Genomic DNA, 55,909 nt, shown 5'->3' with positions numbered 1-55,909 from the left:
GAAGTGGACCTCGAACGCCGGGTGGCTGTCCTCGCCACCGAAGACCTTCCCCTGACGGCCACGGAATTCGACCTGCTCGCACTCCTGGCCAGCCATGCAGGTTCAGTGGTGACGCGGGAGCAGATCCTGGACTCGCTGTGGGGTGATGCGTTCGTCGCCTCATCGCGGGCCCTCGATGTTCACCTGACGGGCCTCCGGGCCAAGCTTGGACTTCCGGGCTTCATCATCAACGTCCGGGGCGTGGGCTACCGCATCGAGGCGGATTCTGCGTGAGGCTCCGCGTCCTCGGGATCCTGAGCGTCCTGTCCGTCCTTCTGGTGCTTATCGCCTCCAACACCATCCTGGCATCGGCAGGCAGGGAACTTACCCAGGAGCTTCAAATCAACCGGGCCGCTTCCCTGAACCGGCTCGCCCAAGTCGCTTTCGACGCCGGGGCCGACGGCGGCGAGGCCACCCAGCTGCAGGCTGAGATGGACCGGTACTCCGAGCTCTATGGGGAAGGCGTCCTGATCCGGCTGCAGCAAGGCACCCTGCGCTCCGGCGGCCTCAGCCAGGACCGGGCCGACGTACGGGACGCCCTGGCCAGGGCAAGCCTGAACCTGAGTGACACCACGCTGGCGCCGGTTCAACCCTTCGGCACCGGTTCGGCGGTGATCTCCCGTTCCTTCGGAAGTGCCAGCCAAGTGCTCGGGGCGGCGGTCCTGGAAGTCAACCAGGACAGTGCGCGCCAGAAACTGCGCGAACGCTGGCTCGCCGTCGGACTGGCTGCAGCCGCCCTCGCGGCCCTGCTCCTCATCGCCGCAGAACGGGTGACCCGCTGGGTGCTGCGCCCGGTCCACCGGCTTAATGCCGCCGTCGCCGAGCTTGAAACGACCGGCCGGAGCGGTCAACTGCCCGAGGAAGGCCCGCCCGAGTTGAGGCAGCTGAGCCGGTCCTTCACCTCCATGGCGCAGAGTGTCAGCGACAGCCTCGAAGCCCAGCGCCAGCTCATCGCGGACACCTCCCATGAGCTCCGCAACCCAGTGGGAGCGCTGCGGCTGCGGATCGACCTGCTGCAGTTGGAACTGAAGACAACCAAGGAGCGGGCTGCTGCTGCCGCAGTGGTCACGGAGCTCGAACGCGTGGAAGAGATCCTGGACGGCGTGTTGAAACTTGCCGCGGCGGAGCACCGGGCCTTCGAGGACTCGGCCGGCACCCCGTCTGGAGTTCCCTCCGCTGGGGACCGGACTCCCATTGACCCCTTCCCCGTCCTGCAGGGGGAAGCCGAACGGGCAGGACCCGCTGCCCGGCAGGTCGGCGCCGCCATTGTGCTTGGGAGCCCGCCCCAACAGCCGGCACTCATCGCCTGCCGCCCGGACGACCTGGCCCAGATGGTTGGCGAACTACTGAACAACGCCATCAAATACGCCGGCCGCGCCGCTATCAAAGTTTCTGTGCGCGCACGCGGCAACACCGTGGTGATTGAAGTGTCCGACGACGGGCCGGGGCTTTCATCCGAGGAAAGGTCAGCGGCCATGCAGCGGTTTTGGCGCTCGCCCCGGCACTGGACTTTGAGCGGCAACGGCCTGGGCATGACCATCGTGGAGAAGCTGGCCGTGGCGAATGGCGGACGTCTTGTATTGGCTACGGCGGAGCCCCACGGCCTGCGTGCCTGCCTCGAATTTCCACGCGCCGGCGACGTTCCAAGCGGGAACACCAACCGGCAGGCGGGCCCGCATGGGTGAGCCTTCTTCCCCTCTGATTGCACCCTCCCTGTCCAGGCGTGGGATCCTGGCCGGTGTGGGGGCCGCAGCGGCGGGGATTCTATTGCCGGCTTTGAGCGCCTGCACTCCGGAAGACCGGGTGGATTCTTTAGTTGTGGCTGGTGGCGAGCCGGGCGGTTTCTACCTCGAGTTCGCTACCCTGCTTGCCGCCTCGCTGCAACGCAACGGGGTGGCCCGGCAAGCCACTGCCCTCCAGACGGGCGGAAGCCTGGACAACCTCGCGCACCTTATGAGCGGGCGGGCCACGTTCGCTGTCGCCCTCGCTGATGCCGCTGCCCAACGGGCAGCGGGGAAGAGTGCATCCGAGGCAGGAATCACCGCTTTGGGAAGGGTCTACGAAAACTACGTCCACTGTGCGGTCCGGCAGGCGAGCGGTCTTAACGCCATCTCCGACCTGGCTGGCAGGACGGTGGCTGTGGGTGAGCCGGGGTCCGGAACGTCCCTGACCACACCGCGTCTTCTCGAAGCAGCCCGGCTCACTTCCGTCAACGCCGGTGAAGGTGCCGCCGGCGGTGGCGGACAAGCGGTGACCGTCCTGAACCTGGGACTCAATGACGGGTTGTCAGCACTGCGGGAGGGATCAGTGGATGCCTTGTTCTGGTCGGGAGGTGTTCCCACCGCCGCCATCGCCGCCGCCCACCACGACGTGGGGCTGAATTTCCTGGATCTCTCGGTGCTGCTGCCAGTGCTGCGTGGCCAGTACGGCGCCTTTTACGACCGGGTGCTCATCCCGGCCGGGGCGTACGAGGGGCTTCCCGCCGTCTGGACGGTGGGGGTGACCAACCTGCTGCTGTGCGGGAGCGATCTGGCGGACACCACCGTAAAGCGGACTGTGGAGCTGTTGGTGGGACGCGCGGAGGAGCTCATTCCGCAGTCCAGCCTGGGTGTCCAGTTCCTCAGCCCGGAATCCCTGATCAACACCGCCGGCCTGCCGCTGCACCCTGGAGCAGCCGCAGCGTACCGGGAGCTCCACGGGTAACCCAACGCCCCATCGTTTCCTGCCCCACACCCGCAAACGCCCCATCAGGTCCTGCATCAATCGGGCAGACGCCCCATCACTCTTGCCTCCTGTTCACAAACATCCAAGATCTGCGCGGGCGTTTGAATCAGGTCTCGGATTGCGCTTCCGGCACCTTTCCACATACGGCCTTCAGTGCATGGCAGCCAACGGTGCTTCCTCATTAGCGTTTGGTCTGACCGACGCAACAAGCAAAGGTGAGGATCAATGTGACCAGGAAGCAACGCCGGTTGGCGGCACGAACGAACCAGGTGCGGAACCAACCAGGAGACCCGTTCAAAGCCGCCACCCGAAGAGTGGCAATTCCATCACCCGGCACGTCCGGGAATTGGAAGCCCTGGCCCCGGCCTTCATCAGGTGGTACGTCCAGCGCCCATTCAATGCAGACATCGGGGAGGTGCTGGAGAGCTTGACAGGCTTCTTCCGCTTCTACCCCGAGCTCAAGGGAACTGGCGCCATTACTGCCCTCGAGCCAGCGGAGGTGACGGCCAAGCTGACGTCGCTCATGACCCATGCCCTTCTCGAAGGCGTCAGGGCCACCTATTCCCTTATGCGGTTCCTGGACTTCCTCCATGATTCCGGCCGTTGGTCCGGCAGCCAGGAATCATTCCAGACAATTCACGGCATCCTGGAGGACATCGGTTCCTCCGAGGTGCGGGTGATAATCCGCCACCGGCCAATTCCAGACCATTTCACCAAAGGAAACGCTGAATAGCTCAGCTCCCCGAGTGCGCCTGCAGGAAGCTGTACACCTCGGTCTCGTCCACGCCCGGGAACGCGCCCGGCGGCATGGCGGCCAGCAGGTGCGAGTGGGCGCGGGCTGACGGCCAGGCGTTCCCCGCCCATTCCGACGTCAAGGACTCAGGCGGGCGCTTGCAGCAGGTGGGATCCGGACAGTTTGACGTAGCCCGCGCCGTCGTCTCCCGCCCGCGGAACCACTTCACGTGCTGGTAAGGAACGCCGATGCTCAACGAAAACTCGCCGCTCGGCGACCGTTCGGTGCGGGCGGTGCACCAGTACGTGCCGGACGGAGTGTCCGTGTACTGGCTGTAAGCGCTGAACTTATCCGGCACGTCGAAGACTGCCCGGGACGTCCAGGCCTTGCAGGACGGCTGCCCCTCGATGGCACCGGTATGGTCCTGAGGAAAGTTCACGCCGTCGTTCTCGTAGGCCTTGTAGATGATCCCGCTCTGGTGCGTCTTCTGGAAATGCGTGGTGATCCCAAGGTGTTTGGTGGCCAGGTTGGTGAACCGGTGCGCCGCGGTTTCGTAGGAAACGGCGAACGCGTCCCGGATGTCCTCCACCGCGATTTCCTTCGCCGTCTTGGCTTTTTGCAAAAATTCCACGGTTGCCTGCTCGGGCAGGAGCAGGGCGGCGGCGAAATAGTTGGTGGCCACCCGCTGGGCGAGGAAATCACCGTAGTTCCGGGGCGTCTCATGGCCCAGGACGTAGTGGCCCAGGGCCTGAAGCAGCACCGAGCGGGGATCGTGGTCCTGCCGCTGGCTCTGCGTCAGGTAAATTCTGCGGTTCTTCAAATCTGTCACTGACCGCGTTGAATGAGGCAGATCGCCCACATGATGCAGGGTAAACCCGAGGTGCGCCGCGATGTCTGCGATCACGTGCTGGCTCAGCGGCCCGGTGGTGTAACCCACCTCTTTGAGGACCTTCTGCGCTTCGGCCTCGTACTCCGGAAAATAGTTGCCCCGCTCCCGCATCATCGCCCGCAGTTCACCGTTGGCACGGCGGGCTTCTTCCGGAGTGGCCACCTGCTCGTTCATCTTGCGTTCCAGCTCCTGCAGCAGCCCCACCTGGGCCTCGAGCACATCCAGCGGAAGCCGCGAGCTGATGCGGATTTTGGGCAGGTTCAGGGATTCATAAAGCGGCCCGCGCTGGTACCGCTCAAGCTCGATTTCCAGGGCCGCCCGGCGGCTGGGAGGTTCGGCCCCCAGCAGCTGGTCAATGCTGACGTTGAGCGCTCCCGCGAGGTGCTGGAGCAGGGTCAGCTTGGGCTCCCGCTTGCCGTTTTCAATCAGGCTGAGTTGGCTGGGCGCGGTGCCGACGGCGGCACTCAGGTCATCGAGCGTGAGCCCGGCTTGTTTGCGCAGATGGCGGACGCGGCGGCCCAAGGCAATCACGTCCAGTTCCGCTGCGGCGGTGGACGGCGGCTGGGAAACGTCCCTGTTCCAGCTTGAAGGTGACATTTCTGAAGAATACGGGAAGAAGTGCATTTCTTTCCATACTTTTTATCTAGAAAGGGGGTTGAAAGTGCTGAAAAGTAGTGACTACGGAAAGAAACACCGCACCGGAAAAGCCGGTGGGAACCTCAACGACGCGGTTCCCACCTACTCCTTCCGGAGCTCAATCAAGGAGATCAACGATGACTGCAGCATTTGAGCCCACCCAGCAGACCGCAGAGCAGCAGGCTGCCGCCCTGGAGCTCGAGTGGGCCGCCAACCCCCGCTGGGAAGGTGTGACCCGGGACTACTCAGCCTCCGACGTCGTCCGCCTCCGCGGCCGCGTCTCCGAAGAACACACCCTGGCCCGCCGCGGTGCCGAGAAGCTGTGGAAGCAACTCACCGAAGAGCACAAGGAAGGCAAATACACCAACGCCTTGGGCGCCCTCACCGGCAACCAGGCAGTCCAGCAGGTCAAAGCCGGACTCCGGGCCATCTACCTTTCCGGCTGGCAGGTCGCCGCGGACGCCAACAACTCCGGCCACACCTACCCGGACCAGTCCCTCTACCCGGCCAACTCCGTCCCCACTGTTGTGCGCCGCATCAACAACGCCCTGCTCCGGGCCGACCAGATCGAGTTCTCCGAGGGCGTCCAGACCGTTGAAGACTGGCTGGTCCCGATCGTCGCCGACGCCGAAGCCGGCTTCGGCGGCCCGCTGAACGCCTACGAACTCATGAAATCCATGATCCAGGCCGGCGCCTCCGGTGTTCACTGGGAAGACCAGCTCGCCTCGGAAAAGAAGTGCGGGCACCTCGGCGGCAAGGTCCTGATCCCCACGCAGCAGCACGTCCGGACCCTGAACGCAGCCCGCTTGGCCGCCGACGTCGCCGGAACCCCCACCGTGGTCATCGCCCGCACCGACGCCGAGGCAGCAACCCTGATCACCTCGGACGTGGACGAGCGCGACCAGGAATTCATCACCGGTGAGCGCACCGCCGAGGGCTTCTACAAGGTCCGCAACGGCATCGAACCCTGCATCGCCCGCGCCAAGGCCTACGCCCCCTACTCGGACCTGATCTGGATGGAAACCGGCACCCCGGACCTGGAACTGGCCCGCAAATTCGCCGAAGCGGTCAAGGCCGAGTTCCCCGACCAGATGCTCTCCTACAACTGCTCACCGTCCTTCAACTGGCGCAAGCACCTGGACGACGCCACCATCGCCAAGTTCCAGCGCGAACTCGGCGCCATGGGCTTCACCTTCCAGTTCATCACCCTGGCCGGCTTCCACGCCCTGAACTACTCGATGTTCGACCTCGCCCACGGCTACGCCCGCGAAGGCATGAGCGCCTACGTCGAACTCCAGGAAAAGGAATTCGCCTCCGAAACCCGCGGCTACACCGCAACCAAGCACCAGCGCGAAGTCGGCACCGGCTACTTCGACACCATCTCCACCGCGCTCAACCCGAACGCATCCACCCTCGCCCTGGTCGGATCGACCGAAGAGGGCCAATTCCACTAGCAACTTACGACGGCGGTAGTGGTTGAGTTCGCCCAAACCCCTCCGCCGGCGAACCGGACGATCCTCGGCGTGCTATTCCCCGCGTCCCGGTGTCCGGCCTCGCTGAGCGAGGCCGGACCGGGACGCAGGGCCCCTTTTACGCACGCTGCCGGATGCCCGGTTCACCGCCCATTCAGGTACGTCACCACCCGCCGTCGAACTTCCCTTTCGTCTTTAAGGAGACTGAAATGAACAGCTTTACTGACAGCTTCACTATTAACGGAATTACCCTGACTGCGCAGCCGATTTGCCGGCAGGACGAGGTTCTTACCCCGGACGCTCTCGAGTTCGTTGCCAGGCTGCACCGGGCTACTGCTGAGCGCCGGCAGGAGCTGTTGCAGGCACGCCGGACCCGGCGGGCTGACATTGCCGGCGGGCAGGATCCGAGATTCCTGCGGGAGACCGAGGACATCCGCAACGACCCGTCCTGGCGGGTCGCTCCCCCGGCGCCGGGGCTGGAGGACCGGCGGGTGGAGATCACCGGCCCGGTGGACAAGAAGATGACCATCAACGCCCTGAACTCCGGCGCGAAGGTGTGGCTGGCTGACATGGAGGACTCCTCCACCCCCACCTGGCGCAACGTGATCAAGGGCCAACTGAACCTCACCGACGCCCTGGAGCGCCGGATCGATTTCACCAGCCCGGAGGGCAAGGAGTACAAGCTCCGCCGCGCCGGCGAGCTGCCCACCATCGTGGTCCGACCCCGCGGCTGGCACCTGCCCGAAAAGCACATGATCATCGACGGCGCCCCGATCGCCGGCGGCATCGTGGACTTCGGCCTGTTCTTCTTCCACAACGCCCGCCGCCTCCTGGCCCAGGGCAAGGGCCCGTACTTCTACCTGCCTAAGATCGAGAACCACCTCGAAGCCCGGCTCTGGAACGACATCTTCATCCTCGCCCAGGACCTGCTCGGCATCCCGCAGGGCACCATCCGCGCCACCGTGCTGATCGAAACCATCACCGCAGCCTTCGAAATGGAAGAAATCCTCTACGAACTGCGCGACCACGCCTCCGGCCTGAACGCCGGCCGCTGGGACTACATTTTCTCCCTGATCAAGAACTTCCGTACCCGCGGCCCCCGCTTCGTCCTCCCGGACCGCGGCCAGGTGACCATGACCGCACCGTTCATGCGCGCCTACACCGAACAGCTCGTCCGGGCCTGCCACAAACGCGGCGCCATGGCCATCGGCGGCATGGCAGCGGCCGTTCCCAACCGCAAGGACCCCGAAGCCAACGCCAACGCCTTCGAGAAGGTCCGCGCGGACAAGACCCGCGAGGCCAACGACGGGTTCGACGGCTCCTGGGTGGCCCACCCCGACCTCGTTCCGGTCTGCCGCGAGGTGTTCGACTCCATCCTGGGCGAGAAGCCCAACCAGCTGGACCGCATCCGCGAGGACGTCACCCCGGACGACCGGGCCCTGATCAACGTGGCCGCCACCCAGGGCACCATCACCGAACAGGGCATCCGGAACAACATCGAAGTCGGGATCCGCTACATCGAATCCTGGCTCCGCGGCAACGGTGCAGTGGCCATCCACAACCTCATGGAAGACGCCGCCACCGCCGAAATCTCCCGCTCCCAGCTCTGGCAGTGGATCTACGCCCGGGCCATCACCGACCACGGCGAAATCATCACCCACCACTGGATCGAGGAACTCCTCGACGAAGAATTCGCCCGGCTCGAACGCTTCGACGGCGACCGCTTCGAAGACGCCCGCGACATCTTCGAAGAAGTCACCCTCGGCCACGACTTCCCGACCTTCCTCACCCTCCCCGCCTACGCCCGCTACCTCACCGAAGCGCGTGAAAAGGCAACTGTGGAGGAGCTGGCCGCGGCCTGAGTGGCAAGCAAGGAAACAAGACTTCCGTCTGCCGGGCCGGCACGCCCTTCGCAACAGGCCCCTCCGAAATCCGGAGGGCCGACCCGGCGACGGAGCATATTTAGGCGAGTCCGGCGCCGGAAGGCCCTACCCGCCGCGGCACCCCGGACGCTCTCTCACTTAACGCAAGAAATCCAAGGACGCTCTCTCACTTTCCAGAAGAAAGTGAGAGAGCGTCCGCGGTTAAGCAGCATTAAGTGAGAGAGCGTCCGGGGACGGCGAAGGGCGTACGACGGCGGCGTGTCCGGCTCAGCGCCCCTTCGGCACCCGCCGTACGGAGAGGGTGGACGCGACGAAGAACGTCAGCACCGATGCCAGGATGACCAGCAGGGCCGGTGTCCAGGAACCCGAGACGTCGTGCACATAACCCACCAGCGGAGGAGCCACGGCACCGAAGCAGTAGCCCAGCCCCTGGACGGTGGCGGACATCCGGCCGGCGGCAACCTGGTCCCGGGCGAGCTTGATGATGGCGATGAAGATCAGGGTTATTCCCCCGCCCTGGGCCACGCCGCCAAAAACGGACCACAGCCACCAGAGCTCGGGTACCAGCAGGAGGCCCGCGGGGACGGACGTCCACAACACACCCAACGTGACCGCCGCCGTCGTCGTACTGAAATACTTGGCCGCAAACGGCACGCCCAGGCCGCCCACAATGGCGAACACCTGGAACAGCGAGGAGCCTGCGCCCGCACCCGAAGCGGACATGCCGAGTTCGTCGTTAAGGTAGCTGGGCAGCCACGCCGTGACGGCGTAATAGGAGAACGCCTGGCCGGCGAACCCTGCAGTAAGCCCGGCCGTGGTCCACGCCGAACCGGCCACAGCCGCCGGCCGCTGCCCGTCCGGCACGGGAGCTGCGGAGGGCACAAAGGCTGCACGGAATCCGATGGCGAGCACCCAGCACACGATGGCCGCTACCGCCAGGAGCGCGGTGGACGCGAGCGCGAGCTGCCAGCCCGCGAGTTCGGCCAGCGGCGCCGTGACCATCGAGGTCAGGAAGGATCCGACATTCAGCGCGGCGGTGTAGACCCCCATCGCGGTGCCCTGCCGCAGCGGCGGGAAGTCGCGGCGGATGATGAGGGGCGCGGCGATGTTGCCGATAGTGATGGCCAAGCCGATCACCACAGTCCCGGCCAGCACCAGCGCCGGACCGCCGGCAGACCGGATGATGACGCCGGCGAGCACTCCCAGGATGGTCAGGGTCACGGCAAGTTCCGCACCGTACCCGCGGGCCACCAGCGAGGCCAGGGGTGCCGCCAGCGCGAAGCAGAGGACCGGAATACTGGTGAGCAGGCCCAGCACCACCGGTGAGAACCCAAGGTCCGCCTGCATCACGTCCACCACAGGGGCAACGGCCACGAACGGGCCCCGCAGGTTCAGTGCCAGCAGCCCGATACAGGCCAGCAGGATCCAGGTCCGCGGGATCCGGGCCAGGAAAGGGGCGCTCACCAGCTGGGCGTGGGGGTTGGAACTTTTTTCATCACCCTCATTGCTATCACGGGCATAAGGCGGGCCAGTCCCCTACTGCCGCGCCGTCCTGCCATACGATGAACATCACTGCCGCAGACTCCGGGACGAAGGACACAGACATGCAGCACCGGCTTGCCATCCTTGACGACTACCAGGGCGTGGCCGACGCCTTCGCCGACTGGTCCTCCCTTGCGGCCGACGGCGTTGCGGTCACCACGTACCGCGAGCCGTTCAGTTCGCCGGATGCACTGGAGTCCGCCCTCGCCGACGCGACGATCATCATTGCGATGCGGGAGCGGACAGCCTTTCCCCGTGAGGTGCTGGAGAAACTCCCCGCCCTTCGGCTCCTGGTCACCACGGGAATGGCCAACGCGTCCATCGACGTGGCCGCCGCTGCCGACCTCGGCATCACGGTCTGCGGCACCCCCGGGTCCCCCACCGCCGCACCGGAACTCACGTGGGCCCTGCTCCTGGCCATCGCCCGCAACATCCCCGCCGAGGACAGTTCGCTGCGCGTCGGGTCGTGGCAACACACAGTGGGGTTCGAACTTGCGGGCAAAACGCTCGGCGTGGTGGGCCTGGGCAAGATCGGCCGCAGGATTGCCAGCTACGGCCAGGCCTTCGGCATGGACGTGCTCGCATGGAGCCAGAACCTCACGGATGAGGCCGCCGCCGAGGAAGGAGTGCGGAAGGTGTCCAAGGAGGAGCTCTTCCGGAATTCCGACGTCGCCACCCTCCACCTGCGCCTGTCTCCCCGTTCGGAAGGCATAGTGGGCGAACCGGAGCTGAGGCTGCTGGGCCCCGACGGGATCCTGGTGAACACTGCCCGCGGCCCGCTGGTGGACCAGGACGCGCTCGTCCGTGCGCTGGCCGAAGGCTGGATCGCAGGGGCCGCGGTGGACGTCTTCGACCACGAACCCCTCCCGGCAGGCCACCCCCTCCTCAGTGCTCCCAACACTGTGCTGTCCCCGCACCTGGGGTATGTGACTCGGGAGAGCTACCGGCAGTTCTACGGCGGGGCGCTGGAGGACGTTAAGGCCTGGCTTGCAGGGTCGCCCGTGCGCCTGATTTCAGCCTAGGGCTGCCGGTCCTCAGCCCGAGGCAGCCAGACGCAACCAGGGAATTCCGGGGGAGGCTAACCCGCTGCCTGAAGGGTTGCCTCCACGGCAGCCGGGGACAACACATGCTGCGTGACCATCTGGCTGGCGCCCAAAATGGCAGCCCTGTCTCCGGCCATCGACAGGGAAATCCTCAGGTGGGCTGTGGCCAGGGGCAACGAGCGCCGATACACCACTTCGCGCACCCCGGCCATGAGGTGCTCCCCTGCCTGGCCCAGGCTCCCGCCAATCACAATGACGGACGGGTTGAGCAGGTTGACCACTGTGGCCAGGACGTCCCCCACGTCCCGTCCGGCCTGGCGCAGCACCTGGATGGCCTGCAGATTTCCCTGCGCCACGAGCCGCAGCACGTCACTGCCCTTCGCAGCCGGCACTCCCTGCCGGTCCAGTTCCGCCGCCAGGGCCGGGCCGGATGCCAAAGCCTCCAGGCAGCCGTAGTTGCCGCACCGGCAGAGCACGTCGTCCCCGCGCGGGACCCGCACATGGCCAAGGTCCCCAGCAGTACCGTTGGCGCCGCGCTGCAGCATCCCGCTGCTGATGATTCCGGACCCCACTCCCGTGGCCACTTTAATGAACAGGAAGTTGTCGTGTTCCGCCCAGTGCGCGGTCCGCTCCCCCAGCGCCATGATGTTTACGTCGTTGTCCACCAGCACCGGAACCGGCAGCGAGCGCTGAACGTAGGCAACGACGTCGAACCCGTCCCAGCCCGGCATGATGGGCGGCTTCACCGGCCGCCCGGTGGCGTGCTCCACGGGCCCCGGCAGGCCGATGCCCACTCCGGCCACATCTCCCACAGTCCGTCCTGCAGCGGCCAGGAGGGACACGCCTTCCGTGACCACCTTGCCCAGCACGGCGTCCGGCCCGGCCGCCACGTCCTGCGCCAGGCGCTGCTCGGCCAGGACTTCGCCATTGAGGTCCGTGACGGCGACGATCACATGTGTGGCGCCAACGTCCACGGCCAACACCACGCGTACGGCCGGATTAAAGGCAAAGCGCGACGGCGGCCTGCCGCCGCTTGAGCTGGCCTCCCCCGCAGGGCCCACCAGGCCGGACGCGATCAGGGCATCGATCCGGGACGCCACGGTGGACCGGGCCAGCCCGGTGGTCATGGCCAGTTCGGCGCGGGTGCGGGCCTTGCCGTCGCGCAGGAGCTGGAACAGCACGCCGGCTCCGCCCTGGGCCAAGGCAAGCTCCGGTATGGCGCTGCCTCCCGCTGTCTTGGTCATAGGACATGGATAGCACGGCTACTTCTGTATGTCACGCCCGCAACTTTTGCTTGACTCGCAGCAAAAGCCATCCTAGCGTTGCAGTAGCCGAAGAATTGTGGCGGGGCGCACTCCCGCCAGAAACCGGATACAGCTCCGCGCCCGGAACCACGCCCAGAAACCAGGAGACACGATGTCCTACTCGCTCCAGCTCTACACCCTGCGGAACGCCATCCAAGAGGATCTTGCGGGGACCATCCGGAAGGTCGCGGAGATTGGTTTCACCCAGGTGGAGCCCTACAACTTCGTCGCCACCGCAAAGGAACTCGGTGCGGCGCTGCGGGAGAACGGGCTGACGGCCCCGTCCGGCCATGCCCCGCTGCTGAGCCAGGACCAGGACGAGATCTTCGCCGCCGCCAAGGAACTGGGCATCACCACTGTCATCGATCCATTCATCCCCGCAGACCGCTGGCAGAGCGCGGAGGACGTGCAGGCCACCGCGGCGCGGCTGAACGAGGCGGCAAAGAAGGGCGCCTCGTACGGCATCCGGGTGGGGTACCACAACCACCAGTGGGAGCTGGAGTCCATCATTGAGGGACGCACGGCGCTGGAGTACTTCGCCGACCTGCTGGACCCCGAGCTGGTCCTCGAGGTGGACACGTACTGGGTGGCTGTCGGCGGCCAGGACCCGGTCGACATCCTGGGCAAGCTCGGAAACCGGGTGAAGTTCATCCACATCAAGGACGGTCCCCTGACTACCGACACCAAGGCACAGCTTCCGGCGGGCCAGGGCAAGGTGGCCGTGCTGGACGTCATCGCAGCGGCCGCGTCACTGGAAGTTGGTGTGGTGGAATTTGACGACTACGAGGGCGACATCTTCGAGGGCATCAGCCAGAGCCTGGACTTCCTGACCGCATCAGGCGAAGGAATCAAGGCATGAGCACCCCCGCACCATCCACCGGCAAAGGCCCGGTGGGCGTCGCCGTCATCGGCGCCGGAAACATCAGCAAGCAGTACCTGGACAATCTCACCGTGTTCCCCGACCTCAAGGTGCACGTCATCGCGGACCTGTTCGAGGACGCGGCCCAGGCACGGGCGAAGGAATACGGCATCCCCGAGTGGGGCGGGGTGGACAAGGCCCTGAACCACCCGGACGTGGACATCATCGTCAACCTGACCATCCCGGCAGCCCACGTGGAGGTGGCCACTGCCGCCGTCAACGCCGGCAAGCACGTCTGGACCGAAAAGCCCTTCTCCCTGGACCGCGAATCCGGCATTGGCCTGCTCAAAACCGCTGACGCTGCCGGGCTCCGGCTGGGCTGCGCGCCGGACACCTTCCTTGGCGCAGGGTTGCAGACGGCACTGCGGATCATCCAGCGCGGCGATATCGGCGCCCCGCTGACGGCCATGACCACGTTCCAGACCCCCGGCCCGGAATCATGGCACCCCAACCCGGCCTTCCTCTTCCAGCACGGCGCCGGCCCGCTGTTCGACATGGGCCCGTACTACCTCACCACCCTGGTCCAGGCCTTCGGCTCCATCCGCAAGGTGGCCGCCGTCGGCTCCAAAGCCAAGGACGTCCGCGTCATCGGCTCCGGCCCCAAAGCCGGGCAGGAATTCACCGTGGACGTCCCCACGCACGTGTCCGCCATGGCCCAGTTCGAGTCCGGCGCCTCCTCCCACAGCGTGTTCTCCTTCGAATCCCCCCGGACCCGGATGGGCTTCGTGGAAATCACCGGCACCGAGGCCACCATCTCGCTGCCGGACCCCAACGTTTTCGACGGCAACATCAAACTCTGGCGCGCAGGCGACCAAGACTGGACCACCATCGAGTCCACCGGCCCGGCCAACGGCCGCGGCCTCGGCGTCCTGGACATGACCCGCTCCATCCGCGCCGGCGTCCCCCACCGCGCCACCGGCGACCTGGCCTACCACGTCCTGGACGCGATGGTCTCCATCAACGAGTCGATGCAGTCCGGCACCTTCGTGGACGTGGAGAGCAACGCCCCCTCATCCCAGCCCATCCCCGAGGACTGGGCCCCCGAAACCTTGACGCTGGGAGAAAGCGCATGAGCAACCAGACACACCAGAGCGCCCTGGGCGTGGCGATGATCGGCTACGCCTTTATGGGCAAGGCACACTCCAACGCCTGGCGGAACGTGGCCAGCTACTTCGACGTCCCGGCGTTTGAGCAGAAGGTCCTTGTGGGCCGGGACGCCGCCGCCGTTGCCGAAGCCGCCGCGAAGTACGGGTGGCAGGAAACGGCCACGGACTGGCGCACGGTCATCGACCGGGACGATATCCACATCGTCGATATCTGTGCGCCGGGCTGGATGCATGCGGAAATCGCCATCGCCGCCCTCGAAGCCGGCAAGCACGTGCTGCTGGAGAAGCCGCTGGCCAACACCCTGGCCGAAGCCGAAGCCATCACCGCCGCGGCCCAGGCTGCCAGGGCGAAGGGTGTGCAGTCGATGGTGGGCTTCAACTACCGCCGCGTCCCGGCCCTGGCCCTGGCGAAGGAACTGGTGAGCGAGGGCAGGCTGGGGGCGATCCGGCAAGTCCGCGCCGCCTACCTCCAGGACTGGCTCGCCGACGAAACAGCACCAATGACCTGGCGGCTGAAGAAGGAGACGGCCGGTTCCGGCGCATTGGGAGACATCGCGTCCCACGCCATCGACCAGGTCCTCTTCCTGCTCGGCGACCGGGTTACCGAAGTCTCGGGCCGCCTGCAGACATTCGTGGACCGGCGGCCCGGTACCGAAGGACTGGAAGATGTCACGGTCGACGACGCCGCCTGGGCAACACTGCACCTCGCCTCCGGAGCAATCGCCTCCGTGGAGGCCTCCCGGGTTGCCACGGGCCGGAAGAACTCCCTGCAGATCGAGATCTACGGCGACAAGGGCGCCCTCCGCTTCGACCTGGAGAACCTCAACGAGCTCCAGTTCCTGGACGCCACAGCGCCTGCGCGTGAGCGGGGCTTCCGCCGGATCGTGGTCACCGAACCGGAGCACCCGTACCTGGACGCCTGGTGGCCCCAGGGCCACATCATCGGCTGGGAGCACACCTTCACGCACGAAGTCCGCGACCTCCTGCTGGCCATCGACGGCGGAACCCCGCCTTCGCCGTCGTTCGAGGACGGCCTGGAAGTCCAGCGCATCCTGGCCGCTGTGGAGGAATCCGCCGCTGCCAAGAGTGCCCTCGTCCAACTGTCCACCGAAGGAGCCTGACATGTCCCGCCCGTACACCCTGTTCACCGGCCAGTGGGCCGACCTGCCCTTCGAAGAAGTCGCGCGCCTGGCGTCCGGCTGGGGCTACGACGGCCTGGAAATCGCCGTCTCCGGCGACCACCTGGACGCCTGGCGCTGGGACGAACCCGGCTACGTCGAATCCAAACTCGCCGTGTTGGACAAGTACAACCTCAAGGTCTGGGCCATCTCCAACCACCTCAAAGGCCAGGCCGTCTGCGATGACCCCATCGACTTCCGCCACGAAGCCATCGTCGGCGCCAAAGTCTGGGGCGACGGCGACCCCGAAGGCGTCCGCACCCGCGCCGCCGAGGAAATGAAACACACCGCCCGGCTCGCCAAGGCACTGGGCGTGGACACCGTCGTCGGGTTCACCGGCTCCTCCATCTGGCAGTACGTGGCCATGTTCCCGCCCGTCCCCGACAAGGTCATCGACGCCGGCTACCAGGACTTCGCCGACCGCTGGAACCCCATCCTCGACGTCTTTGACGAATGCGGCGTCCGCTTCGCCCACGAAGTCCACCCCTCCGAAATCGCCTACGACTACTGGACCACCGTCCGCACCCTCGAAGCGATCAACCACCGCCCCGCCTTCGGCCTGAACTGGGACCCGTCGCACATGATGTGGCAGGGCATCGACCCCGTCTCCTTCATCTGGGACTTCAAGGACCGGATCTACCACGTGGACTGCAAGGACACCAAGGTCCGCCAGACCGGCCGCAACACGGTCCTGGGCTCCCACCTGGCCTGGGGCGACCCGCGCCGCGGCTGGGACTTCGTCTCCGCAGGCCGCGGCGACGTCCCCTGGGAAGCGTCCTTCCGCGCCCTGTCCGCCATCGGCTACACCGGACCCATCTCCGTCGAATGGGAAGACGCAGGCATGGACCGCCTCCACGGCGCCCCCGAAGCCCTCGCCGCCCTCAAAAAGTTCGACTTCCCGCCCTCGAACACCTCCTTCGACGCCGCCTTCAAGCAGTGACACGAGGGCGAACGTAGAATCCCTGCATGCCGCATTCCATCCGCACAGCAACAACGGACGACGCCGGGGCGCTGGCTGCCCTGGCGGCCGTCACCTTTCCGCTGGCGTGCCCGCCGTCGGCCTCGCCTGAGGACATTGCCGCCCACCTGGCGAACACGCTTAGCGAACGGCACTTCCAGGCGTACCTCGCCGACCCCGAGGTGACGGTCCTGGTGATCGATGCCGACGGCGGCCTGCGCGGCTACAGCCTGCTGGTGAACCGTCCGGCTACAGACCCGGACGTTGTTGCCGCCCTGAACGTCCTGCCGTCCGTGGAATTGAGCAAGTGTTATGTGCACCCGGAACACCACGGGCTCGGTGCCGCCGCCGAACTGATGCATGCCAGCCTGGCGGCGGCAGCCGAAGCCGGCGGGAAAGGCGTCTGGCTGGGAGTCAACAGCCAGAACGCCCGGGCCATCCGCTTCTATGAGAAGTCAGGGTTCCGGAAAGTCGGCGCAAAATCGTTCCGGCTGGGCAGCACCGTGGAGCATGACTTTGTGCTGGAGCGCGCGGTTCCCTGACGTTGCTGCGGCGTTGTGGGGTGCGCGGCCAGCACGGCGTTGTCACACGGGTTGATGGGCATTGGGCGCGTAGGCCAGGGGCGGACGCGGTTCGGACAAGAGCTTCAGGCCCGGGGGAAGCCCGTCAATGCTGCCGCCGGTCCCGTGGGCCCTGATGGTGATCCGGGAGGTGTCGATCAGGACGTTGGCAGCCTGGAAGTCGCCCATATCGTCCGGGAGGATCGGCGCCAGGTGCACCACTCCGTGGGTGTAGACGGGGTCGAAGCGGAGCAGCACGCGCATCAGCTGCACCGGCGCTGCCGCAGCCCACGCCTGGGGGGAGCATGCGGTGGGGTAGGGCACAGGTCCTGCGAACTCGCCGCGGTCAAAACCGCAAAATAGTTCCGGCAGCCGGCCGTCAAAATGTTCGGCTGCGTCAATGAGGCCGGAGGCAACCCGCCGGGCCTCCTCAACGAATCCGTACCGCATCAGCCCTGTTGCCACCAGGGCTGAATCGTGCGGCCAAACGGACCCGTTGTGATAACTCACGGGGTTGTAGGCGCCCATGTCCGAGCCCAGGGTGCGGATGCCCCAGCCGGTGAACATCTGGGGCGACATCAGATTCTCCACCACGGAGGGCGCCTTGTCCTCGTCCACGATGCCCGTCCAGAGGCAATGACCCATGTTCGAGGTACAGGCATCCACCGGCCGCTTGTCCTTGTCCAGTGCCACCGCAAAATAGCCCTTGTCCGGCAGCCAGAACTTCTCGTTGAAGGCAGTTTTCAGGGCGGCGGCCTTGTCTGCCCAATGCTGTTCCAGGTCCCCGTCGCCGTCCCAGCGCGCCAGTAGGGACCTGCCGATATAGGCGGAGTAGACGTAGGCCTGCACTTCACACAGGGCGATGGGGGCTTCTGCGATGGTGCCGTCAGCAAAGTTGATGCCGTCCCAGGAGTCCTTCCAGCCTTGGTTGACCAGCCCGTGGTCGTTAGGCCTCTGGTACTCCACAAATCCGTCGCCGTCACGGTCACCGTACTTCTCAATCCAGTCCAGGGCACGGTCGGCGTGCGGAAGGAGCGGGTGGATGATCTCGCGCGAGAGGCCCCAGCGGCTCAGCTCGCCCAGGAGGCCAACGAACAGCGGGGTGGCGTCGGCTGTGCCGTAATAGGCTGCGCCGCCCAGTGACAGCCCGGCAGTAACACCCAACCTCACCTCGTGCGGGATGCGTCCCGGTTCTTCCTCGGAGTCCGGATCCACCTTGGTTCCCTGCAGCCCGGCCAGGGTCTGCAGAGTCCCCGCCGCCAATTTCGGGCTTACCAGCAAACTCATGTAGGACGAGAGCAGCGAGTCCCGGCCGAACAGGGCCATAAACCACGGCGCCCCGGCTGCCACCGCAGCCCGGCCGGGATGGTGCTCGTCAAAGATCCGCAGTGAGCCCAGGTCGCTCTGGCTGCGGTTCAGTACCTGCTGCAGGTTGCTGTCGGCCACGGTGACCTGGGGGACGTTTTCCTCCCAGGCCCGGTGCCGGCGTACCCCTTCGCGGTGGCGTGGAAGCCGCTCTTCGGTGAAAGGATCGGCAGGTGCCTGTCCGTTGACGAGTGGCACCACAATCACACTGGTGGCCCATTTGCCCCGGGCCGGGACTGTGGCGCGGAAACGGAGCCCGTCCGTGCCGGCCTTCGCACCAGCTGCCCTGATGGAAGTCCCCCGCCGCTGTCCGTGGCGTGCGGCTTCGATGACCAGGCTGCCGTCCACCACTTCGCGGGTGGCCTCGGCACCCTGGGTGGTGCGGCCGCCCTTGACGTCGAAGAGATCTGCCTGGTCGGCGTCGATCAGGAGTTCGATGTCGCAGTCCACCGGCTCCGCGGAATAGTTTTCGAGGGTGATGTCGTCCTGGAGACCCGGACCGATGTGGCGGACCTGGCGGACAACCAACGGGCTGTCGAACCTGCCGTCCGGCCATTTGGCCCTGCCCACAAAGGTGGCTCCGAAGGGCTGCGGCCTCTGGGCGACCAGGGGTTCGCGGAGGGATCCGTTGATCCGGAGGATCCAGCGGGAGATAATCCGGGTGTCCTGGAAGAAGGCCCCGTTCGCACCAGCATCGGAACTGATGTCACCCGTTTCGGACGAGATGCAGAACGAGGACCCCTCCACTACAGTGACCGACCCTGACTCCGATGCGCCGGCCTCAGTATCGGCGTTCCATGCGGTCATGGAAGCACTCCTTCGCTAGGCGGCGGGCTTGCCGCGGATCGCCAAGACCTGCCTTAAAGATTCTGGTGCAATCCGACCGTATCCGGAACCCCTGCCGGCATCTGCCCTTCCAGCAGTTGCCCAAAAAGAACAAGGTGCTCGTTCACCATGCGTTCCTCGCCGAACCGATCTTCGGCAACTTTCCGGCAGGTTGCGCGGCTGAGCCCTGCGACCTCCTGCACAAAGCCCGGCAGCTGATCCGTACCTCCCAAAAAGCCGGTCAGGCCATGGTCGATGATTTCGGGTGCGGAACCTATCGGCGTGCCGATCACCGGGGTGCCCGTGGCCAGCGCTTCGATCATGACCAGGCCGAACGGCTCGGACCACTGGATCGGGTTGAGGAAGGCCAGGGCTTCGCCCATCAGCCGGTATTTGGTGGCGTCATTCACTTCGCCGACGAAGTCCTCATTGGGGCCCAGCATGGGCTCGATAACTTCGCGGAAATAGCGGATTTCATCGGGCTGCCGCATTTTGACCGCTATGCGCAGCGGGATTCCCGCCTCCCTGGCGAGGACGATGGCCTCGAGGAGTCCCTTGTCCGGACAGGCCCGTCCCACGAAGCAAAGGTAGCCGCCGCTGCCGTCCCCTACCGGGACGGAAGCGACATCCATTCCGTGATGGATCACCCGGGCCACCGGCACCTCTGGTGCCCGCGAGCACTGGTCGCGGGAAATCGCGATGACGGCTGCATGCCGGCCAATGGCACGGTAGATGTCAACCGCCTGTTCGTTAAGCGGGCCGTGGATCGTGGTCACCACCGGAACCCCTTTGGGCCGCTGCATGTACAACGGGCCGGCGAGGGTGTGGTCATGGACGATGTCCACATTCCCCATTGCCTCGTAGGCGCGGGTCACCAGGCTCAACTCTGAGATGGCGGACCCCAGCTCGTCGATTTGGGCTGGACGCATCCCCGGAACCAGGGGTACGGGGCAGGTGCTGTCCGACGGCGCGGCCAGGACCACTTCATGCCCTGCGGCAGCAAAGCCCCTGGCCAGGCTGTCCACTACTCGTTCAATGCCGCCGTACGTTACCGGCGGTACCGGAATCCATGGTCCGGCAACCAGTCCTATCCGCATTCCCTGCCTCGCGAAGAATCCAGGCCGGGCTCCCCAGCTGACCGGGCACTTCCGACCACGCGCCGGCTCCGGCCCGCGATGCAGTCGGTTTTCCTATGGCGTCTGCTTCACCTAACTCAGACTATTGCCTACGGTGCAGCCCACCGCAAGACCTCGTGTGGCGCAAATAACGTGCTGCCGCGGAATGGCCGCGGGGAGAGTGCAGTTATGTCCAGCATGAAGATTGAGATCTGGTCTGACGTCGCGTGCCCGTGGTGCTACATCGGCAAGCGCCGCTTTGAGACGGCCCTTGCTGAGTTCGAGCACCGCGATTCTGTGGAAGTGAAATGGCGCAGCTATCAGCTGGATCCCACCCTGCCGGAGCACTATGACGGGACGGAGCTGGAATATCTCAGCACCCGCAAAGGCCTTGCGCCGCAGCAGGTTTCGCAGATGTTCCAGCATGTCGCCGAGCAGGCCAAGGGTGAGGGCCTGGACTACCGGTTCGATGCGGTGGTGGTGGCGAACAGCTTCACCGCGCACCGCCTGATCCATCTCGCGGCCGCCCATGGCAAGCAGGATGACGCCAAGGAGCGCCTGCTCAGCGACCATTTCGAACACGGCAAGGACATCGGCAGCCGCGAGTACCTGACGTCCCTCGCCCTGGACCTCGGCATCGCCAGGGACGAGGTGGATGAACTGTTCACCACGGACAAGTACGCCGCGGACGTCCGGTCAGATTTCGAGGAGGGACGTTCGCTGGGAATCAGCGGCGTGCCGTTCTTCGTGATCGACCGGAAGTTCGGCCTCTCGGGCGCCCAGCCTGCCGGAACGTTCACTGCCGCCCTCAACCAGGCGTGGCAGGCCGCCAATCCCCTGGTGCTGGTCAACTCCACCGACGGGGACGCCTGCGGCCCCGACGGCTGCCAGGTCTAGCCAGGACCTGCCGGCAGGCGGCGGGACGTTTACTGACACTTCGCGGTAAAGTGTCTGTATGCCCAGGATCTCAGCGGCCAGCAACGCCGAGCAGCGCGCGGACACCCAGCGCCGCATCCTCACCGCCTTCGGTGAACTCCTCTTTTCCCACGGCCTGCCCGGGCTGACCATGACCGATGTGGCCCGGCATGCAGGGGTGGGCCGCACCGCCGTCTACAACTATTACGCAGACATCGAAGAGCTCCTCATCTCCTATGCGCTGGATGAGACCGAGAAGTTCCTGTCCGAGCTTCGCGAGGAACTGGGCCGCCTCGACAACCCGGTGGAGCGGCTGGCACTCTACGTCCGCGCCCAGGTGGTGGACCTCAGCCGCCGCCACCTCCCGCCGGGACCGGCGATGGGGGCCGTGCTGTCGCCGTCGTCCTTCGCCAAGCTCGCCCACCACGTGGGCGAGCTGAGCGTCCTGCTGCAGGGCATCCTGCGCGACGGAATGGACCAGGGCTACCTCCCGGTGGCTGACGTGGGCCAGCAGGCACAGCTGATCCTGGGCACCCTCTCGTCCAGCGCGGCCCGCGGCAGCGACGAGCCTGCGGAACTGGAAGCGCGCGTCGCCCGGACGGTGCGTTTCATCCAGCTGGGTGCCGGCGCACGGTTCGACGACGCCGGCCGCCCCGTCCGCCTGGCCCCGCTTCCTGCTGTAGCCGGCTAAGCCACGGTTGAGCGGGCTGGCACGGTTCAGCGGGCCGGCGCCGCGGAGGGCATGACCGGCCACAACTCGTCATCGGCGACGCGGCGGCTTTCGCGCGGGCAGCTGAGCTTGCCAGGCGTCTGGTCAACAAGGTCCGGCGGGGCGAGCGCCTTGTAGTCCTGGGCAAGGATCACGTCCACGCTTCCGTCCGTCCGTCCGTCCTGGAAGTAGTCCGAGCCCGGCAGGTTGCGCTGGACGCTGAACGCCGCTGACTGGCCGGCCGCGCCGGACACCACCGCGGCAACACCCCGATAGCCCGCCTCGATGTTGGCCACTGCCCCCACCACAAACTTCCGCGCCAGGAATTCATCGGCCACCGACCGCGCCAGCCCCGGCCGGCTGGTGGAGTTATAGACGTTGAGGTTGATTTTGTCGGCCGGGGTGTAGTCAAAGGTGCCGGCCGGGCAGGTCGACACCGACTTCTCGGCAGGCTCCGCTGCGGGAATCTTCAGGCGCCCGTTGATGATGGCGAGCGCGGTGATGATGGCGGCGGCGATCAGTCCGATCAGGAGCACAAGAACCACGCCGTGAAGCACGCGCCGGCGCACCCTGGCGGTGTCGTCGGCGTCGTGCCCTGTTTCAAAGGCGGCCCTCAACTCCGGGCCGGTAACAACCCGGTGGCCATGGAGGGCGCTCGCGTCCTGCTGCTTCTTCCTAGCCATCTATGACCAGCACACGGGCGTGGATCGCCGTGCGCTGGTGCAGGGCGGTCCGGACGGCGCGGTGCAGGCCATCCTCCAGATAGAGGGTCCCCTGGTACTGCACCACGTGCGGAAACAGGTCACCAAAAAAGGTGGAGTCCTCGGCGAGGAGCGCCTCCAGGTCCAGGGTGCGCTTGGTGGTCACCAGCTCGTCCAGCCGCACCGGACGCGGCGGCAGCGCAGCCCATTCCTTGGGCGTGTTGTAACCATGGTCAGGGTAAGGGCGGCCCTCGCCCACAGCTTTGAATATCACCATGCCACCCTAGGCACCCATCGGGTCCAGCGAAAGTATCCGGCACCCCCGGGGTCAGGTTGTAGCCAAACAGTGACCATGTGTCACACGCGGTGATCTTTGCAGCGCGCGGCCGGGACTTTACGGCGCTGCTGACAGAATGGAGCCATGACAGCAACCGAGTCCATTGCCACCTCCCGCCCTGGTGTGCGCCCGCCCGCCACGCCTCCCCTCGCGCTGCTGCTGGACGTGGACGGACCCGTGGCGAGCCCGGTGACCCGCGACGTGAAACAGGAGATCATCCTTGACCTTGTGGCGTTGGCCGCGGCGGGCATTCCTGTCATCTTCAATACCGGCCGCTCGGACGCCTTCATCCGCGGGCAGGTGATGGAGCCGATGATCGAGGCCGGGATTCCCGCGGGCACCATCATCCACGCCATCTGCGAAAAGGGCGCCGTCTGGTTCAGCTACACCGCTGCCGGCCCCGGCCCCATCCATGTGGACCGCGAACTGGCCGTGCCCGCCGCTTACGGCGACGACGTCCGCCGGATGGTGGCCGAGGACTACTCCGCACACATGTTCTTCGACGAAACCAAGCGGGCCATGGTGTCCGTGGAACAACATATCGAGGTCCCCAGCGCCGAATACCTGGCCGAACAAAAACTCTTCGACGCCGACGCCATGGACCTGATGTCCCGCCACGGCCTCGGCGTGGTCCGGCTGGACCACCACGCCCCCAACTCGGACGACGAAGTGGACTACCGCGTGGACCCCACCATTATTTCCACCGACATTGAGTCGGTGCGGCTGGGCAAGGACCTGGGCGCCAGCCGGGCGGTGGAACTGCTGGCCGCCCAGGGCATCACGCCGCAGGCCTGGCGGACGGTGGGTGACTCCCGCACCGACTACGCCATGGCTGACTGGCTTCACCACAACGACCATGAGGTCAAGCACGTGGATGTCCGCCCGGCAGACGGTGTTCCGGACAAGCCCTACGACGTCCTGACCGCCGCGGACCTTGGGTTGGATTCCTCGGTAATCCACGACGACGCCGGCGGCGCTTTCCTGCGCAGCTGGCGGGAGTCGCTGGGGGCCTGAGCCCCTTCCGCGGCCGGGTGACCCCGGCCGGAAACCTGCCGTTTCCACCTCGCGGCTATCATGCAGGTAGGAAGGCTTACTTACATTGACCAGCTCGGAGAACACCATTACAGAAGCACCGGTACAGGACGAGGTCTACTACGGCAGCCAGGCGTCCGTAGAAGAACAGTTTCATGCAGAGGTTACCTCTGCCGCAGCGGAACAGCGGCTCAGGCACCGCCCCGATGTCATCAGGCACAAGGGCCGTTACGCCCTGATCAACTACAACAGGACGCCTTACCAGGCCATGGTTGAGGACCTGTTGTTCCTGCGCAATCTCCTGGTGACCAACGACCTTGCCTACCTCCTGGTCCGCGGCAACAACGACCGGCCCGTCCTTGCCCTGGACTGGAAGGACCGGAAGAAGCTCCGGGCCGCCCTGGTGGAGGCCTGCCGGGACGAGCCGTTCTACTCCATGACGGTGGATGCCAAAAAGAAAACCTCCGTCCTGGTGGCCGACGGCGAGCTCTCCTCCAACCGGCAGGCACGCATTTTCCGCCTGTACCGTCCCCGCGTTGAACCCGGGGGCGGATTCGAATTCGGCGCCTCGGCGGGCGTGCAGATCGAGCTATGGGCCTTCGAAGGCGAGCAGCTGATCCTGCCGATCGAGAACTCCCTCACCCGCCGCACGCTCCTGCGGCAGGATGCCGTGCGCGGCACCGTGGAACGCTACGGCCACACCTGGCCCACCATCGAAAACATGTTCGCCGACCATGCCAGCGACATCAGCTTCGACATCGATCTCGTGTTCTCCTGGGTGGACGGCAGCTCGCCCGAGTACATTGCAGCCCGGCGCTCGCAGCAGCAGGGCGTGGTCCTGGGTGAAGGCGACGACCACGAAGCCCGGTTCCGGCAGATCAACGAACTCAAGTACGCGCTCCGGTCCGTCTACATGTTCGCGCCGTGGATCCGCCGCATCTTCATCGCCACGGACTCCCCCGCCCCTGCCTGGCTGGCTGACCATCCTGCAGTCACCATTGTCCGCAGCGAAGAGTTCTTTGCGGATCCTGCCGTGCTGCCCACCCACAATTCCCAGGCGGTGGAGTGCCAGCTGCACCACATCGAAGGGCTTTCAGAGCACTTCCTGTATTCGAACGATGACATGTTCTTCGGCCGGGCGGTGGGCCCGGACATGTTCTTCACCCCGGGCGGCATCACCAAGTTCATCGAGGCCGAAACCCGGATCGGGCTGGGCGAGAACGCCGCTGAGCGCAGCGGCTTCGAGAACGCGGCCCGCGTCAACAGGAAACTGCTGTGGAACCGGTTCGGGCGGATCACCACCCGCCACCTGGAGCACACCGCAGCCCCGCTGAGGCGGAGCCTGGTGGAGCAAATGGAGCAGGAATTCCCCGAAGAATTCCGGAAAACGGCTGCGAGCCGGTTCCGTGCGGCGGACAACATTTCCGTCACCAACTCGTTTTACCATTACTACGCGCTGCTCACCGGCCGCGCGGTCACCCAGACGGCCGCCAAGGTCCGTTACGTGGATACCACCATGCGCGCCGGGCTGAACTACCTGCCCAAGCTGCTGGCCAAGCGCAACATGGACTTCTTCTGCCTGAACGACGGCAGCTTCCCCGAAGTCGATGCGGACGAGCGGGCCGAGCTGGTGACGGACTTCCTGGAAAAGTACTTCCCCATCAAGGCGCCCTGGGAGAAGTAGGCGCAAAAGGCGAAGTCCGTGCCGCTGGGCGGCACGGACTTCGCTGCACTTCCTCTCGCTGCCGTCCTGGCAGGCCTTCCTATCGGCTCGTGGGCAGGCCGGGCTTCACGCCGGTCCGCCGCTTCACCGTCTCCGGGATGCGGACCCCGGCCGCTGCCAGCCGCCGTGCGGTCTCTTCCGGCGACACATACTCGCCCACCGTCGTCGAACGTCCCATCGGGACCACCGAGTGCACGATGGTGTGCTCGTAAACATGCACCAGGTTGAACGCCTGCCCACCGTCCTGCCCTCGGGTACCGCCCACGGGAACGTTCAGGTCCTGCGTGTAGCAGCTGGCCGAGGCGACTGAGACGGGGACTCCGGCAAAGCTCGCTGTGGTGGAGTAGTGCAGGTGGCCGGCAAGGATGGTCCGGACATCCGAGTTCCGGACCACCGCTGCCAGGGATGCCTGGTCCCTCAACTCCACCAGGACCGACAGGTCCAGGACCGAGGGAACCGGCGGGTGGTGGAGGGCCAGGATGGTGCCGTCCGGGGCCGGGGTCTCCAGTTCCTGTGCCAGCCATTCGAGTTGGGAGTCATCAAGTTCGCCGTGGTGGAACCCCGGGACTGACGTGTCCAGGGTAATGACGCGCAGGCCGTTGATGAAGTAGCTGTGGTCCAGCGGGGCGTCGTTTCCGGGCTGGTCCAGGAGGCCCTTCCGCAGGTTCGCCCGGTTGTCGTGGTTACCCATGGCCCAGATGACTTCCGCGCCCAGTTCCTGGCAGGCTGGCTCAACGATGGCCCGGAGCTTCGCATAGGCTTCCGGATGGCCTTTGTCTGCCAGATCTCCGGTGAAGATGACGGCTTCGGGCCTTGCACCGGATGCTTTGACCTCGTCGAAGAGCTGTATGAGCCGCTTTTCGCTGTCTACGACGCCGTAGAGGGGGTCCGGACCTCCCAACAGGTGGGGATCGCTCAGGTGGAGTAGGAAGTGGCGTGGCCGGGGGTGTTCGGCCTCGATGTGCTCCATTGCTGCCTCTGTGGTCGGGGGGAAGCGGTTCTTCCCTTCTACCCTTCAGTAATCTTTATCCAATCAGACATTTGGCAAACTTTGGGTGAATCGCCGAAGCCGATGTGGAAAAAGCTAAAAGAACTGCGCTTTCCTGGAATTAATTCGGCAAGGCGCAGCCTCAGCCCAGAGCGCCTTCGATGGCGTCGATGACTTCCGCCGAGTCCGGCTCAACTGTTGGTGCGAAGCGGGCCACCACTTGGCCGTCCCGGTTGACCAGGAACTTCTCGAAGTTCCATTTCACGAGTCCGGGCAGCAGCCCTGTCTTGAATTTGGTCAGCTCAGCGTAGAGCGGGTGCTGGTCCTTGCCCCGAACGTCGGCCTTCACCGTCAGAGGGAAGCCCACACCATAATTGCGCTCGCAGAACTCCGCGATTTCACTGTCGCTGCCCGGCTCCTGGCCGGCGAACTGGTTGCACGGGACCCCCAGGATTTCGAACCCGCGGTCGCGGAACTTTTGATACAGCGCCTCCAGCGCCGAGTACTGGGGTGTCAGGCCGCAGTTGGAGGCGACGTTGACCACCATCACCACTTTGTCTTTGAACCTGCCGAAATCAGTTTGGGTTCCGTCATTCAGGGTCAGCGGGATCGGGTACAGGGATGTCACAGGCTGCGTCCTCAGGAAGTTGTTCATCAGGGGAAATTCGTTGCCGATCCGCCAGTGTACTGGTGGGGGCTGGATTTTTCCTGGACTGGTTTCCCGGGTGCGTTTCGCCGGGCAGCACACAGGCTGCCCCGGTGGAGGGGCCTGCCGGCGCCACGCCGGCCGGGGAAGTTGCTTCAGTCGCCATGGGGGACGGAGCGGCCGACGGCGGACCAACTGTGGCGGGGTCAGGTGCAGCAGGCGTCGGTGGGAGTGCAGGGATCGGGGCCTGGGTAGGCGTCGGCGTTGGAGTCAGTGCCGGGATCGGGGTCCGGGCAGGTGTCGGTGTCGACGTCAGCGCCGGGATCGGGGCCTGGGTAGGCGTCGGCGTCGGAGTCAGCGCCGGGATCGGGGTCTGCGTCGGCGTCATTGTTGGCATCGTCGTCGACGTGGGCGCGGTCGGCTGGTCCGGCGATGGCGTCATTGTCGCCGGGGACGCGGTCGACTGACTCGGTGTTGACGTCGGTGTGGGCGTCACGGTAGGCCCAGCCGGTGTCGCCGTGGGCGTCGGCGTCGGCGTCGGGGCCGGATCGCCCGGCGAGGCAGCCGACTGAGTCGGCGACGCCGTCGGGGCCGGATCACCCTGTGAGGCAGCCGCCTGAGTGGGCGACGCCGTCGGGGACGGATCACCCGGCGGGGCGGATGATGGCGGGGTACCCGGCGCCGCCACCTGTGCGGCAGACAGGGGGGAGGCCAGCGCCGCAGACGGTGGGGCCAGCGCCGCAGCCGCTCCTGCAGCATCTTGACCGTCATGGTCGTCCGGGCCAAAGCTGACAGGTATGATCCACTGCAGCCAGCCCAGTGGGGAGCTGCCTGGCGCGAAGCTGCGCAGCTCTTCGGCCCCGTCGTCTGCCAGGGGACGCACCGGCAGCAATCCCCACGTCAGCGGATTGACATGGCGTCCGTTAAGGATGGTCTCGAAATGCAGGTGGCAACCTGTAGACCATCCGGTGGTACCCACCTCGGCGATGAACTGTCCAACATTGATCCTGTCGCCCGTGCGCACGGCAATGGCTTCGAGGTGGTTGTAGGTGGTGATCAGCCCGCTGCCGTGGTCGATCTCCACCCTGTTGCCCCCGCCCCAAGGGTGCCAGCCGGCGGCCCGGACCACGCCTGAGTCAGCGGCGTAGACCTTTGTTCCGCATGGCGCGGCGTAGTCCTGGCCGAGGTGGAAGTCGTTGGTGGCTCCGGACAAGGGGCTTACCCGGAAGCCGAAGGGTGAGCTGGGTTTGAGCAGATCAAGCGGCGCCCGCAGGAAGCCGGCCGGCGGCCTGCCCAGTCCAGCGGCCCCCACCGACAAGGGCGGCGGATGGTCTCCGGCATAGCTGCCGAGCGCCGGACGGGGAAATGGAACCAGGGCCTGGGGATCGGTGGCGATAGTGGTCGGCAAAGTACTCGGGCCAACAGTGCCGGACGCCGCATCGCCCTGGCGTCCGGATAACGCAGGAGCCGCGTTGGGGCTGGCGGAAAAGGGGGTCCCGACACCCGGACCCGACGCCGCTGTCCGCTCCTGCACGCCTCCCGCCAGATTCAAGGACCAGACGGAGAGGGCCAGGGCACCCGAAGCGGCGAAGGCACGCACAAGGGAGCCATAAGGACGGCGCGGCAGTGCGTGGCTATCTGCTCTTCGATGTTGCCCCAAAAGACTGACTCCAGAACATAAATCAACCGCCCGCGTCATGACGGTATTTCCCATGGGACCACACCGCCGGAAGCCTGTGAAGCCCCGAGCGCGGGTTTGCCCGGATAATTGAGCAAACCTTGCGGTACATGCCTCCCTGGCCACCGCGGTCTTCCCATAGGCAAGAATTGGATATGCGCAGTTTCCTCCGCAAATGGCAGGACGAACTCAAGAAGACGTTCACAGGCAGGGCCGATGCAGTCCCGGACTGGGTAACCAAGCTCGCCGAGGGTGATGATCCCGGGTACCACCTCCCGGGCTCGGCAGTGTGGGCAGTGCACGGTTCCATGTCCCCCATCGTGGCCGGAATCAGAACGCTGCTGATGCAATCCCTCCATCCGGGCGCCCTCGCCGGTGTGCACGAGCACTCCAACTTCCGTGAGGATCCCCTCGCCCGCCTGGCAGCGACCATCCGCTGGATCTTCACCGTGACGTACGGGTCCAAAAGTGCCGCGGAGGAAGCGTCACGCCGCGTGCAGCACCTTCATGAGCAGGTGCAGGGCAGGTTCGTGGACAACCAGGGGGCGGAGCGTTCCTATAGTGCGAAGGATCCGGAGCTGGCAGCTTGGATCCACCTTGCCTTTACGGACGCGTTCCTCACCGCGCACAAATTCTGGGGCGGTCCCATCCCCGGCGGCCCGGATGCCTACGTCCGTGAATGGGCGCAGGCCGGGAGGCTGATGGGCGTCGAGGATCCTCCGCTGGGCGAAGCGGACATGCGCGCGCAACTGGACTGTTGGTACCGGAGCGGCGAACTGCGCGTGGACCACAGGGTGGCTGAGACCGTGGAATTTATCCGGAACGCCCCGCTGAATCCCATGCTTCGGCCCGGATACCGCATCCTGTTTGCCGGCGCGGTCTACAGCCTGGAGCCCCGATACCGCCAGATGCTCGGCTTGTCCGTGCCACGGCTGGGCCCTTTCCCATTGCCGGTGAGGTTGGCCACCAAGGTGGTGCTCGGCGTCGTCCGGCTTGCCCTTGGTCCGCGCGGCCCCAGCGAACTTGCAGCCAGGGCACGGCTTCGCCGGCTGGGATACAAGGAGAAGGCTCAGGCAGCCTGACAGGTGCGGGGAAAAACGAAAGAACCCGGTCCCGCCAATGCGGGACCGGGTTCCAACCGGCGGAGAATGGGGGATTTGAACCCCCGAGGGCGTTAACCCAACACGCGTTCCAGGCGTGCGCCATAGGCCGCTAGGCGAATTCTCCAACTGCTTCTGAATCAAAAGCAGGTACTAGACTACCTGAACTTTTCCGCATCGCCCAATTGGCGCTTCAGGGCCGGGTTTGGGGTCGGTTCCCGACTGTTCCCGGAGGTGGCTGCCCTGGCCTTAACCCAGAAATGGACGCCCCCAACGCGCCCATTCCATCGGAACCCCGTTGAGCTGCCGGGTCCGGCTCCGTTCAGCCAGGCCTCGCAGCTCACAATCTTGAGATTGCCCCAATCGGTGTACATACCCATGATCGTGGCTGGCGCGTAGATAAGCAATGAATTGCCGAGCCTTTGCGGGGACCGATAGGGAACCATGGAGGCATGAGCGAACTGCACGCCCTGGTGTTTTACGTTCCAGCAACGCACACCCAGCGGGTCCTGGAGGCAATTGGTGATGCGGGCGCGGGCCGGATCGGAAACTACTCGCACTGCTCCTTCACCTCCCGGGGAACAGGCCGCTTCATCCCGCAGGACGGCGCCAATCCTTACCAGGGGCGGGTGGGCACCCCGGAAGAGGTGGCCGAGGACCGGGTTGAATGCATGGTGGAAGGGCCTCTGCTTGAAGGGGTGGTCGAAGCGTTGCGGGCCGCGCACCCGTACGAGGAACCTGCCTTGATGAGTTGGAAGGTTGCGGGCTGGCCCTCCCCCGGGGCCGATTCGAGTCGAGCCTGAACTTCGGGTAAAGTAACTGGCGGCCCCTCATGTGGCGTCATCCTGTTGAACTCCCCCAGGACCGGAAGGTAGCAAGGGTAAATGGGCTCTGGCGGGTGCATGGGGGGTCTTTACTATTCCCCCACAGGGCGGCAGACTGTCAGCCCGGATTGGTAGGGTTTTCTCTGTGACAGTTACTACCGCCCTGTACCGCAGATACCGTCCAGATTCGTTCGCTGACGTTATCGGGCAGGAGCATGTCACCGAGCCGCTGATGACGGCTTTGCGGAAAAACCGCGTCAACCATGCATACCTGTTTTCCGGCCCCAGGGGCTGCGGAAAAACCACTTCGGCGCGCATCCTGGCGCGCTGCCTGAACTGTGCCAAGGGCCCCACGGACACCCCTTGCGGCACCTGCCCCAGCTGCATTGAGCTTGCCCGTGGCGGTTCGGGATCACTGGACGTGATCGAGATCGACGCCGCCAGCCATGGCGGTGTGGATGACGCGCGGGACCTGCGCGAACGGGCCACATACGCTCCCGTGCGGGACCGCTACAAGATCTTCATCATCGACGAAGCGCACATGGTCACGTCCGCAGGCTTCAACGCGCTGCTGAAGATTGTCGAAGAGCCGCCGGAACACATCAAGTTCATCTTCGCCACCACGGAACCGGACAAGGTCATCGGCACCATCCGCTCCCGGACACACCACTATCCCTTCCGGCTGGTGCCGCCCGAGCCCCTCATGGCCTACCTGGAACTGCTGTGCAACCAGGAGAATGTTCCGGTGGCGCCCGGAGTCCTGTCGCTGGTGGTCCGTGCCGGCGGCGGTTCCGTCCGTGATTCCCTTTCCGTTTTGGACCAGCTGATGGCCGGCGCCGGGCCCAACGGCCTGGACTACGAACTGGCCGTTGCGCTCCTTGGCTACACTCATGCCTCGCTGCTGGATGACGTGGTGGAAGCTGTTGCCGCCTCAGACGCAGCCACCGTTTTCCGCGCCGTGGACAGGGTCATCCAGACCGGCCATGATCCCCGCCGGTTTGTCGAGGACCTGCTGGAACGCTTCCGCGACCTCATCATCGTCCAGGCCATGCCTGAAAGCGCGCAGACCATACTGCGCGGCATGCCTGCCGACCAGATCGCGCGCCTGAAGAACCAGGCCCACAACCTTGGCGCCGCCGAGTTGTCCCGTGCTGCAGACGTCACCAACACGGCCCTGACCGAAATGACCGGCGCCACGTCACCCCGGCTCCACCTGGAGCTTTTGTGTGCCCGGATCCTGCTGCCCAGTTCCGAGCAGAATGAGCGCGGCATGGCGGCGCGGATTGACCGCGTGGAACGCCGGCTCAATTACGCCGGAAACGACGTCGGTGCTCCCGCCGTCGAGTCGGGTCACCGACCTGCCCCTGCGGGTCACGCCGTGCCGGTTGGGAACGCCGCACCAGCCCCAGCAACCGTCCCCGCCGCTCCCCGGCCGGAAGCAGCCAGCCCTGCGCCAGCGGTGCAAGAACCGGCACCGACGGGACCATCGAGCCCCGCGCGTGCCGCGGCCCAACCGGCTTCCGCGTATGCCTCACAGAATGCGCGTCCTGCGGGAGCAACGGGTCCGGACGGCAGGCCTGCGGCCGCCGCTGCACCGGCTGACGCTGAAAACCGTGCGCCGTTGACCGCGCCCCGCGTGAGCACCAGCGACTGGCCGGTAGAGGGTTCCGCCGGAACCTCGACCGCCCCTGCTGGTTCGCACCCGGCCCCCGTTGGATCGCGCTCCGACGAGCCAAACACACCTGACCTACGGCCCGAGCCCGCCCCAGTTCAGCCCGTCCAACCCGCTCAGCCCGTCCAACCCGCTCAGCCGGTTCAACCCGTTCAGCCGGTTCAACCCGCTCAGCCGGCAACCGTTCCTGCCGGGCACGCGCAACCTGGCCCGGCTTCTGCGGGGCCCGCCGCACCCGCTCCCCCGGCCGCCATGGGCGACGTGGAAGTGCTGCGCCGCGCTTGGCCGGACGTCCTGCAGACCCTGTCGAAAATCAAGCGCAGCACTTGGGCGCTCGTTGAGCCGAACGCCCAAGTGAGCGCCTTCGACGGACACACGCTTACTCTTTCGTTCACCACGTCCGGACTCGCGGGCGCCTTTGGCCGGGCAGACCATTCGGAAAACCTGCGGCAGGCAATCCACAAGACTGTGGGCATTGACTGCCAGATCACCGCGGTGGCCGGCAGCGGCGGCCGGACGAGCTCTGAACCAAACCCAAAAGCACCCGCTAGCCGGCCTGCCCCGGCAACGTCAGCCGATGTTGCCTGGGGACTGGCTCCCGCGGCCGCCGCTACCGCGTCACCAGAGACACCAGCACCATCCGGTGCTGCTACGGCTCCCGGCAAGGAGCAAGCTCCTGGAAGCGTTGCGGGCCACCCTGGGACCAATACGGCAGGGGAACGGCCCGCAGCGTCGGACTCCGGACATCACCAAGAGGCGAACGTCCAGGGCGCACCCGCCACCGGTGTCATCGCAGCCCGGACGCCAGCCACCCGCCCTGCCCAACCGGCGGGCGCAGCTCCGGCAGTCCCTTCCACTCCGGCCCCTTCAGCCCAACCGGCGGCAGGCAATTCAACCGCACCTTCGGCCCCTGCCGACCCGTACAGCGGCGCCGCCGGCGACTACTCGTACTCCGACGACGACTGGGGACCGCCCCGGGACGAGGACGCTCCCCCGCTGGATGAAGAGCCTCCCCTGGACTGGGACCCTTCGGCGCGCCCAGAGCCCCGCTCCACCCGGGGTGGTTCGGCGGGCCAGACTAGCGGGGGCTCGCAGGCAACTGTTCCACCCGTCGCTTCAGCCATGGGAAACCTGCCGGCCGGCCAGCCCGGAACCCGGCCAACCTCTGATACCCCGGCAGGCACCGGAACCGTGCCGGCGACGCCCGCAACCGGAGGGGATGCACCGTACGATCCCTGGACGCGCGCGGTCGAACAGGCGCCGGGTGTCTGGGTAGTCGGCGAGGAAAGCAACATTGGGAAACCGGCAGCTGCCGGCATCGCGGAAACGGAAGCTCCTGCCTCCACGCCGCCCCACCACTACGAACCCGCCGCTGCGCAAATTCCCCCGTCCATACCGGTTACCAGTACGGCCTCCGCCGTGGATGCCGAGTGGGGCCTGGCAACAACTGCCCCTTCCACGGGTGAAGAGGCAGGCCAGGGCAGCGGATCCTCCGGACCAGCGCCGGCACGTGCTCGAGAGTTCGCCATGGCGTCGGCCGCTCACGTGGCTGCGCCGGCTGCTGCAGCGCGGCCAGCCCCCGCCCCCGCACCGGCACCGGCTGCTTCCGTGGCGTCGCCTGCGGCGCCGGCCCCTACTCCGACTGCCCCTACTGCGGCGGCCCCGGCACCTGCCGGCACGCGGCAGAGCCTTTACCAGCGTCTGTCCAACAGCCCTGAAGCAGAGGCAGGCCGGGCAAAAGCCCCTGCCCGGGCCGTCCCGGCCGCCGCCACTTTTGTCCAGGACATCCCGAGCCCGGACGATGAGACCATTGAGGCATCCGGCGTCTTCGGCCGTGCTGCGGTGGAACGTATCCTTGGCGGGAAGCTGATCGAAGAACGCTCCCTCGACGGCAGCCCAGTGCCGCCCCGCTACTGATCCAACCACTATCCGCTCCTAGCTAAAGAGGAAAACGTGTACGAAGGTGCTGTCCAAGAGCTGATTGACGAGCTCGGACGCCTTCCCGGCGTGGGACCCAAATCCGCCCAGCGGCTGGCGTTCCACATCCTTGAAGCGGACCCGCAGGACATGAAGCGGCTGGTGGAAGCCATCACCACCGTGAAGGAACGGGTCAAGTTCTGCACGGTCTGCGGCAACGTCACCGAGCAGGAGCTCTGCAACATCTGCCGTGACCCCCGGCGCGATCCCGCGGTGATCTGCGTGGTGGAGGAATCCAAGGACGTACTCGCCGTGGAACGTACGCGCTCGTTCCGGGGCAGGTACCACGTACTGGGCGGTGCCATTAATCCGATTGCCGGCATCGGTCCGGAGCAGCTGCGGATCCGCGAGCTCCTCACCCGGCTGAACGACGGCGCCATCCAGGAAGTCATCATCGCCACCGATCCCAACCTCGAGGGTGAGGCGACGGCCACCTACCTGGCCAGGATGCTGAAAACCATTGGGATCGCGGTGACCAGGCTCGCGTCCGGGCTGCCCGTAGGCGGCGATCTTGAATACGCCGACGAGGTCACGCTGGGGCGCGCCTTCGAGGGCCGCCGGAACGCCCTCACCTGAGGCCGGCCGGCGATGCCCCCGGGTGAGATCGAACCGCTCGTCACCGAGCGGCTCGTGCTGCGGCTGGTCGAGGGCTCGGACGAGGCCGCCATCCACAGTTACCGCAGCAATCCCGCCGCCACCCGGTACCTCTCCCACGAGCCGCTCTCCGTCGAGGCCAACCGGGCAAGGCTCAAAGAGCTCCTGGTCCTTGCCGAGGCATCGGCCGGCGCCTGGTTCAACTACTGCTGGGCCATCACCCTGCGGCAGTCCGGGGAGGTGATCGGGGATGCGCGCACCTGGAACAGCACTGCCGTCTCCAGGCCGGGCATGCTGGCCCCCGGACGGCATCCTGCCGGGCACGCCGCGTTGGCTTACGTCCTGCATCCCGAGTACCACCACCACGGTTACGGACGTGAGGCTGCGGCCGCCCTGGTGACCTGGCTCTTCGCCCAGCGCGGGATCAACACTGTTGCAGCGGCGGTCTATGAACCGAACAAACCATCCATCCGGCTTCTCCGCAGTCTCGGGTTCCGGCCGGATGCAGTTTCCCCCGAATATCCGGAAAGCGCCGGCAAAGGCCTTCCGTTGCTGATGTTTCGACTGGAAAGTCCAGATTCATCACCCTGAGGCGGACGGGCGCCTGGTCGCCGCATAACCACCGCCAAGGAAGACCCCGCCCACACCCGCTTGAACACCGATGCCGACGGCTGCCAGTGGCACTCCGTCCGCTGCGCCGTCGCGCTCCCGGCCCTCCACGCAGGGAACCTGTGAAGCATCAGCGGCGTCCTGCGTCGCTCCGGGAAACCATGCCAGCGTGTCATCCTGGGAACCGGATTCCCCGGCCAGCATGCTGAACAGGATCAGCGGATTGCTCGCAGCTATCCAGGCGATCCTCTCGGTGTGATAAACCTCCGTGAAACCCCGCAGCTCGGGCAAGCATTGCCACGACACCATCTGTCCAGCGCCGTCACGTTCTATGTTCACAGCAACAAGGACCCGCTCCGAGGTTCGCACGGCGGGAAGAAGCGCCGCCACGGCAAGGACATTTCCGAGCAGGAGCAGGAAGGCTGCACTCCATGCCACGGCCCGTCCAGTGTTCTTGCCGAACCACCACAGCGTTCCCGCCCCGATCGCAGCAAAAACCAGGACCTCCCAAAGGGCCACAGCGGCCGCTATGACGGCTACGGCAGGGGAGGATTCCGTTGCGTAGGCAAGGCAAAGCAGGAACAGCGCAGCCAGCAACGTAAAAACCACTCCGCGGCCACAAGCCACCGTCCAGGCCAGGAACGGACCCTCCGCCGTAGGCTCCCCGTCCTCGTCCGTCCTGCCCCGATGGCGTGCCCATCTGATCGCCAGCACGCAGGTAACCGGAACCAGGATCGCCGCGGCCAGAACGTAGACGCCTCCGGGCGCATCGGGCGGAACGTCACCTCCGGTTGCCACCATCACCGTCAGCAGCCCAGCGGCCAGGGACGCCAGGAAAATGGTGGCTGACTGCCACCAGAAGCGTCCGGAGACGACAATCCGGGCGACGTCCACCAAGGCCTGGCGCAGGACCACGCGGGCGGCGCCCGGGCTTGGCGGCAGGGCATCATCGTCTTCAGCGGCCGCAGGGATGGTCCCGCCTGCGCCAATAACCTCGTACACAGGTTCTTCGACGCCGAAACCCTCGTCCTGCCGTTCGTCACCGGCCACAGTCCAAGCCCCCGTATCCCACAACAGGCCCAGCCCCGGTGCTCGCGGGGCTAACCCCATCGTGGTCCACCGTGCCGGGCCTGTCCACAGGAGCAGCTACGCTATGCGGGTTCCCCGCGCCAGTTTGCGGGCGGGCGTGCGAAGCGCACGCCAACCCAGCCACATCAGGAGTGCGGCCACCAACAGCTGCAGGCCCAGTCCCAAAGGCCACAGCGGGGTGGACTGCGCCAGGTACCGCGGTTTGACCTCGCCGTTCGCACACGGGAAGGTGCCCTCCGGACCGGCCATGGCATACCGGGCACCCTGGCTGATGGTCTCTATTGCGCCCACCGATGAGTAGTTGCGCTCCTGCGAACGGTCCTTGTAGGGGATCGCATCGGCCACCACCACGTAAGGGTTCATTGCTATCAACCAGGCCACCCGTTCGGTCCGCATGGCGCTCTGCTCCTGCAGCGGTCCGGAGCACGTGTACTCCGGTTCAGTGGGCCCCTGTTGGCCTCCCTCCCGGGACAGCGGCTCGTACGCCCGGTATTGGGCCTGGTTGGCCATAATGGTCCCCTGCGTAAGCCCTGTTCCCAGCCCAAAGGCGATCAGGGTGCCCACGGCAAGGCCGGCCACGGCGAGGTACGTGACCACGATCGAAAACAGTGGCCGGCCCGCGAGCGCCGAGATGCCAACACCGATGGCGCAGACAACTCCCACCTCAACTGCCAGCATGAGCAGCGCCACCAGGACGTGGCCGGGAGTCATGCCGCCCAGCGCCACCCCGATTACCAGGAAGGGCGTGCTGGCCACCAGGAAGGCCAGGGCCGCGGCCCACGCCGCGACGAATTTGCCCCACAGGATCTGGCCGGGCCGCAGCAGGGTTACCTGGAGGATGGCCAGAGTGCCGCCGGCCCGGTCGCCGTTAACGGCGTTGGCGGACAGCGCCGGGGCAACCAGCAGCGCAAAGAGCAGGACGAAGGCCAGGACCACCTCGAAGATCATGGATCCTGGACCGGTGTCCGGCGGCGCCACGTAGCCGGGGTATCCGCGCTGCGCCTCCTGGCTGGCGTTCCAGCTGGCCCAGGTCAGCCAGGTCACGAGGCCGGTCAGGACAAACCAGATGGCCAGCATGATGTACCAGCCGCGGGACCGCAGCCGCTGCTTGAGCTCAAGCACCACCACATCCCGAATGCCGGGCAGGTAACCGCCCGTTGTCCTGCCGCCGGTGTCCTGCCGGTCCTTTGTTGCGTGGCTCATCGCAGCTCCCCTTCGAGGCTCATGTAGGTCTCTTCAAGGGCCCCTGTTGCGGGGGCAAAGGAGGTCACCCCGACGCCGGCGAGCACCAGGTCACGCAGCAGCCGCTCGGCGTCGCTGTCACCGCCCAGCATCAGGCTGAGAGCCGGGCGGCGTCCTTCCTCGCGCCGGAACGCCAGCCCCAGCCCGGTCAGTTTGGCAGCGAGCGCCTCCATGTCGGAGGCGGTGACGGCGTAGCGCCGACCGGCGGCGGCAGCCTGCTCAGTGGTTTGCTGCCTGACGGTACGGCCCTTGTTAACGAACACGGCGCCGTCGGCAATTTCGTCCAGTTCGCTCAGCACGTGGGACGAAACCACCACCGCCTTGCCCTCTGCCGCCAGTTCCCGCAGCATCAGCCGAAGCTCCACGCGGGAGCCGGGATCCAGGCCCGATGCCGGTTCGTCGAGCAGAAGGACGGAAGGATCGTGGATCAGGGCCCGCGCCAGGCTGAGCCTCTGCTGCTGTCCGCGGGACAGTACCCGCGCCGGTTGGTCGGCCAGGTCGTCCAGCCGGACGCGTTCCAACAGCTCTGCGACCCGCCGTCCGATGCCCTGGGCGGGAAGCCGGTAGAAGCGGGCCATCTGGGTGAGGATTTGACGGGCGGTGAGCGACTCCCACACACCCAGGGTGTCCGGCATCCAGCCAACCCGGCTGCGTACTTCCGCGCGATCCTGGCGCGGATCGAGGCCGCCCACACTGATGCTGCCTTGGTCGGGCGCCAGCAACGACGCCAGCATCAGCAGCAGCGTAGTTTTGCCGGCCCCGTTTGGCCCGATCAGAGCGGTCACCTTGCCTGCCGGGGCATGGAAGTCCATATGTTCGACGGCGTGTACCATGCCGAAGCTGCGGCTGACGGCATGAGCCGTGATGCCGCCGTCGGGCTCCAGCCCTGCCGTACCGTCCGATAACTCAGAAATCATTGGCATGTATAACGCACCTGTCCCCCACAGTTTTTTGATGCACGCTGACACTTTTGAGCGTACGCCCGCGGATGCTGGCGGCACGCTTCCTAACGCCCAGGATTCGGTCACAATTCAACCCCTGACCGCGGGCGGCGATAAACTGGTGCCACGAAGTCGCGCCAACAACGGCGCAAGTTCCCCCGGGTCAGGGCCAACACAGCATCACCGCTGCTTGGGCCGGCTCCAATTTGATCCAGTGAAGGTTCGCGCATGAGTACGCCCACTACAGAAGTGCACAACGCAAAGCAGGCACAGGAGCTGCCCGCCGGCGGCGCAGTAACCAAACAGCTGATCGTGCAGAAGTTTGGCGGATCGTCCGTGGCGGATGCCGACGGCATCAAACGGGTGGCAGCGCGCGTTGTGGACGCCCATGCTGCCGGCAATGAAGTGGTTGTGGTGGTCTCCGCCATGGGCGATACCACTGACGAACTCCTGGACCTGGCCGCCCAGGTGACGGACTCGGCCCCCGCCCGCGAAATGGACATGCTGCTGTCCGCCGGTGAGCGTATCTCCATGGCGCTGCTTGCCATGGCCATTAACAAGCTGGGCGCCTCCGCCCAGTCCTTCACCGGCTCCCAGGCCGGCATGATCACCGATGGCATCCACGGCAAGGCCCGGATCATCGACGTCGACCCCCACCGGATCCGCACCGCACTCGACAAGGGAAACATCGCCATCGTGGCGGGCTTCCAGGGCATGAGCCGCGCCACGAACGAGATCACCACCCTGGGCCGCGGCGGTTCGGACACTACGGCGGTGGCACTCGCAGCAGCACTTGAGGCGGACGTCTGCGAAATCTACACGGACGTGGACGGTATCTACACCGCCGACCCCCGGGTGGTCCCCTCAGCCCAGAAGATCGATACGATCTCCAGCGAGGAAATGCTTGAACTTGCGGCGTCGGGAGCCAAGATCCTGCACCTTCGCTGCGTGGAGTACGCGCGCAGGTTCGGCGTGCCACTGCACGTCCGTTCGTCATTCAGCCAGCACGAAGGCACCTGGGTCATCCCCAGCGCCGAAGACAAGATCACCACTCAAGAGGGAGTTGCCTTGGAGCAGCCAATCATCTCCGGCGTCGCGCACGACCGTTCCGAAGCCAAGGTCACCGTTGTTGGTGTGCCGGACATTCCCGGCAAGGCTGCTGCCATCTTCCAGGTTATTGCCGATGCCCACTCGAACATCGACATGATCGTGCAGAATGTGTCCACCCACGGCACCGGCCGGACGGACATTTCGTTCACGCTGCCCATCGTGGAAGGCGCCGACGCACTGGCAGCGCTGCACGCAGCACAGGACCAGATCGGTTTTGAAACCATCGAGTACAACGAGCAGATCGGCAAGCTGTCGCTGATCGGCGCCGGAATGCGCTCGCACCCAGGCGTGTCCGCCACGTTCTTCAAGGCACTCTCGGACGCCGGCATCAACATCAACATGATCTCCACCTCGGAGATCCGCATCTCAGTTGTTACGCACGCTGACCTGCTGGACGAGGCCGTACGGGTCATCCACCGGGCCTTTGAGCTGGACAGCGAGAGCGAAGCCACTGTGTACGGCGGCACGGGCCGCTAACAGCTCGCCGCACCGCGGGACCTGCAAAACCGACTTTCAGTAAAAATGCACTGGTGACGGACTCAGTCCGTCACCAGTGCATTTTTGGGTCTGGCCGCAGCTGCGCTGCCAGGGTCAGGCCTCCTTCTCGAGGTCGTCGCGGCGTACCGCATAGTGGTGGCCTGACGTATCGGTTTCCACCACAAAGTGCGTCAGTTCCTCTTCCGAGGCCTGCTCGAACTCGTCATGCTTGTGTACCACCGGCAGACTGGAGTCCACCCGGGCGGCGGGGCCAAAGAAGAAGCGGAGCCTGTCCGTCAGGCTCATGAACCCATCGATGAAATGTGCCACTGTTTTCCACCCCCCTCCCGCGTACCGGGGAAAGAGCGATTCCAAGAAAATCCTGGCGGAGCCAGTGCCCTTATTTTACGCCCGGCACCTTAAAAAGGATCAGCAGCCCACCAAAACCGGGCGGGCTGCCGGGACACGAGCGGAGCCGGCACAGGGCCGGGCGGCAGGGTCAGCGAAGGGATTTGTCGTCAGGGTTCCGGGGCACCACATAGGTGCTGCCGTCGGGGCGCGTGAGGGTCTCCCACTGCTGGGTTTCAGCCTCGCGCTGCGCCAGGAGCCGGCGGTTTTCCTCCGTCATGTCGTGGATCAGGGACGTGCGGCTCGCGGGTCCGAAAACGGCCCGCAGCTTGCCCGTTGCCCGCATGAAGCGCTGGGAAGCGTTTCCCTTGCTTCCGGAGCTTGCCTTACCCATGAACCGACTCCTTCCAGTCACCCATCTACCGGTAACAGTGTACGCTAATAATTAGTGCACTAACAATTGGAGGCCTGATGAATCCCGCACCCGGTACTGCCGCCACCCAGGACGATGACCTGCTGCTGGAACACCAGCTGTGCTTCGCGCTGACCGTGGCGGCGCGCAGCGTAGTGGGAGCCTACAAGCCAGTGCTGGAGAGGATGAACCTCACCCACCCGCAGTACCTGGTGATGCTGTGCCTCTGGGAATCCAGCCCCCGCACCGTACGGAACATCAGTGATGCCCTCGCACAGGAACCGGCCACCATCTCGCCCCTGCTGCGTCGCCTTGAGTCCTCGGGCCTGATTTCCCGACGGCGGGTGGACGGCAACGAGCGCGCCCTCGCCGTTGACCTGACGCCGGCGGGTGCGGCGCTGCGGCAGGAGGCGCTCAATGTCCCGGGGACCATGATGGAGCGCCTGGGCCTGACCCGTGACCAGGTGGGCGAGCTGCACGCGTCCATGATGGGCCTGATCGCAGCCACCTCCAACGGCCGGCAGGCTTAGCCGGGCGATGATGCTGCGGCAGTAGAATGGCAGCATGACGGACAGGCCTCGGCGCGGGCACCAAGTGCTTTCAGGCACGGTGCCATCAGCAGTGCTCCTGCTGACTGCCCTCCTGCTGGTGCCAAGTTGTTCCTCCGGGCAGGGCGGCGGCACCTCGGGCAGCCCCGCAGCCCCCGCTTCTTCATCAGCATCGCCGGGTTCCGCAGCGCCGTCCGGCAGCACCGCCCCCGACGCCGAATCCACCATCCCGGCGCCCTCCCCCGAACCACCCGCACGGCCGTCGGCCGGTCCGGGGCAGGGCAATGCTGAATTGGCCATCACCTATAAGCCATCCGCAGCCGAGCCGGAGGTCCACTACACGCTGGTCTGCGTCGACGGCATGCCCGACGCCGAGAGCAAGCACCCCACTGCTGCGGCCGCCTGCTCCGCCCTGAAAGAAAACGCGGCACTGCTGGCCTCCCCGGCGCTCCGGACCGACCAGGCGTGCACGGAGCAGTACGGCGGTCCGCAGGAAGCCACGGTGACGGGAGTGGTGGACGGCGTCCCTGTTGATGACGCCTTCAAACGCACCAACGGCTGCGAGATCAGCGCCTGGAACGCGGCAAAGGACGTCATCGGTGCCAGCGGTGGAGCAGCTTAGGGTCCTCGCGGCGGACGAATGGCGGGAGAGGGAGGAAGCCCACCACCAGCGCGTCAGCCGCTATGCGGACCCCTACCTCGCCCGGCGCTCTGCTGGACAAAAGCATCCGGTGGAGGACTTCCTTTTCACCTACTACACCCAGAAACCAGGCCAGCTCCGGCGCTGGCACCCGGGTGCCGGCGTCGTCCTTGCGGGCGGGGAAGCGGCCGCGCGCCGCGGCTGGAAACACTACCGGACGCTCGACGACGACGAACTCGCCTCCCTCGGGCTGCCCACGGGAAGTACCGCTCTCACCTTGGACCGGACCGGGTTCCTTGCCGACCGCAAGGATGCCGTCGCCTTTGCCGGCATCATCCTTCGCGGCACCGCTGCGCGGCCCGCCCAGTTTGGCTGCTTCGGCCTGCACGAATGGGCCATGGTCTACCACCAGGACCGGTTTGACCTCCGGCACGAGTACCTGCAGCTGCGCCTCGGCTCAGCGGGGACGGACAAGGTGGTGGAGGACAACCGGATCCGCTGCACCCACTTCGATGCTTTCCGTTTCTACACGCCGGACGCCATCCCGCTCAATGAACTGGCTCCCAGCCGCGAGTCCCAGCGGCACCTGGAGCAACCGGGATGCCTGCACGCCAACATGGACCTGTACAAATGGGCCTACAAGCTGCTGCCGGCCCTGCCCAGCGAACTGGTGATGGACTGCTTTGAACTGTCCTGGCGCATCCGCGCCATGGACATGCAGGCTTCCCCCTACGACCTCGCCGAGTGGGGTTACCCGGCCATTCCCATCGAAACCCCGCAGGGCAAGGCCGCCTACGTGGAACACCAGCGTGGTTTCGCGGCCGAGGCAGCCGGACTTCGCGAAAAGCTTGCCCTTGAACTTGCCGCACTCGGGGGAAACGGTGCGGCATGATCGACCTGACCACCAGGCTGCGGGAGGACCCTGGCGCAGCCGAATACCTCTTCCGGCTGGTGGCCGACGATAACGGCCCTTCCGCTGCCAGTACCCTGCCGGATCCCGAAGCTGCATTGACCGCGGTCCGGACTCACGGTGAGGACATCTTCTTTCCGAAACCCGGGCCGCCTAAACTGTGCACCCAGCAGTACGGCGGGCCCCAGGTTGCCGTGGTCACCGGGACGTTCCACGGCCGGGTTGTTGAATCGGTTTTCACCCGTACGGATGGCTGCGAAATCGCCAGGTGGAGGGCGATGGCGCCGCTGCTGGGCAGCGCCGGCGGTGCGTGGGGCAACACCTAGGTTTCGCGGGAGAAAAGCAGGGTCCCGGGCGGTTTCCAACCGCCCGGGACCCTGCTTTTCGAGTAACTGCTAGGCCGCAGGCACGCCGTCCGCGAAGGCAACCTGCGGAGCGCCGGCTGGGGCAACGGAGGCTGCGCCCACCTGGACGTTGACCCAGGTCCTGATGCCGTTATTGCCCAGGCTCAGGCGGGACAGGTAAGCCCCTTCGGACAGGCCGGTCCACGAGAGCGTGGCCGCCGTGGCGGTTCCGTTCGGGGCCGCGATTGGGTTCGGATCCACCCTGAGATTGCCGGCATCCCCGGCAAAGGTCACGGCCTGGACTGTCGCTGTGGCCGGTCCATTGTCCGGGGTGGAGTAGAGGTTGGCCACGATGTAGTAGGTGCCCGCCCGGGGTGCCTCCAGATCCAGGAACTCACTGGCCGAGGCGGTCGCCACCTGGGTGGCCGTCAGTCCCCCGGCGCCATTCGGTGCATAGACCACCATGTCCCAGTCGACGTCGTCGGATTGCGCCTGGACACCCAGCCGGGCGAAGGAGGCCCCTTCCGGCACTGCCACTTGAAGCAGTGCGTTGTGGGCATCGTTGGCCGGTGCGTACTCGCCGGGAGTCTTGGTGATGGCCGTCTGGCTCACCGGAGCCAGGCCTTCCACGCCAACGCTGATGGGACTGTCCGACCCTGAAACCAGTTCCATGGTGCCGCTGCCGCTTCCGGCGGGTGAACTGAAGGAGAACGAGGGTGCGATCTGTGCGTCAACCGGCCGGATGGCGATTGGCGAGCTTACGGTGCGGGGACCCTTCCATGTCAGGCTGCCTGTACTGAATTTGCCCACCGGTGCGCTTACGTTCCGGATGGTCAGGGTAACTTCGCGGGTCTGGCCTGCCTTGGCAAAGTTAAGTGCTTTCGGTTCCACCTGGACGTTGAAGCCGGGCAGGTTGACCTCCGGCCGGTACATGCCGGGGACCAGGGCAGTCAGCTGGCGCTTGACCTGTACCTCGCCCACCAGGCTGCCGAGCGCGATGGACGGCAGGTTCAAATCCCGGGCGGCGATGGTGCCGGCCTGCGGAGCGCCGGTGTCCACACCCTGGCCGTTGAGGAAGCCCAGCCAGTCCTTGATCCCGGAGTTGTAAACCAGGCCCGGATCCAGGACTCGGGTTGAATCGATGTGCCCGGCACCGCCCTGGAACGGATCCGTGTTGGGCGTACCGTCCGCGTTGACGAGGGGGTAGGCCGTGGTCATCATGGCGGACTTGACCATCGCGGGCGTCCACTTGGGCTGTTTGCTGAGCACCAGTGCGCCGAAGCCGGCAATATGCGGTGCCGCCATGGACGTGCCGGACATAAAGCCAAACTGATCCCCGTGGTTGCCGATGGTGGAGACGCCGGCAAGAACGTTGACTCCCGGAGCCGCGATGTCAGGCTTCAGCAGGTCTCCGCCCGATGCGAGGGTGGGACCACGTGATGAGAAACCGGCGATCTGGGGAGCAGGGGCAGGGGGCAGGCCGGTCAGGTCGCCTTTGACGAGGCTGACGGTCAGCGCGGGGTTGGACTCCAGCTTGGACTTCAGTTCCAGGCTCTTGGGGGCGTTGACGTGCACGGTGGGCAGCACGTGGTTGTCCGCGTCTTCGGAACTGCTGGTGAGGTTCACCAGGATCATGCCCACGCCGCCCTTGTCCTGGACCTCCTGGCTCTTGGCCGTCCGGTCCACCACGCCGCGGTCGCAGACCACTACTTTGCCGGACACCTTGGCAGCATCGAGAGAACCGGGGCCGCACAAGTTCGGGTTGGCGGCCCCGGCAGCTGCCGCCGCGGCAGCAACCACCACAGGCTTGTCCGCGACTTCGGTCTTCATGATGGAGGCGCCCCGGTAGACCGAGCCGTCCGAGACCTTGACGGTGCCCAGCAGATCGCTCGGGAAAGTGGACGCGGCCACGGTGGTCAGCCAGGGTGAGGCGTGGTTCACGGTGGAAACGGTGGGGCCCGAGTTGCCGGCCGAAGCCGAGACAAAAACGCCGGCCGCGGCGGCGTTCAGGAAGGCCAGCGCCACGGGATCGGTGGTGCTGTTGTTGTTGCCGGAAATGGAGTAGTTCAGGACGTCCACGCCGTCCTTGACCGCAGCTTCCACTGCCTCAACCGATGCCGAGGAGTAGCAGCCGCCGGTGTCCGGGTTGGTGTCTTCCCAGCAGACCTTGTAGACGGAGACTTTGGCGGCGGGGGCGACGCCGGAGCTCCTGCCGAAGCTTGCGCCGTCGATGACCTGCTCCACGTTCGCATTGCCCGCCGCAGTGGTGGCGGTGTGGGTACCGTGGCTGCCCACATCCACCGGAGAGATGAGTTCCTCCGGGGCGCGGTTCGCGGGGGTCACGTACTGCAGGAAGGAATCGGCGAAGTAGCGGGCACCGATGACCTTGGAGTTGCAGAGGGAGCCATCGAACGCCGCCCCGGTTCCCTGGCCCTTCTGGCACTCGCCCTCGAAGGTGGTGCCATCTGCCTTCAGCATGGCTATCTTGCCGTCGGCGGTCCGGTAGGGAACGCCAACCTGGGCGGGACCGCTCAGGGGCTGGACGGGCTCGCCCTGGAGGAACGGGTTGTCCGGGGCGTAGCCGGAATCGATGACTCCCACCACAACGCCCTTGCCGGCGTTGGCCTCGCCGCCAAACTGCTTGGCCCACGCACCTTCCGGCCCGGTCAGTTTGAGGAAGTCGGTGGTGGTGTAATCGGGCCCGTTCTCGACGTCGGGAGCAACCAGGAGAACGCGCTGGTCCTTCGCGAGTTCCATCGCCTGGGCGGCGGTCAGTTCGGCGGTGAAGCCGTTGAGGGCAGCCGTGAACTGCTTTTGCGGTGTGGCGCCCTGGCTTGCAGCCACGTCACGCTGCTGCTTGCGAAGGTGCGCGTCATAAGCCTTGTAGTTGGCGCTTGCGGAGTCCAACTTCCGGCCGCTTTGTGGTTTGGTTGCCCCAAGCCCCGGGGTTTCACCCTCATAAGCGGCAGCCGCCGCACCTGCCAGCACAACAACGTAGCGGCCGTCCTTGAACTCAACAGGCGCGGTTTTCTTGGCAGCGGGCGGCAGAACCTGTCCGGCCGGCGCCGCGGTGGCGGGAGTGACGGCCATCGGGGTGAGCAGAAGCGGCAGGGCCACGGCCAGCGCCGCAGCCCTCCGGAATCCCCCGCCCCTTACGGGGCTCTTTCCAGTTGATCTCACGTGCAACCCTTTCGAGAGGTACCGGCCCAGCCATGGTTGGGGGCCCGAAACGACTGGCCCGGCACACGAAGTTACAGATCTTGTCATTTCGTGTTACCGGCCGATTCAAAGGGTACAGAGTGAGAGCCAAATATGACATAGGACACTAAGGCAGATTTTTTCTAGTCATGCGGTTCGCGGGCATGCCCGGTTGCCGGGCACGAAAAAGGGCGCCCCGCAGGGCACCCCGACTACCTCACACTGCTGTGCCCGCCGCTGTTATTGGCGGGGTGTCCTGACGACGTCGCTGATCCACTGCCTGGTTTTTTCGTCCACCGGTCCGGCAACACGGTTCTCCCGGGCAAACCGGTCTGCCTTGATCTTCTGAAGGACCATCCGGCCCAGCCCGGCGAAGACAGCCGCGGCCATCACCGGCAACAGCACGGATCTCGATTTCTCAGCCATTCAGCAATCCTAATGACCGCACCCGCACAACTCCAGAATCTCTTCAATACGGGACTGCGGCGGAACCCTGTGACTCCCGCTCCATATGCTGCCCGAACCGGTCAGCATGACAGGAATCAGCCGAATACAGGGTGGGACGCTCCGGCCGGTAGAATGGACTAGCAAGCTCGCGGAGCGCCCGTCCACCAAGTCTTTCAAAGTGTCCCCCAAACACCTCGGTACGGCGTGAGACGGCACCACTGAGCTGCGCCCTTACCCAAGCTCACGCACAGGAGTTACCGGATGCCCCGGATCGTTGTTGACGTTATGCCCAAGCCCGAGATTCTGGACCCGCAGGGGAAGGCTATCGTCGGCGCTCTGCCCCGGCTGGGCTTCACCAGCTTCAGCTCTGTCCGCCAGGGCAAGCGTTTTGAACTGACTGTCGACGGCGAGGTGACCGAGGACATCCTGGCCCAGGCACGCGATGCCGCAGAGACCCTGCTGTCCAACCCCGTGATCGAGGACGTCGTCAACGTCGAGGTCGTCGAGGCCTGACATGACTGAACTTCCCCTGATCGGCGAGGCCATCGCCGTCGCCGCAGAACCGCGCCTCGCTGGGGCCCGGATCGGCGTCGTCACCTTCCCCGGGACCCTGGATGACCGCGACGCTGCCCGCGCCGTGCGCCTGGCCGGTGGCACCGCCGTCGAACTCTGGCACGCGGATACGGAACTTGGCGACGTGGACGCGGTGGTGATTCCCGGCGGTTTCTCCTACGGTGACTACCTCCGTGCCGGAGCGATCGCCCGGTTCGCACCGCTGATGTCCAAAATCATTGACGCGGCCAACAGCGAGGCCAAGCTGCCCGTACTCGGCATCTGCAACGGCTTCCAGATCCTCACCGAGTCGCACCTGCTGCCCGGCTCGATGATCAAGAACGACCACCTCAAGTTCATGTGCCGCGACCAGGTGCTGCGCGTCGAGAACAGCAACACCGCATGGACGCTGGACTACCAGGCGGGCCAGGAAATCATTGTGCCGCTGAAGAACCAGGACGGCCAGTACATCGCGGACGAGAAGACCCTCGACGCCCTTGAGGCTGAGGGCCGCGTGGTGTTCCGCTACGTCGGATTCAACCCCAACGGTTCCCGCCGCGACATCGCCGGCATCTCCAACGCCGCCGGCAACGTGGTGGGCCTCATGCCGCACCCCGAGCACGCGGTGGAGGCCGGATTCGGCCCCGAGTCGCTGGACGGCATCGGCGGCTCCGATACCGACGGGCTGGGCTTCTTCACCTCCGTTTTGACCAAGATTGTGGGAGGCGACAAGTGAGCATCGAAACCACCAAGAAGTTCAATATCGACACTGTCGAAAACGCCGCGAAGACCCCGGACACCGAGCTGCCGTGGGCCGAGCTGGGCCTGAAGCAGAACGAATTCGACGATATCCTCAAGGTCCTGGGCCGCCGCCCCACCGGCGCCGAGCTCGCCATGTACTCCGTGATGTGGAGCGAGCACTGCTCCTACAAGTCCTCCAAGAACCACCTGCGCCAGTTCGGCGAGAAGGTGACCCCGGAGATGAAGAAGGACATGCTGGTGGGCATCGGCGAAAACGCCGGCGTGACCAACCTCGGGGACGGCTGGGCCGTGACCTTCAAGATCGAATCGCACAACTCGCCGTCGTTCGTTGAGCCCTACCAGGGCGCCGCAACCGGCATTGGCGGGATTGTCCGCGACATCATCTCCATGGGCGCCCGCCCGGTCGCCGTGATGGATCCGCTGCGCTTCGGCGCCATCGACCACCCGGACACCGCGCGCGTGATGCACGGTGCGGTGGCCGGTATCGGCGGCTACGGCAACTCCCTGGGCCTGCCGAACATCGGCGGCGAAATGGTGTTCGACTCCGTGTACCAGGGCAACCCGCTGGTCAACGCCCTCGCAGTGGGCGTGATGCGCCACGAGGACATCCGCCTCGCCAACGCCTCGGGCAAGGGCAACAAGGTGGTGCTGTTTGGTGCCCGCACCGGTGGCGACGGCATCGGCGGCGCCTCCGTGCTCGCCTCCGAGTCCTTCGACGACACCAAGCCCTCGAAGCGCCCCGCGGTGCAGGTGGGCGACCCGTTCGCCGAGAAGGTCCTCATCGAGTGCTGCCTGGAGCTGTTCAAGGGCTCCCTGGTGGAAGGCATCCAGGACCTCGGCGCCGCCGGCATCTCCTGCGCCACCTCCGAGCTGGCCTCCAACGGCGACGGCGGCATGCAGGTTGAGCTGACCTCCGTCCTGCTGCGCGACCCCACGCTGACCCCGGGCGAAATCCTGATGTCCGAGTCGCAGGAACGCATGATGGCCGTTGTCACGCCGGAGAACGTTGCGGCGTTCGAAGCCGTGATGGACAAGTGGGCTGTTGAATACGCGTGGCTGGGTGAAGTGACCGACACCGGCCGCCTCATCATCACTTGGGAAGGCGAGGTGATTGTCGACGTCGATCCCCGCACCGTGGCACACGACGGTCCGGTGTACGACCGCCCGTTCGCCCGTCCCGAGTGGCAGGACGCTGTGCAGGCCGACACCTTCACCGGCTCCGTGCAGGACGCCGGCAGGCCCTCCGCTCCGTCGGAGCTCGCGGCGGCAGTGACCGAACTGGTGGCATCACCGAACATGTGCTCCAAGTCCTGGATCACCAACCAGTACGACCGGTACGTGGGCGGCAACACCTCCATGGCGTTCCCGGACGACGCCGGCGTGGTGCGCGTGGATGAGGAAACCGGCTTGGGCGTTGCCCTGGCCACCGACGCCAACGGGCGGTACACCTACCTCGATCCCTACCACGGTGCGCAGCTGGCGCTGGCCGAGGCCTACCGGAACGTCGCCACCTCCGGCGCCGTCCCGATGGCCGTCAGCGACTGCCTGAACTTCGGTTCCCCCGAGGACCCGGACGTCATGTGGCAGCTGGCGGAGGCCATCCGCGGCCTGTCCGACGCCTGCAAGGTGCTCGGTGTCCCGGTTACCGGCGGCAACGTTTCGCTCTACAACCAGACGGGCACCACGCCCATCCACCCCTCCCCCGTGGTGGCTGTGCTGGGCAAGCTCGACGACGTCGCCCGCCGCACGCCGTCGGGCTGGCGTGAGGACGGCCAAGCGATTTACCTGCTGGGCACCACCGCTGCCGAGCTGGACGGCTCCGAGTGGGCCAACATGCGCGGCCACCTGGGCGGCCAGCCGCCGAAGGTGGATCTCGACGCCGAACGCGCCCTGGGTGAGATCCTGATCAACGCCTCACGCGACGGCATGATCGACTCCGCTCACGACCTCTCCGAAGGCGGCCTCGCGGCTGCCCTGGTGGAGTCCTCGCTGCGCTACGGCGTGGGTGCCCGGATCGCACTGCAGGATGTCCTGGACCGGGACGGCGTGGACCTGTTCACGGCGCTCTTCTCAGAATCCCAGGGCCGCGCCGTTGTGGGCGTTCCCCGGTCGGAGGAAGTCCGCTTCACGGATATGTGCACCGCCCGCGGCTTCACCCACACCCGTATCGGTGTGGTGGACGCTGCCAGCGGAACCCTGGACATCAACGGAGTGGAGAGCCTGTCCCTGGACGCGCTCCGCGAAGCCCACGAAGGGACCCTGCCGAAGTACTTCGGCTAGGCCCCACCCCCAACAAGCAACGCGGGGTCACTTACCGCCCAAAAATCCCTCCGGGATGGGCGCTGAGTGACCCCGCGTCTAGTTAAGCAAGAGGTGGAAAGCCCAACGGTCCTCATCGGCAGCAACGGATTTCTCCTTTACAAGCTTTGTCATACCTATGCGCCATTCTTGTCTTGTTCCTAAAAACAAGTGAGAGAGCGTGATGATGAGCAGCTTCATAGAACACCTTGCGCGCGAGGCAGCCGGGCCCTGGACCGCAGTGATTGCTTCCATTCTTGGGGCTGTCGTCAGCCCGGTGCTTACTGCCGCGATCGGCCGTTCTTCGGCCAAGGCGGCCGAACGCGAGAATGTTGCGCGGGAGCTACCCTCGCAACGCAACGATCAAAGGATTCGCACTGGAGATATCTCCGGGAACGCGAATTTCCATCAAACGATCGACCAACGGCGTTATGTAACTACGAGCAACCATTCTTCGACTTCGAACACAGATAACAGTGGATTCTTTGGGCTGCTTCTGGGCGCTGCTGTTGTAACTGTTGTCGTTGGAACCGCAACAGCAAAGTTCGGACTGAGTCTGCTCGCAGCTTTGCCATGGGCCCCAACCCTCGGCGCAGTGGTTCTGGTCGTCATGACGCTGCAACAGCAGCGGAGCGGGTCAAGGGTTCCAGTGACCGCTCCCATAGTGGGCGTTTTACTTGCTGGTCTTTGCTGGGTGGTGGCCGGATTCATCGGAAGTAATGACAACGTCCGCTGGGCGATCGCCCACGTCAACGAGCACGGCTTCAAAGTAGCGGAGCCGTCGGCAGGCCTGATCCTCTGGCTTTTCGCCGCTACTGTTTTCGTCGCTTTGTCCGGTATCTCAATAGTGCCGCTCACTGTCGGGGCACAGCTCCGGTACAGCAGCCCACTTGAGAGCCAGCATTGGACAGCTCCGTTTATCGGCAAATCCGGATTTCGGCTGGGGATTTCGACATCGGTCTTTTGCGGAGTACTACTGCTGGCCGCTTTGGCATTGCCGGCCCTCGTAAGGCTCCTTGGGCAGTAGCCATATGGCGTGAGAATGTTAGTCTTCGCTGTGGAGCTCCCGCTGGCGTGCGCTGAGCAGTTCGATTTCAGGGCGCCCTGCTACCAGGCGTTCGACGGCGGCCAGCACCTCCACGAGGTGGGCCCGGTCGGCTGCCACGAGGCCTGCACCCAACCGGGTGCGCCGGTACTGGTCATGGTCCCCTACCTCCGCCACGGAGACGTCAAAGCGGCGCTTGACTTCAGCGATCAGCGGCCTGACGACGGAACGCTTTTCCTTGAGGCTCTGCACGTCGCCCAGGAGGATGTCGAATTCGATCCAGCCGATCCACATCAGATGGTGAGCTCCCCCATGAGGTCCCAGGCGTCGCCGTCGAGCTGGCGGCTGATGATGCGGGGTGTTTCGGCGAGGGCCTGGGGCATGTCCGCCATGGCCTGCTTGAAGTGTGGGCTGTTGACGTGGTCGCCGGCGGCATCGTCCTTGAAGGCTTCCACCAGGACGTACTCGTTCGGGTCATCGAGGCTGCGCGACCAGTCGAACCAGAGGTTGCCCGGTTCCTGGCGCGTGGCCTGGGTGAAATCTGCCACCAGGCCGGGCCAGCGCTCCGACCACTCGGGCTTGACCTTGAATTTGACAACGATAAAAATCATGGGCGCAGTCCTTCCGCAGCGAGTTGCCGTGCCCCTTCAATGTACCGGGATGTAACGTGGCGTTGCGCCGCCCGGGTCACCAGTCCCCCGGCCGCGTAGAACCAGTTGCCCGGCTTGCTGAACGCGCGGATCCGTAGGTGAACAGCGGCGTCGCTGTTGATCTCCACCTCGAAGGATTCCTCGCCGCGGGCCGGGTGCCCACGCAACGCTCCGTAGCCAAATCCAGCGGACTGCGGCACATCCGCCCTCAGCGGTTCGTGAACCCAGACCACCTCGCAGGGGGCATTCAAGCGAAAGGGTCCGACGCCGAAACCACTGACCACCCGCGCTCCCGGCACCACCTGTGGTGAATCCGTCCGGACGCGGAGGCCTGCGCGCCGCTGGAGCTCCCAGGACAGAATGCCCGCTGCCACCCGCCGGTACACGGCAAAGCCACTGCCCAGCTGGACCTCTTCCAGGACCCCGGCGTACCCCTTCGGAACGGCCCGGTACTCCGTTCCTCCTATGCCGGGGTAATCAAGGTCATGCCGCATGCCCTGCTGCGGCCACTTGGGCATCACTGCTCGATGCCCCTGGAGCCGGCAAGCCGTGCCCAACCGAGCTGCTCCTGCTGTTTCCTGGTCAGCCCTGCCACCACCAGGTCGTAGGAGTCCTCCACCATGTCGCGGATCATGTCATCCGGCAGGGCTCCATCAAGGCGGACCCCGTTCCAGTGCGTCTTGTTCATGTGCCATGCGCCGGTGATTTCCGGGTGCGCGGCGCGGAGCTGCACGGCAAGGTTGGGCTCACATTTGAGGTTCACGTACCAGTCCCGCAGGTCCATCCCGGACAGCGCGAAAAGCTTGGCCTCATGCCGCGCCCCGCCGGCGGCATCGGCCCGAACCTTGAAGACAGCCGTCTCCGGGCCGAACGGATAATCCTCGAACGCGCCGGGAAACGAGAGGCAGATCTTCCTCAATGCAGCAGGGTCCATTCACGAAGCCTACAAAGCCGGCTGCCGCGGTGCTAGTCTGCGAGGATGTCACATGATCAGGGGGCCATTCCTGTTCTGGACCTGGCCACGGCCCGGCAATCCGACGGGTCCTTCAATCCGGAATTCATCGAGCAGCTGCGCCATGCAGCGCACCATGTGGGTTTCTTCCAGATCACCGGTTACGGTGCGTCGCCAGGCCAGCCGGAACGCCTGCTGGACCTTATCAGGCGGTTCTTTGCGCTGCCGCTGGAGGAACGGATGAAGCTGGACAACAGGCTTTCTCCGCACTTCCGCGGATACACGCGGATGGGCACGGAGGTGACCCAGGGCCGTGCGGATGCCCGGGAGCAAATCGACTATTCGCCCGAACGCGAGCCGGTCAGGGACTATCCGGACGACAAGCCTTACTGGCTGCTCCAAGGCCCCAACCTGTGGCCCGAAGACTCCTTCCCGGAACTCAAGCCGGCCGCAATGGAGTGGGCGGAACTGATGTCCCGGGTAGGAATGGAACTGCTCCGGGCCATCGCGGTCTCACTGAAACTGCCCGAAGACTACTTCGACGAGCCGTTCCAGGGCAGCCCGGCCTGGATGGGAAAGCTGGTTCACTACGTGGGCGGAGTCGTGGAAGCCGCAGGCGACCAGGGCGTGGGCTCACACGCGGACTACGGGTTCGTCACGCTCCTGCTGCAGGACGATATCGGCGGACTGGAGGTCCTTCCGCCCGGGGCCAGCGAATGGGCGCCCGTCGAGCCCATCCCCGGAGCCCTGGTGGTGAACCTGGGCGAGATGCTCGAAGTCGCGACCGAAGGCTACCTCGTGGCCACGATTCATCGGGTCCAGGCGCCGCCACCGGGCGTGGACAGGTATTCGGTCCCGTTCTTCTGGTCGCCCCGCCTCGACGCCGTGATCGATCCCGTCCCCCTCCCGCCGGAGCTCAAGGCCGAAGCGCGGGGTATCACTGACGATCCCGCCAACCCGCTGTTGGCTTCCTACGGGATGAATATGCTCAAAGGCAGGATGCGGGCCCACCCGGACGTCACGGAACGGCACTATCCGGGGCTCCTGACCCGCTGAACCGGCAGGAACGTCAGAGGTTGTACTTCCAGGCCTGCTGGGCGGGACAGGTGTCCATCACAACGTCCAGCCCGGCAGCCTTGGCCCGTTCCGCCGCGGCCTCGTCGATGACACCCAGCTGCAGCCACACCGCTTTCGCTCCCACCGCGATTGCCTGGTCCACCACATCCCCCACCTTCTGCGAGTTCACAAAACAGTCCACGACCTCGATGGGATGCTTTTCGGGCGGGATGTCACCGAGGCTCCGGTAGCCAGTTTCCCCGTGTACGGCTTCGCCGGGAAGGTTGACGGGGATAATCTCCATTCCCAGCCGGTCCCGGATAAAAAGCGAGGTGTCGTAGGCTGCACGCCACTCATTCGTGGTGAGGCCCACGATGGCCCAGCGGCCTTTGGTCCGCATCAGGCGTTCGACAACGGCAGGATCATTTTTGTGGCCCATGCGCTTAGCCTACGTCGCCCGCGGCTACCGGTTGAACTTCTGCAGCCAGCTGTTGCCGGGGATGGCCTTCAAGGCCTGGCCGGCGGTGTCCGCCGTCCCCTGCAAAGTCCCTCCGGCCACGTAGGCCAGCACACCCGGCACGGCATCACCAACCTTGCCCGGCGCATCGGAACCGACTTGGCCGTCCTGCCCCACGGCATGCCCCGGATGCCCGTCCGCCTTCCCCTTAGCCGTGGCGGCAGAACCAGCATCCGTGGCGGCAGCACCGGCGTCGTTTCCGGTCCCTTTCGCCATGCCCTGCCCGGTGGCGGCCGCACCGCTCCCCTTCACTCCGGAGGCGTGCGTGGCCGGGATTCCGGCGGAGGCCGCCGGGCTGCGGCGGGGACCAGCAGGATTCTCCGCAACGCCAGCGGGTTGGCTGTCAGCAGTATCGCCCGGGTCCGGTTCAGAAGCTTCCACTTCAGCTCCAGTGCTGCCGGACAGAGCCGTTGCCGGCAGCCCGGTTCCGAGGGCCTGCGGCGCCGGAAGACTCCAGGCGGGAGCCCAGTCCTTGAGCATGTGCTGGATGGAGAGGCTCCCCGCCTGCCCGTGAGGGGCAGTGCTGGCGGCAACCCCGCCCGCACCCATCCCCATCCCCGCTATCAGGGCAAGCC

The 55,909-nt window shown here is 65.8% G+C and carries 55 protein-coding genes, 1 tRNA gene, 1 other RNA gene and 2 pseudogenes (1 of these 59 cut by a window edge); 34 read left to right on the top strand and 25 right to left on the bottom strand.

Translation table 11 applies throughout. From position 1 onward, the window contains the following. The 4 genes from FNL14_RS06705 to FNL14_RS06690 form a co-directional block, all read left to right on the top strand. Positions 1–273: the 3' portion of a response regulator transcription factor gene (locus FNL14_RS06705; protein ID WP_142058790.1), read on the top strand. The gene continues 396 nt to the left of window position 1, outside the view; only the last 273 of its 669 coding nucleotides appear in the window; the start codon falls outside the window, past its left edge; the stop codon is at positions 271–273. Next, the gene (locus FNL14_RS06700) at positions 270–1,724 is read left to right on the top strand and encodes a HAMP domain-containing sensor histidine kinase (protein WP_142058700.1); all 1,455 of its coding nucleotides are present in this window, start codon (positions 270–272) and stop codon (positions 1,722–1,724) included. Before FNL14_RS06705 ends, FNL14_RS06700 begins: the two co-directional genes overlap by 4 nt. Next, positions 1,717–2,742 carry a TAXI family TRAP transporter solute-binding subunit gene (locus tag FNL14_RS06695; RefSeq protein ID WP_142058698.1) on the top strand — a complete coding sequence of 342 codons (1,026 nt, stop codon included), beginning with the start codon at positions 1,717–1,719 and terminating at the stop codon, positions 2,740–2,742. The genes FNL14_RS06700 and FNL14_RS06695 overlap by 8 nt, the downstream gene beginning before the upstream one ends. A gap of 448 nt (positions 2,743–3,190) precedes the next feature. Beyond that, positions 3,191–3,496, top strand: coding sequence for a hypothetical protein (locus tag FNL14_RS06690; protein WP_142058696.1), 306 nt, complete (start codon positions 3,191–3,193; stop codon positions 3,494–3,496). A 1-nt stretch (position 3,497) separates the two neighbouring features. On the opposite strand, the gene FNL14_RS06685 is transcribed toward FNL14_RS06690, so the two are convergent. Next, positions 3,498–5,009 carry a helix-turn-helix transcriptional regulator gene (locus FNL14_RS06685; RefSeq protein WP_142058694.1) on the bottom strand — a complete coding sequence of 504 codons (1,512 nt, stop codon included), beginning with the start codon at positions 5,007–5,009 and terminating at the stop codon, positions 3,498–3,500. Between the two features lie 37 nt (positions 5,010–5,046). Between FNL14_RS06685 and FNL14_RS23600 the strand changes: the two genes are divergently transcribed. From FNL14_RS23600 to aceB, 3 genes are all read left to right on the top strand, one after another. After that, positions 5,047–5,175 (top strand): hypothetical protein, encoded by a 129-nt coding sequence (locus FNL14_RS23600; RefSeq protein ID WP_255470728.1) that lies wholly within the window; start codon positions 5,047–5,049, stop codon positions 5,173–5,175. Next, positions 5,159–6,475 (top strand): isocitrate lyase, encoded by a 1,317-nt coding sequence (gene aceA / locus FNL14_RS06680; RefSeq protein WP_142058692.1) that lies wholly within the window; start codon positions 5,159–5,161, stop codon positions 6,473–6,475. Before FNL14_RS23600 ends, aceA begins: the two co-directional genes overlap by 17 nt. 227 nt (positions 6,476–6,702) lie before the next feature. Next, entirely contained in the window at positions 6,703–8,355 is a 1,653-nt protein-coding gene (gene aceB / locus FNL14_RS06675; protein WP_142058690.1) for a malate synthase A, read from the top strand. Positions 8,356–8,643: 288 nt separating this feature from the next. Here the strand turns inward: aceB and FNL14_RS06670 are convergent, their stop codons facing one another. Then, positions 8,644–9,840 (bottom strand): CynX/NimT family MFS transporter, encoded by a 1,197-nt coding sequence (locus tag FNL14_RS06670; RefSeq protein ID WP_142058688.1) that lies wholly within the window; start codon positions 9,838–9,840, stop codon positions 8,644–8,646. 140 nt (positions 9,841–9,980) lie between these two features. Between FNL14_RS06670 and FNL14_RS06665 the strand changes: the two genes are divergently transcribed. Next, the gene (locus tag FNL14_RS06665) at positions 9,981–10,940 is read left to right on the top strand and encodes a D-2-hydroxyacid dehydrogenase family protein (protein WP_142058686.1); all 960 of its coding nucleotides are present in this window, start codon (positions 9,981–9,983) and stop codon (positions 10,938–10,940) included. Between the two features lie 56 nt (positions 10,941–10,996). On the opposite strand, the gene FNL14_RS06660 is transcribed toward FNL14_RS06665, so the two are convergent. Beyond that, positions 10,997–12,205, bottom strand: coding sequence for an ROK family transcriptional regulator (locus FNL14_RS06660; protein ID WP_142058684.1), 1,209 nt, complete (start codon positions 12,203–12,205; stop codon positions 10,997–10,999). 172 nt (positions 12,206–12,377) lie between these two features. Here FNL14_RS06660 and FNL14_RS06655 point away from each other — a divergent pair, with 172 nt between their 5' ends. The 5 genes from FNL14_RS06655 to FNL14_RS06635 are packed head-to-tail and all read left to right on the top strand — an operon-like array spanning position 12,378 to position 16,968. Then, positions 12,378–13,124 carry a sugar phosphate isomerase/epimerase gene (locus FNL14_RS06655; RefSeq protein ID WP_142058682.1) on the top strand — a complete coding sequence of 249 codons (747 nt, stop codon included), beginning with the start codon at positions 12,378–12,380 and terminating at the stop codon, positions 13,122–13,124. Then, positions 13,121–14,257, top strand: a complete 1,137-nt coding sequence (locus FNL14_RS06650) for a Gfo/Idh/MocA family protein (RefSeq protein ID WP_142058680.1) — start codon at positions 13,121–13,123, stop codon at positions 14,255–14,257. Before FNL14_RS06655 ends, FNL14_RS06650 begins: the two co-directional genes overlap by 4 nt. After that, positions 14,254–15,411, top strand: coding sequence for a Gfo/Idh/MocA family protein (locus FNL14_RS06645; protein ID WP_142058678.1), 1,158 nt, complete (start codon positions 14,254–14,256; stop codon positions 15,409–15,411). The genes FNL14_RS06650 and FNL14_RS06645 overlap by 4 nt, the downstream gene beginning before the upstream one ends. Before the next feature lies 1 nt (position 15,412). After that, entirely contained in the window at positions 15,413–16,408 is a 996-nt protein-coding gene (locus tag FNL14_RS06640) for a sugar phosphate isomerase/epimerase (protein WP_142058676.1), read from the top strand. Positions 16,409–16,434: 26 nt separating this feature from the next. Further along, positions 16,435–16,968 carry a GNAT family N-acetyltransferase gene (locus FNL14_RS06635; protein ID WP_142058674.1) on the top strand — a complete coding sequence of 178 codons (534 nt, stop codon included), beginning with the start codon at positions 16,435–16,437 and terminating at the stop codon, positions 16,966–16,968. A 42-nt stretch (positions 16,969–17,010) separates the two neighbouring features. Here FNL14_RS06635 and FNL14_RS06630 read toward each other — a convergent pair whose 3' ends face one another. Next, positions 17,011–19,158, bottom strand: a complete 2,148-nt coding sequence (locus FNL14_RS06630) for a glycogen debranching N-terminal domain-containing protein (RefSeq protein ID WP_142058672.1) — start codon at positions 19,156–19,158, stop codon at positions 17,011–17,013. Between the two features lie 53 nt (positions 19,159–19,211). Continuing rightward, positions 19,212–20,273 (bottom strand): glycosyltransferase family 4 protein, encoded by a 1,062-nt coding sequence (locus tag FNL14_RS06625; protein WP_142058670.1) that lies wholly within the window; start codon positions 20,271–20,273, stop codon positions 19,212–19,214. 216 nt (positions 20,274–20,489) lie between these two features. Here FNL14_RS06625 and FNL14_RS06620 point away from each other — a divergent pair, with 216 nt between their 5' ends. After that, entirely contained in the window at positions 20,490–21,188 is a 699-nt protein-coding gene (locus tag FNL14_RS06620) for a DsbA family oxidoreductase (protein ID WP_142058788.1), read from the top strand. Between the two features lie 58 nt (positions 21,189–21,246). Next, positions 21,247–21,897, top strand: coding sequence for a TetR/AcrR family transcriptional regulator (locus FNL14_RS06615; protein ID WP_091421171.1), 651 nt, complete (start codon positions 21,247–21,249; stop codon positions 21,895–21,897). Between the two features lie 26 nt (positions 21,898–21,923). Here FNL14_RS06615 and FNL14_RS06610 read toward each other — a convergent pair whose 3' ends face one another. Together FNL14_RS06610 and FNL14_RS06605 are read right to left on the bottom strand one after the other, a co-directional pair. After that, the gene (locus FNL14_RS06610) at positions 21,924–22,598 is read right to left on the bottom strand and encodes a LytR C-terminal domain-containing protein (protein ID WP_142058668.1); all 675 of its coding nucleotides are present in this window, start codon (positions 22,596–22,598) and stop codon (positions 21,924–21,926) included. Next, positions 22,591–22,890: a type II toxin-antitoxin system VapB family antitoxin gene (locus tag FNL14_RS06605; RefSeq protein WP_170850843.1), complete on the bottom strand. Its 300-nt coding sequence runs from the start codon at positions 22,888–22,890 to the stop codon at positions 22,591–22,593. Before FNL14_RS06605 ends, FNL14_RS06610 begins: the two co-directional genes overlap by 8 nt. A gap of 147 nt (positions 22,891–23,037) precedes the next feature. Between FNL14_RS06605 and FNL14_RS06600 the strand changes: the two genes are divergently transcribed. Together FNL14_RS06600 and FNL14_RS06595 are read left to right on the top strand one after the other, a co-directional pair. Next, positions 23,038–23,967 (top strand): hypothetical protein, encoded by a 930-nt coding sequence (locus FNL14_RS06600; protein ID WP_142058666.1) that lies wholly within the window; start codon positions 23,038–23,040, stop codon positions 23,965–23,967. A gap of 286 nt (positions 23,968–24,253) precedes the next feature. Then, positions 24,254–25,669, top strand: a complete 1,416-nt coding sequence (locus tag FNL14_RS06595) for a stealth family protein (RefSeq protein WP_142058786.1) — start codon at positions 24,254–24,256, stop codon at positions 25,667–25,669. 79 nt (positions 25,670–25,748) lie between these two features. Here the strand turns inward: FNL14_RS06595 and FNL14_RS06590 are convergent, their stop codons facing one another. Beyond that, a complete protein-coding gene (locus FNL14_RS06590; RefSeq protein ID WP_142058664.1) occupies positions 25,749–26,678 on the bottom strand; it encodes a phosphodiesterase in 930 nt (309 codons plus the stop codon). Positions 26,679–26,838: 160 nt separating this feature from the next. Beyond that, complete coding sequence (locus FNL14_RS06585) at positions 26,839–27,324, bottom strand: glutathione peroxidase (RefSeq protein ID WP_091421204.1); 486 nt, start codon at positions 27,322–27,324, stop codon at positions 26,839–26,841. Between the two features lie 62 nt (positions 27,325–27,386). Between FNL14_RS06585 and FNL14_RS23595 the strand changes: the two genes are divergently transcribed. Next, positions 27,387–27,809 (top strand): hypothetical protein, encoded by a 423-nt coding sequence (locus FNL14_RS23595; protein WP_181762561.1) that lies wholly within the window; start codon positions 27,387–27,389, stop codon positions 27,807–27,809. A gap of 497 nt (positions 27,810–28,306) precedes the next feature. On the opposite strand, the pseudogene FNL14_RS06575 reads toward FNL14_RS23595, so the two are convergent. After that, a pseudogene (locus FNL14_RS06575) lies at positions 28,307–29,041 on the bottom strand (M23 family metallopeptidase); the annotation flags it as partial. Positions 29,042–29,175: 134 nt separating this feature from the next. Between FNL14_RS06575 and FNL14_RS06570 the strand changes: the two are divergent. After that, a complete protein-coding gene (locus FNL14_RS06570; protein WP_142058662.1) occupies positions 29,176–30,102 on the top strand; it encodes an oxygenase MpaB family protein in 927 nt (308 codons plus the stop codon). 60 nt (positions 30,103–30,162) lie between these two features. Here FNL14_RS06570 and FNL14_RS06565 read toward each other — a convergent pair. Then, positions 30,163–30,247: transfer RNA gene (locus tag FNL14_RS06565), tRNA-Ser, on the bottom strand. A gap of 325 nt (positions 30,248–30,572) precedes the next feature. Here FNL14_RS06565 and FNL14_RS06560 point away from each other — a divergent pair. From FNL14_RS06560 to FNL14_RS06540, 5 genes are all read left to right on the top strand, one after another. Beyond that, the gene (locus FNL14_RS06560) at positions 30,573–30,923 is read left to right on the top strand and encodes a hypothetical protein (RefSeq protein WP_142058660.1); all 351 of its coding nucleotides are present in this window, start codon (positions 30,573–30,575) and stop codon (positions 30,921–30,923) included. Positions 30,924–30,941: 18 nt separating this feature from the next. Continuing rightward, an RNA gene (gene ffs, locus FNL14_RS06555) (signal recognition particle sRNA small type) lies at positions 30,942–31,038 on the top strand. A gap of 51 nt (positions 31,039–31,089) precedes the next feature. Next, positions 31,090–34,533: a DNA polymerase III subunit gamma and tau gene (locus FNL14_RS06550; protein ID WP_142058658.1), complete on the top strand. Its 3,444-nt coding sequence runs from the start codon at positions 31,090–31,092 to the stop codon at positions 34,531–34,533. 36 nt (positions 34,534–34,569) lie between these two features. Continuing rightward, positions 34,570–35,169: a recombination mediator RecR gene (gene recR, locus FNL14_RS06545; RefSeq protein ID WP_091421154.1), complete on the top strand. Its 600-nt coding sequence runs from the start codon at positions 34,570–34,572 to the stop codon at positions 35,167–35,169. Between the two features lie 12 nt (positions 35,170–35,181). Further along, positions 35,182–35,778, top strand: coding sequence for a GNAT family N-acetyltransferase (locus tag FNL14_RS06540; protein WP_142058656.1), 597 nt, complete (start codon positions 35,182–35,184; stop codon positions 35,776–35,778). Here FNL14_RS06540 and FNL14_RS06535 read toward each other — a convergent pair. Genes FNL14_RS06535 through FNL14_RS06525 form a run of 3 tightly spaced genes read right to left on the bottom strand, consistent with a single transcriptional unit; the run spans position 35,770 to position 39,044 of the window. Further along, positions 35,770–36,906, bottom strand: a complete 1,137-nt coding sequence (locus FNL14_RS06535) for a hypothetical protein (protein WP_142058654.1) — start codon at positions 36,904–36,906, stop codon at positions 35,770–35,772. The two genes, FNL14_RS06540 and FNL14_RS06535, sit on opposite strands and share 9 nt — an antisense overlap. Positions 36,907–36,942: 36 nt before the next feature. Further along, positions 36,943–38,088, bottom strand: coding sequence for an ABC transporter permease (locus FNL14_RS06530; protein ID WP_142058652.1), 1,146 nt, complete (start codon positions 38,086–38,088; stop codon positions 36,943–36,945). Continuing rightward, a complete protein-coding gene (locus FNL14_RS06525; RefSeq protein WP_142058784.1) occupies positions 38,085–39,044 on the bottom strand; it encodes an ABC transporter ATP-binding protein in 960 nt (319 codons plus the stop codon). Before FNL14_RS06525 ends, FNL14_RS06530 begins: the two co-directional genes overlap by 4 nt. 252 nt (positions 39,045–39,296) lie before the next feature. On the opposite strand from FNL14_RS06525, the gene FNL14_RS06520 reads away from it, so the two are divergent. Further along, positions 39,297–40,655 carry an aspartate kinase gene (locus FNL14_RS06520; RefSeq protein ID WP_142058650.1) on the top strand — a complete coding sequence of 453 codons (1,359 nt, stop codon included), beginning with the start codon at positions 39,297–39,299 and terminating at the stop codon, positions 40,653–40,655. Between the two features lie 114 nt (positions 40,656–40,769). On the opposite strand, the gene FNL14_RS06515 is transcribed toward FNL14_RS06520, so the two are convergent. Together FNL14_RS06515 and FNL14_RS06510 are read right to left on the bottom strand one after the other, a co-directional pair. Then, complete coding sequence (locus FNL14_RS06515; protein ID WP_091421138.1) at positions 40,770–40,985, bottom strand: hypothetical protein; 216 nt, start codon at positions 40,983–40,985, stop codon at positions 40,770–40,772. A 169-nt stretch (positions 40,986–41,154) separates the two neighbouring features. Continuing rightward, positions 41,155–41,397 (bottom strand): hypothetical protein, encoded by a 243-nt coding sequence (locus tag FNL14_RS06510; RefSeq protein WP_091421135.1) that lies wholly within the window; start codon positions 41,395–41,397, stop codon positions 41,155–41,157. A 77-nt stretch (positions 41,398–41,474) separates the two neighbouring features. Between FNL14_RS06510 and FNL14_RS06505 the strand changes: the two genes are divergently transcribed. From FNL14_RS06505 to FNL14_RS06490, 4 genes are read left to right on the top strand one after another with little or no spacing between them, the layout of a single operon-like run. Beyond that, complete coding sequence (locus tag FNL14_RS06505) at positions 41,475–41,945, top strand: MarR family winged helix-turn-helix transcriptional regulator (RefSeq protein ID WP_142058648.1); 471 nt, start codon at positions 41,475–41,477, stop codon at positions 41,943–41,945. A 34-nt stretch (positions 41,946–41,979) separates the two neighbouring features. Further along, positions 41,980–42,585, top strand: a complete 606-nt coding sequence (locus FNL14_RS06500) for an SSI family serine proteinase inhibitor (RefSeq protein ID WP_142058646.1) — start codon at positions 41,980–41,982, stop codon at positions 42,583–42,585. After that, entirely contained in the window at positions 42,563–43,495 is a 933-nt protein-coding gene (locus FNL14_RS06495; RefSeq protein WP_181762556.1) for a 3-methyladenine DNA glycosylase, read from the top strand. The genes FNL14_RS06500 and FNL14_RS06495 overlap by 23 nt, the downstream gene beginning before the upstream one ends. Beyond that, positions 43,492–43,839 (top strand): serine protease inhibitor, encoded by a 348-nt coding sequence (locus tag FNL14_RS06490; RefSeq protein ID WP_142058642.1) that lies wholly within the window; start codon positions 43,492–43,494, stop codon positions 43,837–43,839. Before FNL14_RS06495 ends, FNL14_RS06490 begins: the two co-directional genes overlap by 4 nt. 69 nt (positions 43,840–43,908) lie before the next feature. On the opposite strand, the gene FNL14_RS06485 is transcribed toward FNL14_RS06490, so the two are convergent. Next, entirely contained in the window at positions 43,909–46,947 is a 3,039-nt protein-coding gene (locus FNL14_RS06485) for a S8 family serine peptidase (protein WP_255470731.1), read from the bottom strand. Positions 46,948–47,295: 348 nt separating this feature from the next. Beyond that, the gene (locus tag FNL14_RS06480) at positions 47,296–47,481 is read right to left on the bottom strand and encodes a hypothetical protein (protein WP_091421117.1); all 186 of its coding nucleotides are present in this window, start codon (positions 47,479–47,481) and stop codon (positions 47,296–47,298) included. A 282-nt stretch (positions 47,482–47,763) separates the two neighbouring features. Here FNL14_RS06480 and purS point away from each other — a divergent pair, with 282 nt between their 5' ends. Genes purS through purL form a run of 3 tightly spaced genes read left to right on the top strand, consistent with a single transcriptional unit; the run spans position 47,764 to position 51,096 of the window. Continuing rightward, positions 47,764–48,015 (top strand): phosphoribosylformylglycinamidine synthase subunit PurS, encoded by a 252-nt coding sequence (purS, locus tag FNL14_RS06475; protein ID WP_003798434.1) that lies wholly within the window; start codon positions 47,764–47,766, stop codon positions 48,013–48,015. A 1-nt stretch (position 48,016) separates the two neighbouring features. Further along, positions 48,017–48,790, top strand: a complete 774-nt coding sequence (gene purQ / locus FNL14_RS06470; protein WP_142058638.1) for a phosphoribosylformylglycinamidine synthase subunit PurQ — start codon at positions 48,017–48,019, stop codon at positions 48,788–48,790. Continuing rightward, positions 48,787–51,096 (top strand): phosphoribosylformylglycinamidine synthase subunit PurL, encoded by a 2,310-nt coding sequence (gene purL / locus FNL14_RS06465; RefSeq protein WP_142058636.1) that lies wholly within the window; start codon positions 48,787–48,789, stop codon positions 51,094–51,096. Before purQ ends, purL begins: the two co-directional genes overlap by 4 nt. Positions 51,097–51,174: 78 nt before the next feature. On the opposite strand, the gene FNL14_RS23245 is transcribed toward purL, so the two are convergent. Further along, positions 51,175–51,315: a hypothetical protein gene (locus tag FNL14_RS23245; protein WP_181762555.1), complete on the bottom strand. Its 141-nt coding sequence runs from the start codon at positions 51,313–51,315 to the stop codon at positions 51,175–51,177. Between the two features lie 40 nt (positions 51,316–51,355). Between FNL14_RS23245 and FNL14_RS06460 the strand changes: the two genes are divergently transcribed. Further along, positions 51,356–52,141, top strand: a complete 786-nt coding sequence (locus FNL14_RS06460; protein WP_142058634.1) for a hypothetical protein — start codon at positions 51,356–51,358, stop codon at positions 52,139–52,141. Between the two features lie 18 nt (positions 52,142–52,159). Here FNL14_RS06460 and FNL14_RS06455 read toward each other — a convergent pair whose 3' ends face one another. From FNL14_RS06455 to FNL14_RS06440, 4 genes are read right to left on the bottom strand one after another with little or no spacing between them, the layout of a single operon-like run. Next, positions 52,160–52,453 carry a DUF503 domain-containing protein gene (locus FNL14_RS06455; protein WP_091421106.1) on the bottom strand — a complete coding sequence of 98 codons (294 nt, stop codon included), beginning with the start codon at positions 52,451–52,453 and terminating at the stop codon, positions 52,160–52,162. Continuing rightward, complete coding sequence (locus FNL14_RS06450; protein WP_091421104.1) at positions 52,453–52,770, bottom strand: putative quinol monooxygenase; 318 nt, start codon at positions 52,768–52,770, stop codon at positions 52,453–52,455. Before FNL14_RS06450 ends, FNL14_RS06455 begins: the two co-directional genes overlap by 1 nt. Next, on the bottom strand, positions 52,767–53,327 hold the full coding sequence (locus tag FNL14_RS06445) for a DUF1990 family protein (RefSeq protein ID WP_255470726.1): 561 nt from the start codon (positions 53,325–53,327) through the stop codon (positions 52,767–52,769). The genes FNL14_RS06450 and FNL14_RS06445 overlap by 4 nt, the downstream gene beginning before the upstream one ends. Continuing rightward, a complete protein-coding gene (locus FNL14_RS06440; RefSeq protein WP_142058632.1) occupies positions 53,327–53,743 on the bottom strand; it encodes an MmcQ/YjbR family DNA-binding protein in 417 nt (138 codons plus the stop codon). The genes FNL14_RS06445 and FNL14_RS06440 overlap by 1 nt, the downstream gene beginning before the upstream one ends. Positions 53,744–53,788: 45 nt before the next feature. Between FNL14_RS06440 and FNL14_RS06435 the strand changes: the two genes are divergently transcribed. Next, entirely contained in the window at positions 53,789–54,817 is a 1,029-nt protein-coding gene (locus tag FNL14_RS06435) for an isopenicillin N synthase family oxygenase (protein ID WP_142058630.1), read from the top strand. Between the two features lie 13 nt (positions 54,818–54,830). On the opposite strand, the gene FNL14_RS06430 is transcribed toward FNL14_RS06435, so the two are convergent. Continuing rightward, positions 54,831–55,256, bottom strand: a complete 426-nt coding sequence (locus FNL14_RS06430) for a CoA-binding protein (protein WP_142058628.1) — start codon at positions 55,254–55,256, stop codon at positions 54,831–54,833. Positions 55,257–55,280: 24 nt separating this feature from the next. After that, a pseudogene (locus FNL14_RS23240) lies at positions 55,281–55,909 on the bottom strand (hypothetical protein); the annotation flags it as partial.

Source organism: Pseudarthrobacter sp. B4EP4b (genome assembly GCF_006680095.1).
GTDB lineage: Bacteria > Actinomycetota > Actinomycetes > Actinomycetales > Micrococcaceae > Arthrobacter.
This window is presented reverse-complemented; position numbering and strand designations above follow the sequence as displayed.

Bases quoted from the DNA above. Each gene is read 5' to 3' on its own strand.
- FNL14_RS06480 (WP_091421117.1), bottom strand. From the start codon at position 47,481: ATGGCTGAGAAATCGAGATCCGTGCTGTTGCCGGTGATGGCCGCGGCT.
- FNL14_RS06490 (WP_142058642.1), top strand. From the start codon at position 43,492: ATGATCGACCTGACCACCAGGCTGCGGGAGGACCCTGGCGCAGCCGAA.
- FNL14_RS06440 (WP_142058632.1), bottom strand. From the start codon at position 53,743: ATGGACCCTGCTGCATTGAGGAAGATCTGCCTCTCGTTTCCCGGCGCG.
- FNL14_RS06570 (WP_142058662.1), top strand. From the start codon at position 29,176: ATGCGCAGTTTCCTCCGCAAATGGCAGGACGAACTCAAGAAGACGTTC.
- FNL14_RS06525 (WP_142058784.1), bottom strand. From the start codon at position 39,044: ATGATTTCTGAGTTATCGGACGGTACGGCAGGGCTGGAGCCCGACGGC.
- purQ (WP_142058638.1), top strand. From the start codon at position 48,017: ATGACTGAACTTCCCCTGATCGGCGAGGCCATCGCCGTCGCCGCAGAA.
- FNL14_RS06665 (WP_142058686.1), top strand. From the start codon at position 9,981: ATGCAGCACCGGCTTGCCATCCTTGACGACTACCAGGGCGTGGCCGAC.
- FNL14_RS06430 (WP_142058628.1), bottom strand. From the start codon at position 55,256: ATGGGCCACAAAAATGATCCTGCCGTTGTCGAACGCCTGATGCGGACC.
- purS (WP_003798434.1), top strand. From the start codon at position 47,764: ATGCCCCGGATCGTTGTTGACGTTATGCCCAAGCCCGAGATTCTGGAC.
- FNL14_RS23245 (WP_181762555.1), bottom strand. From the start codon at position 51,315: ATGAAGCTGCTCATCATCACGCTCTCTCACTTGTTTTTAGGAACAAGA.
- aceA (WP_142058692.1), top strand. From the start codon at position 5,159: ATGACTGCAGCATTTGAGCCCACCCAGCAGACCGCAGAGCAGCAGGCT.
- FNL14_RS06645 (WP_142058678.1), top strand. From the start codon at position 14,254: ATGAGCAACCAGACACACCAGAGCGCCCTGGGCGTGGCGATGATCGGC.
- FNL14_RS06505 (WP_142058648.1), top strand. From the start codon at position 41,475: ATGAATCCCGCACCCGGTACTGCCGCCACCCAGGACGATGACCTGCTG.
- FNL14_RS06520 (WP_142058650.1), top strand. From the start codon at position 39,297: ATGAGTACGCCCACTACAGAAGTGCACAACGCAAAGCAGGCACAGGAG.
- FNL14_RS06595 (WP_142058786.1), top strand. From the start codon at position 24,254: ATGGTTGAGGACCTGTTGTTCCTGCGCAATCTCCTGGTGACCAACGAC.
- FNL14_RS06650 (WP_142058680.1), top strand. From the start codon at position 13,121: ATGAGCACCCCCGCACCATCCACCGGCAAAGGCCCGGTGGGCGTCGCC.
- FNL14_RS06635 (WP_142058674.1), top strand. From the start codon at position 16,435: ATGCCGCATTCCATCCGCACAGCAACAACGGACGACGCCGGGGCGCTG.
- FNL14_RS06630 (WP_142058672.1), bottom strand. From the start codon at position 19,158: ATGACCGCATGGAACGCCGATACTGAGGCCGGCGCATCGGAGTCAGGG.
- FNL14_RS06620 (WP_142058788.1), top strand. From the start codon at position 20,490: ATGAAGATTGAGATCTGGTCTGACGTCGCGTGCCCGTGGTGCTACATC.
- FNL14_RS06615 (WP_091421171.1), top strand. From the start codon at position 21,247: ATGCCCAGGATCTCAGCGGCCAGCAACGCCGAGCAGCGCGCGGACACC.
- FNL14_RS06600 (WP_142058666.1), top strand. From the start codon at position 23,038: ATGACAGCAACCGAGTCCATTGCCACCTCCCGCCCTGGTGTGCGCCCG.
- FNL14_RS06560 (WP_142058660.1), top strand. From the start codon at position 30,573: ATGAGCGAACTGCACGCCCTGGTGTTTTACGTTCCAGCAACGCACACC.
- FNL14_RS06455 (WP_091421106.1), bottom strand. From the start codon at position 52,453: ATGTGGATCGGCTGGATCGAATTCGACATCCTCCTGGGCGACGTGCAG.
- FNL14_RS06500 (WP_142058646.1), top strand. From the start codon at position 41,980: ATGACGGACAGGCCTCGGCGCGGGCACCAAGTGCTTTCAGGCACGGTG.
- FNL14_RS06695 (WP_142058698.1), top strand. From the start codon at position 1,717: ATGGGTGAGCCTTCTTCCCCTCTGATTGCACCCTCCCTGTCCAGGCGT.
- FNL14_RS06445 (WP_255470726.1), bottom strand. From the start codon at position 53,327: ATGCCCAAGTGGCCGCAGCAGGGCATGCGGCATGACCTTGATTACCCC.
- FNL14_RS06485 (WP_255470731.1), bottom strand. From the start codon at position 46,947: ATGGCCGTCACTCCCGCCACCGCGGCGCCGGCCGGACAGGTTCTGCCG.
- FNL14_RS06625 (WP_142058670.1), bottom strand. From the start codon at position 20,273: ATGCGGATAGGACTGGTTGCCGGACCATGGATTCCGGTACCGCCGGTA.
- FNL14_RS06435 (WP_142058630.1), top strand. From the start codon at position 53,789: ATGTCACATGATCAGGGGGCCATTCCTGTTCTGGACCTGGCCACGGCC.
- FNL14_RS06655 (WP_142058682.1), top strand. From the start codon at position 12,378: ATGTCCTACTCGCTCCAGCTCTACACCCTGCGGAACGCCATCCAAGAG.
- FNL14_RS06590 (WP_142058664.1), bottom strand. From the start codon at position 26,678: ATGGAGCACATCGAGGCCGAACACCCCCGGCCACGCCACTTCCTACTC.
- FNL14_RS06530 (WP_142058652.1), bottom strand. From the start codon at position 38,088: ATGAGCCACGCAACAAAGGACCGGCAGGACACCGGCGGCAGGACAACG.
- FNL14_RS06535 (WP_142058654.1), bottom strand. From the start codon at position 36,906: ATGGGGTTAGCCCCGCGAGCACCGGGGCTGGGCCTGTTGTGGGATACG.
- FNL14_RS06685 (WP_142058694.1), bottom strand. From the start codon at position 5,009: ATGCACTTCTTCCCGTATTCTTCAGAAATGTCACCTTCAAGCTGGAAC.
- FNL14_RS06640 (WP_142058676.1), top strand. From the start codon at position 15,413: ATGTCCCGCCCGTACACCCTGTTCACCGGCCAGTGGGCCGACCTGCCC.
- FNL14_RS06660 (WP_142058684.1), bottom strand. From the start codon at position 12,205: ATGACCAAGACAGCGGGAGGCAGCGCCATACCGGAGCTTGCCTTGGCC.
- FNL14_RS06540 (WP_142058656.1), top strand. From the start codon at position 35,182: ATGCCCCCGGGTGAGATCGAACCGCTCGTCACCGAGCGGCTCGTGCTG.
- FNL14_RS06610 (WP_142058668.1), bottom strand. From the start codon at position 22,598: ATGGCTAGGAAGAAGCAGCAGGACGCGAGCGCCCTCCATGGCCACCGG.
- aceB (WP_142058690.1), top strand. From the start codon at position 6,703: ATGAACAGCTTTACTGACAGCTTCACTATTAACGGAATTACCCTGACT.
- FNL14_RS06450 (WP_091421104.1), bottom strand. From the start codon at position 52,770: ATGATTTTTATCGTTGTCAAATTCAAGGTCAAGCCCGAGTGGTCGGAG.
- FNL14_RS06510 (WP_091421135.1), bottom strand. From the start codon at position 41,397: ATGGGTAAGGCAAGCTCCGGAAGCAAGGGAAACGCTTCCCAGCGCTTC.